The organism is Rhodococcus sp. 05-2255-3B1 (assembly GCF_002258545.1).
Taxonomy (GTDB): domain Bacteria; phylum Actinomycetota; class Actinomycetes; order Mycobacteriales; family Mycobacteriaceae; genus Rhodococcoides.
Map to the genome: position 1 here is coordinate 1 of NZ_NOZC01000022.1, position 57,671 is coordinate 57,671.

A 57,671-nucleotide genomic window follows, 5' to 3' on the forward strand; every position below is an offset into this window, starting at 1 on the left:
GGCTGGGGCTGGGCGCTGCGCGCCCGCCGCTGCAGGCGAAACGGCAAGCCGTTCCGAAGAACTCGCGGACTCGGTCGAAGCGCTGCGCGCCTTCGCGGTTGCATCTGTTATTCGATCGCGCTCAATTTGCAATTTGCAATCGAGAATTTTTCGAGGGCGGTCGAACCGAAACCGGCTCGCCGATGCATGGTGTATTCAGCGAAACCGGTTTCGGATCAATCGCATTCAAGTCATTCGTTACGGGATCGCTCGGATTCTGCATCGAGCGCAGCGGGCCGAATCTGCTCCCACAGCGCCGGGTTGATTCCCGCGTTGTATGCGCGTTCGAGCAGCTGCCCCAAGGAATGATCGGGGGCGAGCCCACGGGCAACGTTCATTGCCTCCCGCGCCGGCACCGCCTCCCGTCCGATCCAGTAACTCAGCGAAGCGAGGACGAAGGCGGGGCCTGCCTCGCTGGCGGGCAACACCGCGCCAACCTGCCGCCACAGTTCGCCGAGGACTGCGGCGTTGGCTTCGGTGAAGTGAACGAACAGCACATCGCGCACGCGCACGTCAGAGGCGGCGGCTGCGAGCATCGCAGCGTGGTAATCCGATATCTCGATTCCGCGGTTGCCTGAATCGAGATACCCGGCGAGTACCTCGCGGTGGATGGTCTCTGCGGCCGAGATCGGCCCTACTGCCGGGAACGCCCCGCGTGCAGCCCGCATCATGTCCACCACACTCGCGGCGCGTTCGGCACCGAACTGTTCGGCAACGAAGCCCGCGCGGATTTGGGCGCGAGAGGCCAGACGTACCTGCCCCTCGAGCAACGCTCCGACCACGTAGGGGTGAGCCGTCAGGTCGACCGCCTCGCCGACCTCGTGCGGTCCCGCCAGTACCCCGTTCATCAAGTAGCGGCGCGCACGTCCCTCGTGGAACTGGAACACAGCAACGTCATCGCCCGAGAACTCGTGGAGAACGGCCATCGATGCCGCATCGGCGTGTGTGTCACTGCCGAACACGACCACCACGCGCGGTCCGGATAGATCACGCACGGGGTGACCGCTGGGCACCAGCAACGGGGCACCACCGATCGGCGCTTCCTCCCCCAGCGGGCAGGCCATGACGGCCCCGCCTGTCGAGTTTGGGGTGAACACCACCATTTCGTTCTCGGGAACGTAGCGGACCAGCATCACGGCCACGGCAACAGCATCAGCGGGTGAGGAGATACGAAAAACAGAGGACATCGGACAAACCCCTTTCAGGGCACAGGGGCAGATGGTCAGTCCGCCCGATCAACAGAACACCCACAATCTAGCCGAGACCACCGACAAGAACGGCTCACGCGCAACACATTTGGTCCCCGGCGCACTCGGTGCCGGGGACCGCACCGAGTGCGCCGGGGCTCGGTGGGGAAAGACAACAGGCCCGCCCATGTGTTTCGCTGGGCGAGCCTGTTGTCGAACGTCTAGGGAGAAGCGAAAGGATCAGAGCGACAAAGGCTCTCGCTCTAACTCCTCGGGAGCGGAGTCGGCTTCCGAGGCCCATCTAGGGCTCACGTCCATACCCGACCACACTTTCGGATCGGTGTCGAGCCGATCAGGAGACGTTCGGATCAGCACACACGCCAGCAGCCGACATTGCAAGACGCGCCACACCGTCGATGATCAACGTATGGCATCCGTTCGACGCTGCGGAGGTGACCGGCCCTGGTACCGCGTACACCGCCCGCCCGAGCCTGTGCACTTCCCTGGCCACAGACAGTGCACGTCCGCGTGACCCGGCCTCGGGCACCACTACCGCATCGGAGAGAGCCGCCAGCAGCGCGCCACTCCCGTTGAATCGTTCTCGTCGAGGCTCTGCACCGAACGAGTACTCGCTCACCACCACACCCTGTTCCGCGACGCGCTCGAGCAACCGAGCGTGACCGGACGGATACGCCCGATCCAAGCCGCACGGCATTACCGCTACCGGTCCTGCACCGACCCCCAACGCTGCCCGCAACACCGCTCCCTCGATCCCGAACCCGCTGCCCGACAGGACCGCCACCCCACGCATCGCCAGATCCCCGGCAAATTCCGACGCGACATGCTCGCCGTAAGCGGTCGCAGCCCGGGTGCCGGTGAGCGCCACCGCCGACACATCAGCACCGGGCAGCGCGCCCTGTCCACGAACCCACAGAGCGACCGGAGTCGATCCCTCCAGCCATCCGGCCATCCGCAGCCGCTGCGGCCACTCAGCGTCCGCAGGAGTGACCAATCGTGCTCCCAGCGTTGCCGCCGTCTCGAGGTCTGCCTCGGCACCTGAGTAGTCCCACGAGCGAGCCGTCGCACGCAACAAGTCCTCCGACACCTCCCGATGCCGCACAGCCTCGGCTGCAGCCTCCACGCCCGATAAGGACACCGCCAGATGCACCAACGAGCCCTGCCCCCGCGCCACGTGAGCGAGATACGCCCACGCAACACGCTCACGCCACACCATCTCGCTACCCGACACCGCGTTCTCGCTCGACACACCGCTCACGACGAAACCCTCCCAGGGCTAACACAAGGGCAGATGGTCAGTCCGCCCGATCAACAGAACAACTCGAACCTACCCCGACACACCGACAAAAACAGCACCTGACAAGCGAAAATGTCCCCGGCGCACCCGGTGCCGGGGACAGCGGGTGCGCCGGGCGGTAAGTTCACGAAGCGGCCAAAAGAGCAGACCGAAGTGTCCTGTTCGAGTGATACAAATACCGGAGCAGATCTCACGGGCCGCCGACGAAAAACGCACCAACCGCGACGTTCGAGAGGGAAGCTGCACACATGACCGAGCCCGAGCCATGGCGTCGAAGCAAGACGCCGGCCCCGCTCCCCTCGAATTCCGCCGACGCCCGAGCGATCAGCGAACTGACGGACCCGGAACTGGCTGCGATCATTCGTGACAACCTCCTGCCGCGCTCGAACACCGCCGGCGATACAGCCAATTGGCGTGCATTCTGGAACACCCTCACTTTCGATCCGCAGCTCAACGATCGCGCAAACGCGATCATCGATGTCTACGTCGAGCAAGCAGCAGCAGCGCTCGATACCGGCGAACTCGACGACGCCCAATACAAACGTGCCGGCAAGTTCCACGACCTGTGTATCCACGCCCTCGACAGGCTCGACAAGGTGGTCGACGACCCCCTGGCCTGGGCTGGTGCGCGAGCTGCCGGATTCAATCCACGCTCTCGTGAGGTCATCAACACCCTCGTGCAGGCCATCGCCGATCACCGAGACGACGGCGACGACGCCAAGCTCTGGGCGATTCTCGCCGAAGTTCGTTTGGATCCAGGCCATCGACGCCGGTAAGCGCTCCGCTCAACATGGCCGCCCGCGGAGCCTCTGACCGATGAGCTTCTGGGATTCACTTGCGGCCGGCCTCTCGGAGGAGCCGCCGCGACGGGTGATCGTGTCGACCAGAACGCTCAGGTCGGCGATCGAGGACACCTTGATCTATGGGTTCTCGCGAGCCGCCCTCGAAGTGGTCCTACCCGACGAACTCGACCTGACGTGGGCAGGTACAGGTACCCCGGTTGAGGCCGACACCAAGCGGTCGCTGATCGATGGTTACCTCGTAGGATTCGAGATCCCCCAGCTCGTCGCACTGGCGCGTCGCGTGCTTGCAGAATGCGACGTCGCGGACCACGGGCTCGCGGTGCTGATCGCAGAGTACGAAAAGGGCTCCAGCGGTGTCGATTCTCCCGCAAAGAACCTCATTTTCGCGGCCAATGGTCCCAAACCGGAGATGGTGCTCCGCGACGCGGTCAGCAACGACATCCTGATCACCAAGAATGCTGAGTTCTGCCTGGTCTACGACAGACCGATAACCGAGGCCGGCCTGTCCTTTCAGGAGCTGATTCAGTGGTGGCGTGAGCACCAAGCAATGGCAGACACGGACGATCGCGATGTCGGGCGGTCACTGTACAAACGGCTGCGAGAGAGCCTCGGTAAGAACGAACCCGAGCGGATGGTCTTGGACGTCTACTCACGTCGATACGGAGAGCACGGCTTCGGTATTCCCGCTCTGATCCCGCAGGTCTACCTCCACTACGACCCGTACACCAAGTATCAACGCAAGGGCAGCAGTCCCCTCGAACGCCAACGCATGGACTTCTTGCTGCTCTTCAGTGCAAGAAAACGCGTCGTCATCGAGGTCGACGGTCGTCAGCACTACGCCAACGAAGACGGCCGCGCCAGCACGCAGCTGTACGCCGAGATGGTCACCGAAGACCGACGTCTCCGGCTAGCGGGATACGAGGTCTATCGGTTCGGGGGCAAAGAGTTCGAGAGCCCCGACGCGCCGTCGATGCTCGCAGCATTCTTCGACGAACTGAGCTCGCGAATGAAGTAGACCGACGGGGAACTCATGCCGGGGCGAGGTATCGATCCTCCTCAGAGCCGATCTGGAGTTCGTCCTCGGCGGCTGCGATGACTGCGTCGACGACCTCAATGGGTAGCCCGGTCTTGGTGGCCACTGCAGCGTGCTCGTGGCCTTCGCTGGCCAGTTTCAGGACGTGGACACACAGAACGGCTGTTTCGGCCTCTGTGGAGCTGTTCGGGGCCGAGTGACGCTGGTCGGTGCTGTCGTCTACAGCTGATGCTTCGAGTCGGACCAGCTGGATCATCAGGTGCGTGGTGACCAGCAGCACCAGCGGCGGCGCAGCAGCGGCCAGCGCGGCCACGGTGAAGGTCGAGCTGTAGTCCACCATCGAGACGTGCACGATGTTGCCGGCCGTCGATGCGATCGACCCGAGAATCAGCAAGGCCCACGCGAACCAGCGGTGTGAGGCGTCGACGACGAGCATGAGTGTTGCGAGGATTACCATTCCGTCGAGCACCAGTGGCAGAACCCATCCCAGTGTTGCCGGGTATCCGCTGGCAGTAGCGAGCTGCCACAACGATATTCCGCTCTTTGTGAAGGCGCTGATACCGATCACCGCATTGCCGATCACCGCGCAACGTTTGATGGTTGTCAGATTCCTCATCAATGTCCTTCGCTGGTGGTGATCGAAAAGTGGCCGGCCGCTGCCGTCGGGCGTGCTAGATCGGCGTGCTTGAGGGTGGGTGTGTTCGACAGTCGGTAAATCGACCACAGGGCGGTGAATGCGATACACCCGCCGATCACTATCTGAGCCGCGGTGTAGTCACCATTGTTCGCAATGACGAATGCATTCCAAGCTGTATGGGCCAGAACGAGTCCCGTGAGACTGCGGAGTCGATAGTAGACGTAGACGGCCACAGCGCCCCATACGAACGCCGACAACGCTTGCCCTGTTCCCTGGTACAGATGGATGGAGGCTCGAAACAGAGCTGAGCTCGCGATGACGATGCCGAGCATCCACGGCTGGACGCGCCAGACCAGTCCGACGACCCCGAAGAGCAACAAGACCGGAAGCGCACTGAAGAACGGTTCCTCGGCCAAGCCGGCGACGAGAAGGTGCGCACTGTTCCACCATTGTGCCGGGTTGCCGTAGTCACTGGTGCGCGAAAGGTTTTCGGCATCCTCGGGGGACAGCAACGAGGCCATGCACAGGCCGATGGGGAACAATCCTGCACTCATCAGCGTCCGCGCTCGCCACGTCCCAGGGAAGCTGTTCGGTTCGGTCTCGTTCGGTTCGATGAACCGGCGCACCGCCGCGACGAGAGCGAGACCGGCAACTGCGGCGAAGAAGAGAATTAGGAAGCCAATTTGAGCGCCGGGCATCGTCGGCGGGGTCGACTCGGTGACTACCTCGGATCCGGTACCGAGATGCCTCTGAACCGAGACTAATGCCTCGAAAGGCCAACACACGACTAGGTAGGCGGCAGCAAGCCCGAGCGGAACAGCAGCGATATACAGGCTTGAGTTCCAGTTGTTGTTGCGATTCATCGCGATTCACTCTTTCTTTGACATTCTCTCGTCGCGGCGACACAGGACAGTCATGGGTGCGGATACGAGTACTGAGCGTGGGTACGGCGGTCGAGGCTGATCAGTTGTCGAGTAGGCCCGCACCGCGGGCAATAGCGGGTAGGTCGATCGGTGGTGCCCATGCGGCCCACACGCGGGTTCGGCCGAGCTCGACGACACGGTCGTCCGGATAGAGCCGCCATGGGCCGACGCGGTCGAGCAGTTCACCGACGAGGGCGTCGGCGTGGAAACGGGTGGGAACGGTGACGAAGTCATCGAGCGGGCCCCGCTTATGTAGTGCCGCGACGGGGCGTGGTGCGCCTCTGGCGATCGCTACCTGCCGCAGGTCCGGAGAGCCGTGGGGACGGAGGATCGCCACGACATGGGGGTCCAGCCATCGTCGCTCTCGCCATTCCTTGCGGACACCGCGGCCACGGGGAAGATCGAGCCCGGTCAAGACAGTTCGTGCATTGTCGAGGGTCTGCTGTTCGACACGTCGGATTTCAGGAAGGGGAAATTGAAGTTGCTGCAACCGGCGGACGGGAATGGCCGCTCGAGCGCGAGGTGAGCCCTGCAGCCAACGCTGAACGGTACGGCGAGTCACCCCGAATGCCGCTGCGACATAGTCGATATCGACACCACCGTTGACCAAGGGGCCGTAGCACGCGGTGAATGCGACCTCGAGCTGTCGTTTGGTCCACCGCGGCCGCTTCGGGTTCATGTCGCTCTAATGGAGTGGTCCGAGAAAGACGCCGTATCCCATTTTGGCCTGCACAGCCATGCTGACGAGGATCAGACCCGCCAACGCAGAAACGACGCGGGTCTTCCACTGCTGAGACTTGGTCTCGAACATGTCTTTCTGATCCCTCCTGCAGAGCGCTGCCGTGCGCGATTCCACCGATACCGTAGCGGTTGCACCGGACACTCCGAACACCTGAACTCGCAGACTCTTATGGTCAGACCGGGTCGATGGAGATGTTGTCGATGCTCTCGAAGGTCCATCCGTCGACGTACCGATCGCTGGCGTAGCCGCTGAGCCACTTCGAGAGCGCTTTGTCGCCGCCGCGTTCGTACGCCGACCACATCGACTCGACATCGGATGGCGACATACCACTCTGATCCGGGGGGATCTGGATGGAACGATTGCGAATGTAGAACCCTCCCCCACCGGCGACGCCTTGTCGGCCCTTGATCTGTACGCGCGCACCGTATTTGGCGATCGACTTGCCCTGTTTGCTCTCTCGGACAGCTTTGATGGCGGCGCGCCGGCCCTGTTGCGTCGTCGCTGCCTGCCGCGACTTGGTGGTGAGCTTGCTCAGAGTCTCGGCCTTCGGCTTCGAGATTCGCTGGCGTCCCTCGGCGGCAACCCAGCGTTCCACCGTACGACGTGAGACTCCGAGATCGCGCGCAGCTGCGGCAGTGTTCACCCCGCCCCGAGTGCCCGGGCCGTACGCGGCGAGGAGCATCCCACGCATGTCAGGGGTGGTGCCGGCCTTGCCGGAGACATCGGCACCACGCCTGCCCGTCAAGCCCTGGAACAGTGAGCTGCGTCGGCGTTCGTCTGCTTCCAGGTTCTCTTTGAAGCCAGCATGCTTGCGCCCGGCCATTGGCTATTCCCCCTTGCCTGTCGTGGCATCCCAGTTCATCGTCAGCGCTTCCTTGCCCTTGTAGCGGCCACCGACGAGGAACTCGAGATGATCGCCGAGTCGAGCGGAGCCCTCCCACTTGTATTGGCCGAACCCTCGACCGAGCTGCTTGTCCTCCCCAGGCCAGGACGCGATCGGATCCGGATCGTTGCTGGTGTAGAGAACCGTGTCGTTCGTGATGGCCACCGGCCACCGGTCGGAGACGGTGCCGATCTTGACGATGCGACGAGTGATGTTCGCCCGCGCTTTGGCGATGATGTGATGGCGTCGCTCAGGCGAGAAACCTGCTCGTCCGGTCATATGAACCGAGGACCCCATCTGGCCGATCGTGCGCGTGTAGACGCCCTTGAGCAGATCTCTGGCCAACTGAGCGTCGACGTCGTCGACGTCCAAAGCTGTTCGTGCGTCCCGGATTCGCTCGTACCACGGATCGAGTACTCGGCCATGTTCGTTCCACACGTAGGCCTCGACAGGTTCGAGCTCGTAGCCGAGTTCTCCGGCGACCTGCAGACTCGGTGTGGTCACCCACAGCAGGCCCGGCCGGCCGCCGAGAGGCATCAATGGATGTGGGATGCGCCAGTCCCCTGCCTCGGGAACCTCTACCCGCCAATAGCCCGGCAGCTTCTTGTCGAACGCTCGCCCGTCTGGATGATGAGTGGCCGATCCGATCGGCATCTCCAAACCGGCGATTCCCGCAGCATGCGAGCCTCCTCGGTCGTACGCGTGGACGTAGATCATCGATGTCTCGTCGCTGGTCGGTTTGCGGGACCATGCGTAATCGTCCTCGAGGGAGCTGATGGTGGCCGGGCCGACGGGAGTCTGTGCCCCGAACATCCGCTCGCGGTCCTTGAATCGAGTCGAGATCATCAGGTCGAAACCTGTGGACTGCGGGGTGATCACCCACGGCATCTTCAACGCGCTGGCGAACAGCGACAATCGACGCGCGAGTTTGCTCGGGGACGGTCGGTCTCCGAGAATAGGGATATCGCGTGGATCGGCGTTCATGCCGGCAGCCAGGACGACCCACACACCGCGGTGCTCGCCCTGGGTGCGCCACACACGGGTCCACGCACCGAGCCGGTCACCGGGCTTGCCCAGGGTCCAACCGTCGGCGATTGCATCTGTGACGAACGCTGTGCCGGCAGTGGCCTCGCCGACGTCTTTGCGTCGCTGCGACGGATCGTCGCTCAGCGTGCTCAGATCCACCCCGAACTTCTCGGTCATCGCCGCGGTCACCCAGATCTGTCCCGGTTCGCTCTGCCACGACGAAGTCTGAGTGCCCAGACGCAGCTCCTGCACCAGCGCGGCGACATGACCGACGTGAGAGATGTTCTGTGGCAAATTGATTCGACTTCCGTCGGGCATCCAAATGCCATCGACGTCCAGGACGGCGGCAGGGGCAGCGAACGGGTTGGCCGCGGTCTTCGCGGGAGCTGAACGCCGAGGCTGCGTGGTCTCGAGCGGCGCACTGGGTTGCGCAACCGTAGGAGCACTCGACTCGGCGGCCTCGGAAGCAGCTCGACGAGCAGGTTCGTTCGACGGCCGCGGGCCAGTGGAGGCGGGTGCAGGCGGCTTCGCTGCGGCTGCGGTATCGGCAACCAGTGCAGCGCGGGAGGCAGCTGTGCTTCCGAACCAGCACTGCGCGTGCAGAACGTGGCCATCGAAGCGAAGGCCCGAGCCCACTCCGCACTTCACGCACGGGACGCTCGGCGAAATATGTTCTGCCACAGCGATATGGCCCTCGGCATCGGGGTAGCTTCCCACTGGAATGTCCTCCTGTTCGGAGTTGTCAGACGTAGCTTCCGCGTCGTTGGCACGAGAGCTGCCCGTCGTCGATGAGGTGTCGCTGTTCGATACCGAGAACAACGTCGCGAGGTCGGCCACTGCGGAGGTCGAACCCGGAACGTCGCTCGGTGTCGTACCGTCCGGTGCATCGTCGGGTCCGCCATCAGCGTCGAAGATGCCGATCTGACCGTCGTCGGGGCCGTCGCCGAGGATCGCCCACAGACGGAGAGCGGTCATCCGCTGCCGCCGTTCCTCACAATGGATGGTGCGTTGGACGGTGTAACGGGGTGTCTTGCCTGCGCGTTCCTCGGCGATCAGAACTCCCTCGTCGTAGAGGGCCCGCAGCGCCGTGCCTCGATCGATCTGTGGAGCATCGGACATCGTCGATGCCGCGGCTTTCAGAACCTGTTCGAGGGCAGTCGATTCGATCAACAGCTGCGCTTCACCGTCGCGTGGTCCGGGGTCGGTGAGCACGTACCCCAACCGGATCCCGCGTGCGTCTTCGCGGTACTTCTTGACGTCCTGATAGTCCGAGACCAACGTCCGTCGCCACCCCAACCGGCCGGCGAGCGGGCGGTCGGGTGCTTCACCGGTACGAACGTCGTCGACGTAGGCCAACCCGGTACGCAGTGCGTGCGCAAGGAGCTCGCGCACCCGCGCCCCGGTACGTGAAGGCAGATCGGGATCGGCCGCAGCGACGACCGCGTCGTGCAATCCGCCGTCGACGACGTCGAGAACTTGCTCGACCTCATCGGCATCGAGCGCGCCGACATCGAGCAGAAAAGCGGTGAACGCCTGCCACCCTGCCCACACTGCACCGACCGCTTCGGCCTGGCGCACGGTCTCACCCTGCTCACGTAAGCCCTCGGCGTAGTGCGCGCCCTCGTTGAAGACCTTTTCCCGCAGTTCCTCGAGGCGGGGGCACAACCACTGCAGGAACGAGGCCATCAGCAGGGCGCGTCCATGTCGAGACTGCTCACTGTCGAGTCGAATCAGCTCGTCGAGTTCGATCTCGTCGGACTGCAACGGCACCACCAACATGCGCTGAGCGCCGGACCCTGGTCGAGGCATGACCTCGGAGGTCACCATCGCGGACGATCGGGGGGCGGTGCCGTCGAGGATGCTCAACCCGTCGCGACTGGAACGGCTCCGTTGTTCGCCGTTGTGGACCATGCGCGCGAACTCTTCGAGCGCTTTCTGTGCAGCCCCCCAGTCTCGTGTGGGAGCGACATCATCGGCCCAGTACAGCGCATCTTTCGACGAATTCAGTTTGATGCGAAGCGCATTGAGAGTGTCACCGTTACCTGACATCGACGATGCCGGCCGCCGACGATCCCACAGCTCACCGAAGTGATGCATCGCGATCGACGCGATCGAGGTCTTGTACGAACCGGGCGAACCAATGAGCGAAAGAACCCAGGGGTTGGGTCCCAAGGCCGCGCGAAAGACGTGCCCGAGCAACGGAGCAGCGATTCGCACCGGCAGACGCGTCAGCATCGATCCCGAATCGACCATGAAGGCATCACGCAATCGAGGTGCATCGGCGATCGGGCACGGCAGGTCGTAACGCGAGAGCGGTCCACTGAGCAGAACCGGCGCAACACGGGCACCGGCAGCACTGATAGCGCCACCCGCGTGCACGTAGAACCACTCGTCGTTTCGGTCCTTACGCCAACCGGTGGAACGGAATCGAACCGTCCGGGCAATCGTCACTCCACCCGCCACTTTCAGGGCGTCGCGAAGTTTGGCGATTCCAGAGGGTTTGGAGTCGTACGTCGGCGGCCCGGGAAGAGAATCCGCCCAGGTGCAGTCCCGATAGTCCTGTGCGTCCACCCGCATACGCATGAACTCGCCCGTATCGGGATGGGTGTACCCGATGACGACAGCGGAAAGCTGTTCGGGCGACGGCGGATTGGCTTCCCGCTGCCCGACGATATCTTCGCGTCCGAGCAGGGTCGGTGCGTCGACGTCGAGGCCGTCGTCCTGCGATTCGAGGTATTCCATCTCCACGATCCGAGCATCGATGCTGAGCACCATTTTGGCGGTCTGCTCGCCATCTCGGTTGGTGACGATTTCGACGAGGCTTCCCTCTACGACCCGATACGTCGGTGCAGATATCTGAGCGCCGCGGGTGGCCGCCCCGACCAGGTGCAGTCGGGGTCCGTCAGGGAGCGGATGTGTCGATTCACCGGCGTCGATGTGGCTGGATCCGGTCGCCGGCGGCACCGCGTCGTGCTCGTCCTCGTCGTGCAGCAGCGGTGGAATCGGAGTGCGCGAAATATCGTGTGCGGCACGGGCAGCCGTGCGGGCAGTACGCCACACAGCGGTAGCGGCATCGACCGCTTCTTGCGACCACTTCGTGCCCTCAGCGGCAGCGAAACTACGCACCGCATCGACGGCTTCGCTCAACGGCTCGAACAGGCGCTCCGCCTCGACGGCCCAGCGCCCAGCGAGGCGGATCTCGTCTGCGCACTCATCCTGGTGACCTGATACTCGCCCGCGCTCGGCACGCGCAGCCGCTTCCTGAGCCGCCTTTTCGACCTCGGCGGCCTTGCCGCGCAGCTTGGCCAGCGCAGCATGTGCCGCAACCTCACCGACATGGACGGGAATCAACCCGTTCCACATATCGTCCGGATCCCACAGCTGGGCCTCGACGTGATCTGTGAAGTCTGATTTGTCATCTGTTGTGCCGGGTAGCAGCAGTTGTACCTCGGCATCAACTGCGCCGAGCAGCGACGCCAGTTCGATGCCGCGCTCGTATCCTGCGGCGTCACGATCGAGCACAACGCGCACTGCGGCACCGGCGAACACCTCGGCGAGCTGTGGCGGAAAGTTCAGGCCACCCTGGGCATTCGTGGTCGCGCACAGACCGAGACGCATCGCGGTCTCGACATCCTTTTCGCCCTCGAGCAGCCACACCGGCTGGCCGGCCGACAGCGCCGCTTGCAGCTGCGGCATCGCGAACAGGACCGGAGTGAACACCGCAGGCTTACGTTTGACGTACGTGCGATTCGGACCGACGAACAACTGCCGGAATCGTTTGTGTTTGACGCCGCACGAGGTGCACTCCTCGCGGATGACCTCCTGCACCAATACGCTGTCGGCATCGGTGTAGGGATAGCGCGCAACTTCCGACCAAGAGTGCTCGACCTCGGGCTCCGGCATCGGACCGGCAATCCGAGCAGGCAGACGCCCCAGACGCCCACGTCGTTTGCCCGCTGCCCGTTGCTGCGGGGATCTACCGACACGCGGTGCGCTCGGATCCCGACTCGGCAAGGGTTCGTCGAACAGATCGGACACACCGATATCGAGACGCTCGGCGATTTCTGCGGCCGTCGCTGAGCAGCCATGGCACCGCAGCAGCACCATTCCAGAACCGTGGTGGCCCGGAGTCCAGGTGACAGACAGCGAAGCGTGACGGTCGTCGTGAACGGGGCATCTCGCCTGAAACTGGGTACTCGATGTGGCTTTGAAGCCGCCGAGCTGCTCGAGGCGTGGACGGATGTTGTCCATCGACCACATGTGGCCGCGGTTGGGAGTCGGTGACGTCACGACTCACCGCCGACACGTAGATGTACGACGCGCGCTGGGTTCGGAGCGCAAATCACGGCGAGGCAGGGGTACTGAGCTATGATGTCAATACACCTCCTGTCGTGTTCGTGGTTGTTCCCGGTGGGTGGTTGGAGCGGAGCGATTCGCTCACTTGTGAATCCGGAAGACCCCCCTTCTCGCCGCCAAGCACGAGGGGGGTTTTTCACTGTCTAGGGGTAGGTCATCACGCGCCCAGCTTGTACTGTGCGGGATCGATTCGATCTTGGATGTAATGCGGCATGGGTAGATCATGGTGCAGCGCCATGACATAGACGTAGTAGTCGCTGAGGTCGAGGCCAAGGGCGTCGGCCTCGTTTTTGTAATGCGCATACTGCGTGTCGGGCGTGCGCACCATTGCGGGTATGCGAGGGCCCTTCGACTCTCTCCCAGGTTTGCTTCCAGCCATGCGATCACATTAAACGGATTCGGTAACAGAAACAGGGAGGCCGCGACATCCGGTGTGTCGCCTGCCTGTCGTGCCACGTTCACATGTTCCTCCGCACCTCGTCCGTACCCGCCCTCGCACCACACATGACAGGTAGATCCGTCTCGATCTACCTCTGTGACAGAAGTGGCGAAATCTCTCGACATTGTCTCTGCGGCACCGGACACGACGAACACCCCAGCTCGTCGAACCGACCCGCTGCGCAAGCCCCTTCATCGATATACGCGTGACCTTGGCTCTTTTATGTGGGGAGCATGGGGAGCATGGAGATAAGGGCAGCTCAAAGGCAAAAAAACGCTCCCCACCGGAGTGGGGAGCATGGTGGGGAGCACGGTGGGGAGCCAGGAGCAAGACGCTCTGGCCCGGCGGATCAAGAGATCAGATAGTCCTCAACGACCGCAGCAATCAGCGCGCTTCGTGAGGGGATGAGCGGACTTGCTTCTACCTGCTCGTCTATCCATCGGGTCTGGGCTACCCACAGATGTGGACGCACCTCCACTCCCCCGCTCGCGACCTTCGGGCGGGCCAGACGCGGCATGCCACCGCGTGGCGATTCGACGGCGCGAGGGGCGAAGAGGCGAACCAAGGTTTCCGGGGTGTGCGCGGCGAAGGCATCCTCGACGATCTCGCCGTAGGACTTCTTCTCCCGCTGAGATCGCGTCTTCCAGGCCTCTTTGACCGTCGCGGGAACGTAGACCGCGATCGGGCGCACATCTTCATCACCGACAATCGCAGCCAACGGCTCCGCTGTAGCGGTGTCGGCCCCGGTTTCGGGTGTGGTGGCTACGTCCTCGGTTGCGGCAGTGCTGCCCCCGGAGGGCGAGGCAGATGTAGCAACCTCGGTCGGAGGCTCTGGTGCAGGTGCTACAGGAGCATCCGGTGCAGATGTCACGTCCGGAGCCTGTACGTGCGGCTCGTCGACGGCTCTTTCGGCAGCCACGTCGGTCGAGCGTGGTTCCACTGCGGCAGGCCTGGCGAGGGAACCCGTTCCATTGCGAGGGAAAATGTTGGCGAGGCCAGATCCACGGGGAGCGGGCTTGTCGAATTGGTCCGCCAGGCTGGGTCGCTTCTTGCGATCAGTGGTGCTCATGCGGGTGCTACCTCTTCTGCGTGATCGGCTTCGGCAGCAAGCTCGGCCAAGCGTTGCAAGACCTCAGCTGCTAGGGCCTCGTAGTCATCCGCCAACCCGGTTGCATCCCGAGAGAGCAGAAGGCTGGGTGGTTTCACCTTGTCCCTCAGCGCTTTCAACCGAGCCTTCTTTGCGCTAGCAGTAGCGCCTTCGAGTTCGTGAGCTAGGAGCCCATGCCGCCGCGCGTCGGCAGCGGCGCTCTCCATGTAGCGGATTGTCGTGCCGAAGATGGGGGCAATGGTGTCAGGAATGGCTTGCGTAATACTTTCCCTCACCTGGTCCTGGAGCCGTTGTGACCTACTGCCGACCGCAAACAGAAGCATGCCAGCCAATCTCAGTTGCGGATTGTGCTCCCGGGCACGCGCGAAGCGCTCGGCGACGCGGTCGAGGCCGTCGAGGCTGCCATCGTCGGCGCGAGTAGGGATGAGAACGGACGACGTGCAGTACAGCACCGCATCACCGATGATCACGTCGCCTGGCGGGGTATCGAAGAGAACAATGTCGTAGTCGGGAACGATCGGGGCAAGGACTTTGTGGAGGATCTGCCCCAGCGATTCGCCCCCGCGGCTGAGCCTGGAGAGCATCATGCCAGCAACGTCGACGAGCGCAGGACCAGCGGGAATGACGTCTAGACCGGGTCGGACGTCTTTGATGATCGGGGGTTGTCCGCCTGACATCAACGACATCAGAAGTTCTTCACCGGACTGCTTTTCGTAACCGAAATCGCGGGCCAGGTTGCCCTGAGGGTCGAACTCCCCGACGAGAACACGGTAGCCGGCAGCGGCGAACAGGCCTGCGAGGTTGGCAACAACCGTCGTCTTGCCCACTCCCCCTTTACCTTGGGTGACTGCGAGGGAATTTGATATTGCCATCGATAGAACCTTCCTTCCAGAGTCCTGGATCCGCGTGCATCTATTCGAGCGCTGCCGTGGAGAAGCGTGACCGGGAGGCGTTCACGGTGCCGAATCGGTACGTGCGAGCGGCTCGACTTGTCCCGCACGCTCTTGTGCGGGCGGATGCGCAGGTTGTCGTGCGTGGTTGTGTGCGCGAGAGTACGCCCAGTCACGCACGTCAGTCAACACGGTCTAAGTCGCGTAACACCATGCGTATCAATGCTCGCACTCTTACGCGGCAAAACACGCGCAATAAAACATGTAGTGCTGCGCCCTAGTAACAGCGTACCAATACGCACGTTAAGTCGCATATCAACACCCTTGTTAACACGTGAAGAAACACGGGCATTGATGTGCTGACCAAAACGGTAATTAACCCGCGTGTTGACGTGCGGAGTTATACCCGGTATTGCATGCGTAGTATTACGCGTATTAACCAACGGTGTAACAAGCGTATTTGTACGCCCTCAAACACGCGGTTTAGTACGCGATGAAACCAACGCTTTACTGTGCGAGGAGTACTACGAAGTGCTACGCCCATTGTGTTGGGATGATTGCCCGGTAGACGGTAACGGAGGTAGGGGAGCAGAGCACTGGGATGATGAACGGGATCGAGAGTGGGTAGTTATGTCGGATCAACAAAGCGTCGATATGTGCGAATCAGCGTGCGATTCGAGCTGCGATCATGGCCGCGACTCCCAATCCGCAGGCTCTGCTGGCTTCGCGAAGGCTCAAGCGAAGTGTTGAGGGGAGAGGTATCGGTAGGGGAGTGCGAGGATTGCTACGTAGTTCGACGCGAGCCTGGCACGAATTTCACATAAGACGCCAGGTCAACGGGGGACTGTTCGCGTTCCAATCAGCGTAGATCCGAATAGCTCTGACGCAGTCGGCGGCGGGGATCGCCAGGCTCTCCGCGGGTCGTTCGCTGTTCGGCTATCCGTTGTTCCAGACCGATCTTCGACGCCATTTGGGTGGCCCACAGCAGGGTGGCGTCAGGGACTGATTCTGAGAGTTCAACGGTGAGATCTACAAGGGTGTCTTCGAGCAGTGTCTCGGCGGCTCGGTAGAGGCTCCACAGGTGGCTCAATTCCCAACTAAGAATGAGGGGATTTCCGAACATCATGCGCTCACAGGAACGTTGAATGCGCCGGACTTGAGGGTTGCTCAGAGCTGTCGGATCGTGCGGGTCGGCCCAGGTCGCAAGGTAGCTGCTCTGCTCGCATGTCCACGGCAACAGCAGGAGCGCATCAGTCGCGAAAGTCCAGCTCTGCGTGTCGAGAACGTGTTGTGACTGTTTGAGGGCGCGGCCCAGGGCTCGCTGGCAGGTCGTGGTGTAGTCGGCGAGCGCTAGCCGACATCGCTCCAGTTGTGCCAGGTCGTGCACTGTGTGGAACTGGTCCTGTCCACGAGTGAATTCGGTGGCAACGAGCGCGGCCTCGGTGTCCCACCAGCGAAACTGGGACTGACGATGGAACTCGCGGTGCCATCGTAGGTCGTCGAGCGTTCGGGCTGCGACGCCGCTGCCTGGCGCGGTGGCGGTGTCGGAGAAGCTCATCGTTCAATGGTTGCAGGTAAATGGTGGTGTGTCACCACCCCTCTGGCATCAGTTCTATGACTGTGCCCACGGCCGAAGAGGTAGATGTGGTGGTTTTCCTGGTGAGCTCTGCATGGCGATCGGTTCAAGATCGTCGGTGAACGACGCTGCGTTGAAGAAACATTGGCGGCAGATTGTGGACACACATGAAAGCCATCAAATCAAATAGCACTGAGTCACGAGAACCACATCAGTCCGACATGAGTGTCAAACGATAACAAAATCGTGTTGTGATCACGTGGCAGTGATCATAATCCAACTTGTCTTGGAGTCAAGAGGCAGCGCCGAGTGCAGTTCGGTTGAGAGTCAGTCAACGGCCCGTAGAAGTTGCAGAGGACATTGCTTGCGGCACGGACCGTCAGGGGTCGGTGCCGCGCCGCGTTTGCTTCGGAACTGAACGAGTGCGCGATCGACTACCTTGTTACTGAAATGTTATGTACCGCGTGTTGATCACCACTGTTGTTGAGGTGGAGATAGCCTTTGTCCTGGTGGGGAGGGGATGGGGTCCTCTTGCGGGACGAACACGGGGTTCGTTTTGCAGGGTTCGGTTCGGATCGACGCTGTTCGCGGTGTCCGGGAGACCCGGTATATCTCGTACGTCGCACTCAAGCCTGCGACTCAGGTACACGGGGACATCGGAAGGATCGTGAGTGAGGACCGACAGCGCTGAGAGTGCGAACGTGCCGACATCTCCGCCTGCGCGACAGTCGCTCGGGGCAGCCTTCATGCCACCGCCGCCGGCCGGATCGATAAGTGCTATGTCAGCGGAGGTGGTGCAGTTGAGTTCAAACGAGGAGGAGACATCCTCTGGTGCAGCTGAATTGGGGCACGACGACACGATTGTGCCGTCGACGGTTCATCTTGCTGTCGGGGTTGCACACGGTCTGGCGAAGGAGAGCAAACGGACAGGGAGAACCCACGGCGAGGTGGTCATCACTGCTATCGAGGATGTCCACAGCGATCTCGAAAGCCTTCTGTTTCCGGGAGGCAAGGTCGGCGGAGGTCTGTTCCGCGCCAGGGGAGTAGGTGGGAAGCCGTCTGAGGGTAAGGCGGAGAAGAAGGGAGTCACGGTCGGGTTGTACGCCGATGACTGGGTGATCATCGATCAACTGAAAGACCAGTTCAAGGCCCGTTCCCGCAGCCACCTCATCGGAACTGCCCTCAAAGCACATCTCGGCCTCGACGCCACGACACAAACGGAAAGTGACTGAGCTATGCCCATGTTCGGCAATCTCAAAGAAAAGACATCGACCGCCACAGTGGGGGAGCCGCGCAGCGCAAGAGAGGCATCTCCTAAGCCGGGCCATGACTTCACCGAAGTCGTATCCACCACCAAAGTGCGCCGTCGACGGTCGTACTGGATCGCGGGAGTCGCCTTGATGACCGTCGCAATCGTAGGAGCGGTCTTTTTGGTGAACGCCATGCGCGCCACCACGACAATTCTGGTGCTCGCCCGCGACGTGCCACAGGGGGAGACGATCACCACCGACGACCTCAAAACCGCAGAGGTCAACAGCGATGCGACCATCGCGACCGTTCCTGCCACAGACAAAGCATCGGTCGTGGGCCAGAGCGCAGCAGTTCCGCTCCTGAGCGGATCGGCACTGAACCCATCGTCGTTCACCAACGCCGTAATCCCCAGCGGGGACAACACTTTGGTCGGCATCACCGTCGCAATCGGCAAACTTCCCGCAGAGCCACTGCTCGCAGGCGACAACGTCCGGATCGTCGACACTCCCCGAGATCAAGACGATTCCCCGGTGCAGGGTCCGGTCACCGCGAACGCACAGGTCGTTGCCGTGAAGGACATCCCCGAGACCGGACAGACGACAGTGGACGTTCTGGTCAAGAAAGACGAGGCCAGCTGGATCGCCGCCCGAGCCGCCACCAACCGCGTCGCCATCGTCCTCGACTCCCGGGAGCGCTGAGCCATGCTCGTCACCCTGACCTCGATCTCCGGCTCGCCAGGCGTCTCGACGACCGGCCTGGGCATCGCTCTCACCGCAGACTCCCGCAAGCTGCTGTACATCGAGGCCGATCCGATCGGATCGTCCCCGACGCTGGCCGGGTACTTTCACGCGCGCCGCCGGCACGACCGATCGATCATCCAACTGGTCGAGCCGAACAGGCACGGCCGAATAGGCCCAGCCTTCCAGCACCAAATAGTTAGAATCGGGCCGTTCGATCCAGAGGAGCCGACCAAGGCGCAAGGATGGTTCGTCCCCGGCCTGGTCAATGCAGCTCAAACGGAATCGATGAAGTCGACGTGGGGCCCGTTGGGGGCACATCTGGCGTTGTTGTCGAAACAGGGCGGCGGTGACCTGCTCGTCGACGCCGGTCGCCTCAATCTACGGTCCGGACATCAAGACCTGATCCGTCACAGTGACGTTATCGCCATAATGCTCAGACCGACCAGGACCGCAGTGGCAGCGGTTCGTGCTGGCTTGGGCCCACTACAGCAGCATCTGGAGAATACGAAGTCGCCGGCCAGCATCGGCCTCATTGTCAGGGGTACCGAGCCCTACAGCGCAGCCGAGACCGCCGCGGCGACCGGCCTCGACGTCATCGCAGTCCTTCCCGAATCACCGGTACACGCGCAAGTTTTTTCCGAAGGTGCCTCGCTCAGTAATTGGCGGCGACGTCGATCAAGCTATCTACGCGCAATCGACGGAACCTGGCAAAAGATCGAGCGCTTCCACGAAACGCACCAGCCCGTATGGATCGCCAACTCGCCATACAGCTCACAGCCCGCGTAACGAGCCGACAAGGCCAAAGGGAGAACACCCGCATGACCAACAACGCCCCCGACTTCGACTACGACGAGCGACCAGCCCTACCCGACCTACCGATGTTTGCCGCCGATCCGATCATCCTCGACGATGGCGACAACGAGATAACTCGTTACAGGAGCGGGCAATACGGCTCCTCATCTGCAGGTCTGCTCGCCGCAGCCGGCAAGGACGGTCGCCACTCCCACCCGGAACCCGAGCGACTCGAGACGGTCCCGTTCACATCGCCATCACCATTTCCAGCTGAGCGGTCGGACGTCGCGAGGACCAACCACCAATTGGTCAAGCAACTGACCAAAGAAGCATCCGAAATCCTCTCTCTCCGTAAGACCCAACGAGCAGATCAGGCCCTCAACCCTGAGCTGGGCGTCACTGCCATGACCCCGGACGAGGAGCGTGAGTCGGGCAGGCAGATCGTCATAGATCTCGTCAGCAAAGAAGTGCAGTCCGCGATCGACACCGGTCACGAACAGCTGAGCGTCCAAGAGGAACAGACGCTGGTCAAAGCGGTCTTCGACACGCTGTTCGGACTCGGCCCACTTCAGCCGCTCGTCGACGACCCGAACGTCGAGAACATCCTCATCAACGGCGACAGCGTCATTGTGATGTACCCCGACGGGAGTCTGCAGGCACGACCGCCGATCGCGGACAGCGACGAAGAGCTCTACGACTGGCTCACCAACCTCGCGCAGCGCGCACCCGGTGGTGGACGACCGTTCTCGCAGGTCAACCCCAACCTCCGCCTCAATCTGCCCGGCGACATCCGCTTGTCCGCGATGGGCTACTCGGTCCGCCATCCCAGTATCGCCATCCGCATGCACCGCCACAAGGATGTGACCATCGACAAGATGGTCGAAATGGGTGTTATGCCCCAACTGTTGTCCGAGATCCTCAGCGCCGCAGTCATCGGTGGTGCCTCCATCGTGATCTCCGGGCCCATGGGATCAGGTAAAACAACCAACCTTCGTGCGCTCGCCAACTGCCTTCCCCTGCAAACACGGATCGGCACAGCAGAGACAGAGTACGAACTGTTCCTCGACAAACTCGACGGTCGCAGACCGTATGTTGTTGCAGCCGAGGCAATCACCGGCGGCGGCGAACGAAACGAGCTGACCGGAGCGCTACGCGGCGCGACGACGCTGTCCGACATCCTTTACCAGTTCGTGCGAATGCAGCTCGACCGTGTCATCGTCGGAGAGGTAGCCGGCGGCGAGATCATCGACATGTTCAAAGCAATGCAGATGGCCAAAGGCTCCCTGAGTACCACGCACGCCGAGCATGCCGCCGGCGCGATCGACCGCCTCGTCACCTGCGCCCTCGAAGCAGGAGTGCCGGTCGAGTACGCCTACCGCCAAGTGGCACACCACATCAATCTGATCATTCAGCTGCAGACGGACTACGAATTTACCGACACCGGCGAGAGGCGTCAGGTCCGATTCGTCAGCGAGGTCATCCATATCGAGGCCGGCGAAAACGCCATGCCCGCAGTAACCAAAATTTACGAAGGAAAGCCGGGCGGGACCGGCGAATACGGAACTTTGCCCCCAGCTTTGCTCCGCAAGCTCTACGCAGGCGGTTTCAGTCCGAACCAAATCCCCATCAACACGATCACAGGTGGTGGGCTCTGATGTACACGTTCACGGCCGTCGGTATCGTCCTTGTCTTTGCCGCCGGGATGTGGTTTTTTGCCAACGGAATTCGCGATCGCCGCGACCCGACTGCGCCGACACGCCACCGCACCTCACGTGCGCGGATTGCCCGGCGGACAAAATTACTCCTCGCCATCGGAACTGCCGTCGGCCTTGCTGCATGGCTCCTCAGTGGATGGTTCGTACTCTTCCCCATCATTCCGATCGCAGCAGTAGGCGTCCCCTACCTACTCGGATCGTCAGCCGCCGCCGACGACATCGAACGCCTCAATGCCCTCGAAGAATGGGTGCGCAACCTGACTGGAGTGCTCGCAGCAGGATCCGGCCTCGAACAGGCCATCATCGCAACGCACAGGGGAATGCCTCAAGCATTGCGTCCGGAAATTACGAGCCTCATCACGCGCCTGCGTGGCAATGTGTCGATCGACGAAGCGTTGCTTCGGTTCGCAGACGATCTCGACGATTCCACCGGCGACTACGTGGTCGGTGCACTGCGGCAGGCAGCTCGCCTGCGCGGCTCCGGACTCACCGCAGCCTTGAAGCGACTTTCAGAATCGGTGGCAGAGAACGTGCGCAACCGCAGAACGGCCGAAGCGGAACGGCAAGGGCCCCGCACGACCGCTCGCGGGGTCACCGTCATCACCGTCGTTGTCATCGTTGGGTTGTTCCTGTTCACCAACTACATGGACCCGTACAAACAGCCCCTCCTCCAGCCCGTTCTGTTCCTCGAATTCATCGGTTTCGGCCTGGTGCTCGGGTGGATGAAGCGATACACCTTGCCAGTGAAATACCCCAGGTTCATCGGCACCAAGGACCGCGACGCAGCAAACACCGCACGTGAGAGGAGCGCAGTATGAACAACTTCGAGCTCTGGGCGATCGCCCTTGCCGCTCTCGCCGCTCTCGGCTTGATCCTCCTCGTTCTCCGCATACTGCCGGCCGACCCAGCACTCGGCGATGCCATGGAACGACTGTCCGGTGCAGCCCCGGACCCGTACACCGTCGACACCCGCGGCGGTGACGACCTCACCGGTTCGGATGCCCTGTCCTACAAGGTCGGTGCCCGCTTCTACCCGCGGCTGCGATCGCAGGCGTGGTTCAGGATCCCGACCGCGGACCTGGCGATCCTCCGAGAAACTCCACAAAAGTTCATCGGAGACAAAATCCTTTCCGCTGCAATAGGTCTGATCATCGCGCCGATTTCGATCGCACTCCTGGCGCTGTTCGGCATGGCAGTGCCCCTGACTTTTCCCGTAGCCGGTTCCCTCGTCCTGGCGCTGGTGGGATTCTTCGCGCCCGACGCCGACGTCAAGACTCGCGCCGCTAGTGCCCGACTCGAATTCACCCGAGCATTGGCGGCGTTCATCGACTTCGTTTCGTTGAACCGAAGTGGCGGCGTCGCTGCATTCCAAAGTCTCGAACGCGCTGCCGCAGTGGGCGATAGCTGGGTGTTTCTACGTCTGGATGCCGAGCTTCAGAAAGCGTCCCTCGCCGGACAGGCACCATGGGCTGCTCTGTCCAATCTTGCAGCCGAACTGGCGCTGCCGGAGTTGGGAGATCTCGCGGACATCATGACCTATACCGGCGACCAGGGAGCGAGCGTGGCCGACACTCTTGCCGCGCGGGCCGGAGCGCTCCGCAGTGCCCTGCTCTCGAAAGAACAAGGCGAAGCAGGAGCCAAAACGAAGAAGATGGACGCACCTCTCGGCACCTTGGCCGTGCTGTTCATGATCATGCTGATCGTGCCGGCCGGAGTGAACATCATGGGCGGCGTCTAGACCGAACAACCCGAATGCGTTGTCATTCAACGATCAACTACCAAGTTTGAGCTGTGCAAACACCGATCCGTGCACTTCACCTGCTCGAAGTGTCCGGTCTTGGCGATAGTCTGACCGGCATCCAGAACCGTCATAACCAGGGCTTTTACATATCGAAGGGAAACGTCACATGGCAGCATCGCGCACAATCGCAAACCGGATCGCAGCAACCACCGCAACACTGTTCGCATTGGCACTGTTCTCCTATACCCGGATGACCGAGCGCGCCGGCGGACGCAAAAGCGACAAGGGCTACAGCATGGAGACCGTCGTCATCACCGCCGGCCTCGTCATCCTCGCCATCGCTATCGTCGCCGGAATCACCGTGGTTGCACAGCGCTACCTCAACCGAATCCAGTAACCCCACCACTCGCCCAACGAGACAGGGGAGGACCAGCGTTGCTCACCGACACACATGTACCACTACGCGAATGGCTCACCCGCATACGTCGAGACGACCGCGGCGCAGCCCTCGAAACAGTCGTGGTATTCGGCGTCGTCCTACTGCTCTTCCTCATCGCAATCCAGGCAGCTCTCTACGCTCACGCACGGACCGTAGCGATTTCGACCGGTGAAGAAGCTCTACGACAAGCGCGATCGCAATTCGGCAGCGCTGCGGCCGGAACAGCGGCGGGCTACGCCTTCGCATCCACCGCCGGCCCGACGACCCTTCGAGCACCCGTCATTGTCGTCAACCGAGGCTTGCGAGAAGCAACTGTCCAGATCACCGGACAACCCATCCGCCTCATCCCCTTCTTCTCCCTCGACATCAATGTCAGCGAGACGCTTCCCGTTGAACGAGTCACTGCCCCAGGAACCAGATGAACACCGCGAACAAACTGCGCCAGCTGGCAGCCGCAGCCAGAGCCGACGACCGAGGATCGGCCCTGCAGACTGTCATCGTCGCCCCCGCCACACTGTTCCTGATCGCACTGATCGTCACCTTCGGCGTTCTCGCGCAAGCGCACCAGAAAGTAGTCCACGCCGCGAACGAGGCCGCGCGTACCGCCTCCATCGCGCGAACGGCGTTCTCCGCAGCCCCCGATGCGCAAGCAGCCGCGCGAAACGACCTGGCAGCACGAGGGCTCACCTGTTCCGCTCTCAACGTCAACACCGACCTCGGCGGATTCAGAACTCGCCCCGGCGTCACGGCTTCCGTCTCGGCCACCGTCACGTGCGTCATCTCCCTCGACGCACTCGGATTCCCGCAAGTCATGGGCTCACGGACCATCACAGCAACCGCGACTTCACCCGTCGACACCTACCGGGAGCGCGCCTGATGACCGAAGCACTACGCCGGGCGGTGGCCGCCTGCACACGGCGAGACGCGCACAACGACGCCGGAACCATCGCCATGTGGAGCGTCATCACAGCCATGGCGTTGCTGATCATGATGGGTCTCGTCGTCGACGGCGGCGGCAAAGTTTACGCCAAGCAGCGCGCCGAGCAAGTCGCTGAAGAAGCAGCCCGCGGGGCAGGACAAGCCATCATCGAACCACTCGCAGTCCGCGGTACCAACGTCGTCGTCAACCCGCTGACAGCCCAAGCCAAAGCCACCAAATACCTTGCCGCAGCAGGAATCCCCGGCGTCGTCGTGCAGACCGGACCGACAACACTGCTGATCACCACCACAACGACCTACCAACCCCGTGTCCTCGGTTTGATCGGCGTCGGGCCACAGCAGATCATCGGAACAGCCACCGTCAACCTGAACCGCACCAACCTCGGAATCCCCGGCACACCATGACCAATCGACCGCAGAGCAGACGAGTCGCAGAACTCCACGAGAAGACGGAGGACGTGATTCGACAGCTCGCGGCGCAACGCTGCACGACCCCGGCCACCCTGCAGCCATCGGAAAGGACACCCGCATGACCACCATCCGACGGCGCTTGACTGGTTTGCTCTACCTGATCGTCCTACTCGTCCTCGTCGTCGGAATTCCGCTCGCACTGTGGACATTCCGCGGCAACCCAATACCGACGACGCTGCCCGATCTCGACCAGATCAAAACAGCTCTGACCACCCAAGACGACGGATCACTCTTCCTCGGATTCGTGACCTGGATCGGCTGGCTCGCCTGGGCCACCTTCACCTTCAGCACCGTCATCGAACTCGTCGCAGCACTACGCGGCATCAAAGCACCTCAACTCCGAGGCCTCGGCTTCCAGCAGCGAAGCGCCTCCGTTCTCATAGGCGGAGCGCTCATGCTGGTAACAGCGGGCACCGCCACAGCCCAACCCCTCACCGCCACAGCACTACCGCTCTTCGACGCCCCTGCCCACTCGGCACCGATCCAAGTAACGCAACAAAGCCAACCGCATCCAGCAGAAGCCCCCGCCCGCCCCATCAACGGGGAAACCATCACGGTGCAGCAGGGCGACAGCCTATGGAAACTCGCAGAACGCCACCTTGGCGATGGCTTTCGATACACCGAGATCAAGCAACTCAACGCCGACGTCCTGACCGTCGACGGATGGCTGCAACCAGGATGGAAACTTCAGCTCCCCGCCGCCGCACCCACAACCGTCGACGGGGCCTACACAGTTCGAGAAGGCGACAGTCTCTGGAGCATCGCCGAGCAACATCTGGGTGACGGACACCGCTACAAAGAAATCATCAACGCCGACGGAACTGCACCGTCGACAATCATCCACGTCGGCCAGCAGCTCACCGTCAACGATCAAACCGCCGAGACCGTCACGCCCGAACCGGGTCCGGTTGCTTCCCCCGACCCGGCCCCGGTTGCTGCCGCTCCTGTACCTGCTGCTGTGCCCGAACCGACCGTCGCTCCTGAACCGGCCCCGGTCGCTGCCGCTCCCGAACCGGCTCCGGCTGCCGCTCCTGAACCGGCCCCCGCAGCAGCGCCTGAACTGTCCTCCGCTGCACCTCTCCTGGGTGGCACCGACGTTCCGGAACAAGCGGAGATGGTTCCGGGCGGTGACGAACAGGCTCAGGCAGAAGCGCAGGCCGCTGCCGCCGCCGCTGCGAAGATTTTCGGCATCGAACTCAACAGCGCTTCGTCACAGCTACCTGCTCCGACAGCGGCGGCTCCTGAGCCAGCGCCTGCTCCAGCAGCCCCTGAGCAGGCAGAGGCCCCCGCCCCGTCGGCGGTTCCTGAGCCAGCGCCTGCTCCGGTGGCCGCCCCTGAGCCAGCAGAGGCTCCCGCCCCGGTGGCAGCTTCCGAACCTGCTGCTGAGTCCGCGGGCGCAGATGTTGTGGCACCCGGGCCGGCACCCGCTCAAATGCCTGCTCCAGCGCAGACGTCGTCACCCAGTCCTGCTGCAGCTCCCGCCCCGACTCAGCCAGCCACCCAGATCCCACTGAATACATCGACGACAGACCCGGTATATATCGCCGCCACTGCGCAGCCAAGCGATGTCTCCGAGGATCAGAACAGCACATTGTGGCTCGGTATCTCAGCCCTAGCGGCCATCGGACTGGCTGGGGCCTTCGGGCTGCGCCGGCACCGTCAACAGCACGATCGCCGCAGAGGCGAGACCCTCCCTCAAACCTGGGGCGCTGCAGCAGTTGTGGAAGAACAGATTCATTCTGCAGCGGACAACAACGTCCTCACGCGGCTCGACGAAGCACTGAGGACTATCGCCGAACACGCTCGGACACAGGGCAACGCACTGCCGGCATTACTCGGCGCATTCATCGGTCCCGATGCGGTGGAGCTAGTAATCCTTGATGACTCCGTACTGCCGGACCAGTGGCTCAGATCAGAGACCGGCACCTGGACCCTCCCCGCCGACGTCCGGATCGCCCCAGCACCCACCACAATCAGCCCGTACCCCACGCTCGTGACACTCGGTTCCACAGACGACCGAACCCAAGTTCTTCTCAACCTGGAAGAACTCGGCTACCTCGGCGTCTCAGCTTCACCAGAGCACGCCCGCGGCACTCTCCAGGCCCTGGCCCTCGAACTCGTCGAATCCCCGCTCGCCGACAATCTGCACCTGACGCTGATCGGTTTCGGACAGGAGCTCCCCGAACTGTTCGGCAACGGTCGAATCGAGCACACCGACCAACCAGGCGAAGTGCTGGCCAGACTCGCCCGACAAGCCGAACGTGACCAAGACACCCTCGTCGAACAACACATCGACAGCATTGCAGCGGCCCGTTCGATCTACGACACAAGCGAAATGACCGCCCCCGAAGTAGTTCTCATCGCGAGTCAGTTGACGGCCGACCAACAGCAATCACTCGATCAGATCCTGGCCGCCACACCGCGCGTGGCGTTCGCTGCCGCCAGCACCGCCAGCACCGCCAGCGAGAACACCCAGGCCGCGTGGACACTCGACATCGTCGACCGCAACACCGCAAGCCTTGTCAAACGAGACACCGACGGCGGCTTCGCATTCCAGCCAGCATTTCTCGAGCCGGACCAATATGAAGGCATTACCGCCTACCTCGCGACCGCCACACAGCCAGCTATCCCCACAGAGTCGTCCATGCACGACCCCTGGGCTGCAGCCGAAATCGACGCACACCTCACCGACGCCGAAAGCGCTGAGACCTTCCTCGACTCCGTCACCACGATCGACCCCACCGACCAGCTGCTGCTGAACGGAACTACCGCATCGGAGACCGCCCCCGACGTCACAAACGTTCCGACCTACAGCCCGGACGCCGCGCAGTGGACATCCCCAGAAGCGATCAGGTACGACGACCAGGCCCCACCCATCGCTCCTGTCGCTGGTGACGTACCGGCCCCGGGACATCTCTGGCTCCATCTTCTCGGGAAACCAGCAGTCACCACCCCGACCGGGGAGCCACCCAAGGACGGCCGTGAAGTACTCCTAACCGAGATCGCCGCTCTTCTCTCCATCCACCCGGGAATCAAACACGACTCCATCGACAAAAAGATCTGGCCTGCAGACAATTTCGACAAACTCCCTCTGGAGGATCAGCCGAAAAAGAAGGCGACACGACGCCAGAACTACCTCTCGAGACTGCGAAATTGGTTGGGAGAGACAGAGAACGGTGAGCAGGCATTTCCGAAGCACGGCGACCGCACCGGCCGCACCGGCTACCGACTGCACCCCGATGTCCGATCGGACTGGGACTACTGGCAACAACTGATCGACACCACTCCGGCCGCCGCCACCGATGCGGAATTGCGGACGGCTGCAGAACTGGTAAACGATCAACCATTCGCCGGGACACGGTCAGACCGTTACGGGTGGGCACGAAACCTACAGCAGCACATGATCTCGACCCTCGCGGATGCCCTCGAAGAGCTCGCCACCAGACAAATAAAGACCGGAGATCTTTCCGCCGCGCTCACCACCGCAAACCGCGGCGTCACCGTCGAACCGTTCCGAGAAGGTCTCTGGAGACTGGCGATCATCGCTACCCACGGGAGCGACGAGATCAGCAAGACCCAGGAGCTGATCGACCAACTGCTCGCGAACCTCGCCGACATCGATGTCGACCCAGAACCCGAAACCGACGAACTCTTGCGCGCCCTCGCGCAATTCCACAATGGCGGCAACGCCCTCTACCGGATCGGAGCAATAGCCAGTTGATAGCAGTCGCGTCAATCGAGGTGTCTGAAGTGTCCGGTAAGCACGTTACGGTCCAAACAGCCGCACCATTATCGTTATCGCAGTACAACGCACAGAACAACGTAGGGGGTCCACGATGATCAGCACACGACGTCGCACAGGCGCGGCAATCCTCGCAGTAGCAGCCGCTGCAAGCATCAGCGTCGCATGCGGGAGCGGTGACATTGAGGCGACCCCCGTAACGACCACCACGCAGCCGGTCCTCACGGGACCAGAGGGCGTCGAAAAGTCCCCGGAACAACAGGCGACCGAGCAGGCAACAGCAAAGGTGAATGAGTTCTTCGCCGTTCTCGCGAAGGTCGAGAGCGATCCTGCTGTAGACATCAACATGCTGGACTCTGTTGCGAGTGGAAAGATCCTCGATCAGTTGAAGGCAAACGTGAACCTGCGCCGATCTCAAGGAATTGTCTCCACGGGTGCTGCGACTGTCGCAGATGCATTCGTGACGGAACTGCAGGCACCAAAGGATGCTGACGGGAACCCAATTAAGGAAGAAGCGTCGGCAACATTGCGAGTCTGCATCGACAGCTCGAACTATGACCAGATCCGTCCGGACGGCACGAGTGTGCTCCCTCCTGACCGAGTCCGGCGGGAGCTGGGCAAGCCGACTCTGGAGAACGTGGCGTGGCCAGATTCATCAGGCTGGCGCATTGTTTCCGATGCAGTGACTTCTTCGGGTACCCCATGCGACGCACCATGATCGACGGTTTGGCAAGTAGGCAACTGGAATCCATAAGGGCGGTGGGTCATGCGTAAGCCGCTTGGGGTTATCGCATCAGTGCTTCTAGTTGGAGTGTTCAACGCGAACCCAGTATTTGCGCAGCCGGGGATCGGCACCGGAACTGGCGGTGCCTTCGGCGGAGGCTTGGGTGGTTCGACAGTTGTGGTCGAAGGTACGTACACGAGTGTGCCGTCAGGGGGTGGAACGACTGGATCCGCGCCAGCTGCTGTGGGCGGGGGAGGTGGTGGGAGCGCCGCGCCGTCCGGACCGCCGCTCGAGTTCGTTCCGTCGACTGACGCCGCCAATATGACGCTTGTTCGAAATGCTGATAGTGGTGCCCCGATGGCAGTGAACGTCGTTAATGATGACGGCACAACATGGTCCTGCGAAGCGGCCGGTCCGTGTGTTCAAATTCCGGACGTTGGGGTGCCGGCTACGCCTCCGGTGGTCGACGTTATGACCGTTGTCGGCCAAGCGGTTACGGCAATGCAGTTGGATCCGCCCGGAATAGGCATCACCCCGAACCCCGCAAACACAGGTGCTGTCGGCCTGGTTGGTCTACCCGGCTGGTTCTGGGTCGCTGACCCACGGGAATCGACAGTCGGCCCCGTGACCAGAACTGCAGCAGGACCGGGTGTCATAGTTTCTGCTACAGGGGTCAATACGTCCGTGGTCGTCAATTGGGGGGACGGATCCGTGCCGTCGGTGTGCCCAGGTGCGTTACTGCCCTTCACGCCGTATACCGATGTTGCACAAGGGCTTCCAAGTCCGACGTGCGGCAATATCGTTTATCACAAGACGTCCACTACCGAGCCCGGTGGGACATTCAAGGTCTCCGCGACATCGAATTGGCTCGTCACGTGGACAGCGACGACACCCAACGGGACGGTCGGTGGAGTCATACCCACGCCGCTGACTTCGCGTACTGAAGTTCGGATTGGTGAACTGCAGGTCCTGGTCACAAATTAGAGCCGTGCGCCCCCGCTCCTCGGGTGCGAAATTGAGTCACTCCAGGCTTACCGGTTTGTAGGCTGGTGGAATGCCTGAACGGTTGACTGTCAACGTCACGATGCCACCGGAATTGGCTGGGGGGCAAGTGCAGGCCTACCTGGAAGAGTTGGGGTTCGAGGTCGCCCACACGTCCGCGCCCGATGTGTGGGCGTTAACCGAGCCGGCTGCCAGCATGGACTGTGTCGATTTTATGACCGTTCGCACCCTGTCGGGTTCGGAAGCGGACGTCGATGACGAGCTCGTCGACCTCCCGCAAGACCCTTACGTCTCCAGGCTGGACCATGGGCGAGTCGTTGAGGAGCGCCTTCGCGCGATCAGACAGATGAGCGCGGGTGCGGTGGGATCGTTCCTGTACGGACTCCAGCTACCTGTCATCACCGCCAGCGATCGAGCCTTGTCCGCGGCAGTACAGGACGCGAGTAGGGAGTTGGCCGGAACTTCGGACGACGATGACGAGCATCCGTTCGACCGGCATGCTGTCCACGTTGTTCGCTATGGCAACGCCACGCACCGTCGGATCAGGTTTCCTGGTTTCGTGTTACGTCTGAATCAGGACCCCGAACTTCTCGACGACATACGACGCGGGCCGATCGACGTCGATGAGACCATTTTCGCGTCGGGATCGTCGATCCTGAGCAGTGTCTTGATTCCCGCGAGCCATCTCGGTCCGTTGTTGGCCGCACGGTCTCCATGGGTATGGGCGTTTCAAGCGAACAGGGTGTCGGGTGCGGTGATTTTCACTCTCGGCACAGATATTGTCGGGAGGTCTCCTGTTCCGTACGAAGCGCATCAGGTACTTCCCCGATCACCAGTGGGTCGCCTTCCCCAGCGGCAGGAGCCGCCGGCACCGGAGGCGTGGGGTGCGGCCGTCGCTTGGTGGGTTGCTCAGATGAACTCTGTTCTCGGGCATCTCCTGAACCCATGCCTGTTCGCAGATGCTGACGGTGACTACCTCCCCTATGCGCAGCAGAACCGGTTGATGGAATTTGCGGATCTTCTGCAACGAGTTACCTCGACGCTGCTATCGCTGCACGACGACTACGCAGCCGGAGTTCTGATGTGGTCAGCAATGGACCTGATCGAGGCGACCTGGCTTTCATGGGATCTCACGGCACTGTGCAAGCCCTCGGTTGCGGCGAAAGCGCTGCAGCAAGTTCGAGAACGTATGCCTGCTGATGTTCAGTCCGTCCTGCTTCCGTACGCGGCTTTTGGTGTGGAAGCGTTGACCGAAGTGGGGGACGGGTTCTTCATCAAGAATTACCGTAGGTCGGAGAAGGTAATTCTGAAGCTGCCCGGTGGAGCGGACAAATCCCTGTCACTCGATGACGCAGTGAGTCAGTTCATGCGTTTGCGCAGGAACACTACACACGGGTTCGACAAACCTGATCCCGTCCGTGACCGACTTTTCGCGCAACACAACGGCCGGCTGCCGGCGACACTGATGTACCTGCCGCTGCTGTACTTGATGTACATCATGTCCGATCCTGATGACCTGAGACGTCGTCTGCTCCGTCGATCCGCTCGAAGACGCAGGACGCAGTGAGAGGTGTTCACACACGTTGCCGGTGGTGTGCTGAGACAATATTGCGGTGAGTGTCATGGTGCGCCGGCTGATGGGTGCGGTGTGGCCGACGAGGTTCGGCGCAGCCGAAATTGATGTCGAAAAGGGGGCGCTAGCAGTGGAATCGAACGACCGGGGTGGGCGCGAAAATGCTTCACCGGACTCCGCTGCTGGCGAAGAGATGGCGTCCGAGCTCAACCCGGTGAGTGTCGAGCTGAATCCGGCGGCAATCGAGATGGTGCACGCGAGCATCGAACGGACGCTGGATTCTCAGGAACGCCGAGTGACGAGCATCGATCAGCGCGGGGGTGTGCTGCTGGGATTCGCGGGCATTCTGGTGGGGATCGTGTTGCGCAATCCCGCGGGGATCGGTGTGTGGGAGGTTGCGGGTGCTGCCCTGGCCGGTGCGGCGGCAATCATGGCGGCATTCGTGATTGCACCCAATACCGCGTCGGGGCTCAATCCGGAAGTGGTGTTGGAGGAGTATTCGACAGTCGATGAGACGACGGGCCGGTTCGAGATCGCGTCGACACTGGTGTCGATTTATCAGGTGACAGAGATGCGGCTTCGGAGCAAGCTGATGCGGTTGCGGATCACGACGGGTCTGTTGGCTGGATCTGTGCTGGTGTTGCTCGTGACGGCTATCATTCGGATGTAGGAGGACATCATGGCTACGGTGAACGAGCAGCAGAAACCTGATCGACCGGTGGGCTCGGCGAGCCCGGCGACGGCGTCGCGGCGTCGCAAGGTGGCCTTGCGTCCCAATCCTCGGCTGGTGGGCAACTACGAGGGCAGTTCCCGCACGATCGACGAAGTGCGACGCCAGATAGAGAAGCAGCAGGGGGCGTCGGCGTGACGGCCTCGAAAGATCAGAATCCGCCGGCGGGGTCGTCGGCTCCACGTGCCAGCGCGCGCCCTGTGGTGGTGGTCCCGACATCGGCTGCGGGTGATCGCACCATTGTTCGGGCAGCACCCAACGAGAGAGCTATCCGCAGCATCACTGCGGGGGCTGCACCTCAAAATGTGCGGTCCGCTGTCCGCCGCGAGCACTAATTTCGCGCGCACGCCTTTGCGCTGTGTCGTAGATGATCCAAAATTGGGCTAGCAGACGGTGCCAAACGTGTTCGTCCAGGTCGCCGATCTGCAGCGTCGACTGTGTCTGCTCCCGATCACGCTTGGCCGTTACCTGGGCAGCTGTGGTGATCGATGCAGCAGCGGGGGAGGGCTTACGATGCGGCCACCGACCCGCGTCGAGTGCTCGATGTAGTAGTCGAGCATCGGGTGAAACTCGGCAGGGTAATCCCTTAGCCAAAAGCTTGCACGGTGTTCGACGAATTTCGACGCAAACCCCGCGACACTCAGACAGCGGTGGTGTGGGCAACCGGACCGCATGTATGGATCTCATAGCGATACTCCATTGCCGCGTGTCCGAACGGCGAGGACCAAACGTGGCACAACCAGCCATTGCTTACGACTTTGCGACGGACTCCTGTCACGGGCGGCGAAGTAGCCCTGCAGGTGTGGAAGCGTACGCGGGGTCGTTGAACACGGCGCTGTCTTCGCCGACATGCTCCGCAACGCCAGCGGGGGGTGGCCCGAGGATTTCAGTTTTGATGCAGCCTTTGGTCGAGTCGAGCCAGGTACGGGAATCGGCCCCAAGTCGAAATGGATGGGCCATGTCGTTGGAAATGATGTTGCGCATGATGTTGTACACCGCCGAATTGGGTTGCCGGGCCAGGAGCTGATTCATCAGCGATTGCCGGGTGGGCACCAGGTATTGCGGTTTCTTTCCTGTTGGGGACATGCACTCGAGCATCACGTTGGTCGATGCAATCAACTTCACGAGCTGGATAGCCGTTGCTCGCTTTTCCTGGGCGATGGCCACATTGACGGAAAGTGCGTCGGTATAAAGCGGTATCCCCACTTTTTCGATAGGTTCGGAGCTCAGCGGCATGACTGAATAGGTCGAGGCGTCGACGTTGTCGATGAAGTGGAAGATTTCGGTCAAGCCTACGAAGGCTCGACCGATCCGCTGGTTCCATTTCGTGATTCGGTCGTAGCCCGAGTCGGGATATGTCGCCTGGGCGTACCCGGCGATGTTTCGCAGCACCTGCATGTCGGCGAGGCCTTGCTGATCGAGTCCTGGACAGGGGGGAAGGGCGGGAGTGAGCGGAAACTGGCCCGACTCCTCCATGACGGCCTGCTCGTACATGCACGCGACGGTCGTTCCCCCAGTAAAATCCAACAGCATGCCTTGACCCTGCGCGGGCCAGACTGCTTTCGGATCCCCGTCGCCGAGGATTTTGTGTAATTCTTCGACAGTCATCCCCGGCGCACCCAGTGCTGCGTCAGTGAGACGGCGAATCAAAATTTGCATGCACCCTAAATACGGTATTCCTTGATACTCCGAGGATTCCGTTTTCAGCGATGCGAGAGACCACGGGTAAAAGTCTGCGGTGCCGTCGATATCGAACTCGACACAGAACTGACGCATGTGATCAGCGAAGATGCAGTCGTAGGCAAAAACGTCCACAGTGGACGGCGGATCGCCTTTGTAACAGTCGTAGGTGTAGACGAAATTGAGAGCGACATCCGGTTGGACGCTGTGCCACGCGGCTCTGATGGTGGACTCGAACCATTTCGGTTCGGGCGTGTACGGGTACAAGGCGACGTTCAACGTGGATGCGTCGCTGGCTGGAGGTGGCTGGTTGGTGGGGCCGGAATCCTTGTTCAAACTGCGTCCGAACTCGGTACTGGTCACTGCACACTTCCCGTCATCACACTGTCTGCAGGGGAACGGCGATTGCCTCATACAGTCGCATGATTTTCCGAAAGTGGCAAGGATCACATTTACTTACCCTCGATCCACGGACTGAGGTGACCCACTGTGGTCGATGACCGAATTGTGGGGTCGGGACTGGTTGGGCGTGTTTCGTCCGCTGGTCTACCCAGCATTTCCACGATTGTCGTTGCTCGGGCCGAGTCGGCGGGTCGGGTGAGGATCAGGCGGGTGTGGGTGGGCTGATGCCAATGATGTTGCGCCATAATTGAAGCCACGCATCGAGCCACGGCCAGTGTCGCGGCAGGTGCAGTGTGGGTGTGCGTTGTGGCCGCACGAAACGCGCGGCAATGTTGACGATTTGCGCCGTAGCGTTATTCCGCGAGCTTTCGCGTGACGCCCGCCGGAGACGGTTCCGGCGGCGCGCAGCAGGTTGTGGGCGATCGCTGCGCACTGCACCCAGGCAGAGCTCGCGCCAAACGATCCTGACGGCATGTGCGCGAGCGGTCCGTCGATCAGATCCGAGAACACAGTCTCGATGACCGCGTGTGCACGGTGGACGACATCTGCGGTCGTCGTCGGCAGGGTGCTGTTGGTAAAAAACGGGTGATACCGCCACACCGGAAACAATGCATCGCGGTAGCGGGCGTCTTTGACCCGCCGCACGATCAACCGTGCAGAAACAGGATACGCGGTGGAAGAGAAAGCGGTGAACGATGTTTCGGCGACCTCGGCGTCGGAGATCCAGCCGTCGGTGTCGGGGTCGCGGACCGCTCCCGGGTAGCGCACGGGCGTCCACGCGGTGTCAGGGATGGAGGCGATCGCTCGTTGGACGATTCGGTTCTTGATCAGTACGAACGAGAACTTGATGCAGGCGCGTACGACGCGGCTGTTGCCGTAGGCGGAGTCGCCGCGGACCATGATTTTCCCGCTGGCGAGACTGGATGTCGCAGCTCAGCCCTAGTCATCCGGGCGAGCACGGGTGGCCCATTCTAAGTCGACTCTCAGCCCGGTCGCCTGCCCTCCGTACGATCAAGGGGGTGCTGACCGATCCACTGCCGAATTCCGGCTCACTTGAGCGCTATGAGGCTTTGCCCACGATTCTCCAGCTGAGGAGCTACCTCTCGGAGATCCAGGCGGAGCCGACCGAGTGGATCTCGGTTCTACGGAATCGAGGGAGCGGAATCAAGTACAGCTCGCTTCAACCTCTTCTGGTGGCGACATCGGACCAGCGCAAATTCCTCGCCACTACCGATTGGTCCATCAACGACCTCGGCGAGCCCAGTTACAGCTCTGATCGCCTCCCGGCCTTCCGCGACGGCTTGACCTCCAACCCTGATGGCTACGACCTTCATCTGTTCGTCAACGTGTCCTGGGTGCCATCGGCAACCACAGAACCCGTTATCGAATTCACGCCGTCGTTCGTATGGTGGTTGGGCCTGATCACGCGATCGAACGAGACAATGTATCGAACTAATCACGCGGGCCGCGATGAGGAGGTCGTCGAGATCGTCAGACCGAATCCTGGTGAATACGAGGTTCGAGTCAATGCACGGCACCTCCGAAAGTATCTCGCGGCCCGGAGCATGAGCCTGGTGATCCAGCACGCCCATTCTCGGGCTGACGACAGCGTGCATGAAGCTCGGATCGACCTTGAGATTCGCACCAAAGACGCAGCGTTCGCCTACACGGCGTGGGACGCGTATCGGGGGCCTGGTTTCGTAGCGCAGTTGGTTGGGAAACAGGCAGTTTTGCCGTTCGCGTCCGCTGGCGAGCACCCCGACGATCTGCAAAGGCCTGAGCGGTTTCAATCGTTCATCGTTGACATCGACCCCTCGACCGGCGACGAGGTTCGTTTGAGTTGCGAGCGCGATGAAGCGAACTACCTCACCCCAGTCTTCTTCGACACGGATGTTCTGACCCGATACCGCGACAACCCAGACCGCTACACGGTGCTGCGGACCGATGTCTCGTGCCACGGTCGGTGGGCCATCGATGTCGACATCAACGGTGCCAACCTCGTCCAGGTGTGGCTGGGACACCTCATCCGGCTACCCGAGACCGAGCGAGAGCACTGGCTCACACACAACGTCCCGCCGAACGGTGGAATAACCATCACACGTAGCGTGCGGGACCTAGCGGGCCAGTGGGTAGAGGACGAACGCCCTGACCCTGCTCGGCTGAGACGAGCTAAGGCAGAACTCATCGAGGCGTTCACTGGCTACTTCGGTGAGTCGTTGTACAAGCAACTCGGCCCGGCTGACCTCCGTGCGTTCGATGCCTTGGCATTGTGTACCAATCCAACCGAAGGCCAAAGCGACAACGGTGTCATGGTTCTGTCGAAAGGGATCGTGGATGCACTCGATGTCAAGACTCTTCGAGAGTCCTCGGGCGCGGACACGAATAGTCCTTCGCTTGCCTGCCTACAGCTACTCGTCGAGAACTTGGGTGCCGACCCGAATGGTCTCGTCGGACCCCTACGCCAGCTTCAGGGAATCCGATCGGCAGGCTCGGCCCACATGAAGGGCACGAAATTTACGACTGCGCTGTCGGCCGCAGGACTGAATTCTCTTCAGCCGGACAAACAATTCGAGACAATCGTAGATCGGGTTACGATGGCTCTGCAGGGCTTGTCCGAGCTGTTCCGAAGGACGCCCCCGCAAGTGTGATGGTGCCGGTCATTTTGTTCCAGTCTCGCTCTGATCATGGGTTCGCATTGATCTCACCCCACGCGTCTAACGCGTGTTGGTAGGTCGCCACAGCACCCGATTCAGTCGGAGCATCGCAGAGCGCGATCGCAGCCCTGGCAAGCGACGCGAGCGCAAGATCTCCCAGATCCAAGATCGCGTCGTCGCCATGACTGAGCAGAGTAAGCATCGTGGTAGCCATCATCTTCGGATGTTCCAGGACTTCAGCGGGCTGAGGCTGGCCCAACTCGATCAAGGCCAGCGCTTCGAGAAACATCGGTACAGCGAACGCCACCCTCGGATTGATTGCGCTCATAGCGTGAAGGTTAGCAATCGGCCGAATACCGGATGTTCTGGAGAATCTCTGAGACGGTGGAGGTATGACATCGAAACGTACCTCCGCCGGCGACAAACGCGCCCGCAAGGTCCAGCAACGTCGAAAGCGACTTGCACAGCAAGGGGTCTCACGTGAGCAGCACGCTGCGCTGGTGCTGCTCACGTGAGCAGCACGCTGCGCTGGTGCTCGAGCGCAGCGGTGATCCCTCGTTCGTGCAACGGCGCACCAACGCCGACGGTGGGCGCACTCTGTCGTGGAGCAAGGACATGGTGGGTGGTGCGGAGCTCAACGACTCTCTCGAAGAGCAGCGACAGGCGTTTCGGGACAAGTTCGGCCGAGATCTCGGGCCGAACGATCCATTGTTCTTCGACCCAGCTGCTGACACGCCGCAGGAGATCAGTGAGGAGAACTTGTTGGCGGACGTGGACTCCCTGATCGACAAGGCCCGCGAAGCAGGGGAGAACCCCGCCTACTTCCAAGCATGGCGCGACACCGGGTTCTTGCTCACCGAACACAACATGCATCTGTTCTCCGCGTCGGATATCGACGAATGGAACGCGGCGCTCGAACGGCATTGGGACGAAGCGGCATTCGGGCCGTTCGACGATGCATCTTAGGACCTACGGCATGTTCGGGCGGCTGCAGCGAGTCCGAGAGCGGTGGTGAAATTCCCACGCCGCTGACCGCGCGCACTGAAGTCGGATGGGCGAACTTCGGGTTTTGGTCACCAGTTAGTGCTGTGTCGCGTCGAACGGCAATTGCACCCTCGCACTATTTGCGCTCTAATTATGTACATGACTACTTTGCCGGTCGCGGATGCGCGTGCGCGTCTGTCCAAGATTGTGGACGATGCAGAACAAACCCACGCCCGGTATGAGATCACCCGTAATGGGCACCGGGCTGCTGTGTTGCTCGCTGCCGACGATTTCGATGCGCTGCAGGAGACCATTGCAGTGCTATCGGATCAGGAACTGCTGACATCTCATCTTCGGGGCGTGGCGGAGCTGCCTGAGGGTGACAGTCTCGATGCGAAGGAGTTGGCCGAGGTCATGCGGGTCGCTGGCCGGTCTACCCGCGCGTGAGTGAGCCTGAAGCGCCGTATCGGCTTGTGATTGCTCGATCAGCGTCTCGCGCTATCAGTCACACTCTTCCCGAGAAGGTCGCCGCTGCGGTGTACGAGTTCATCACCGGAGCATTGCTGGAGAATCCGCAGCGGGTCGGGAAGCCCCTGGCCCCGCCGCTTTCGCCCGCCTACAGCGCCCGCAGAGGCACCTACCGGGTTCTCTATCTGATCGACGCCGGGCAGCGCATCGTGCAGGTCACCGCGATCTCACACCGGTCAGATGCCTACCGCTGAGAAGATTGCGTAGCTACCGGATTATGTTGCGGAGATCAAGCCTCGTAGGCGTAAGGCTTCCACCAATGGTGGGTGGGTCGCGGTCTCCATCCAACCAGATTTTCGGTCCGCCTTGCTGCCGAGTGAGTCGGATACTGCGCTTCGCAGAATTCGGAGGGCATCTTCGATCGCCTCGCGATCGGCGTGATCGCGATCGAACCAACTCATGTCCGCGCCGATGACTCGTTCGTACTGCACCAGGGCACCATCCTTGTTCACTCCCGCTGTCTCCATCAGATCTAGTGAACCGATCGAGAAGACCAGAGCCCGAGTGATCGTTGTCGGCATTCCGCGCCGGTTTGCTTGGTAGACGGTCGGATCGACAATCCGGCCCATTGCCGGAATCCACAACACTAGGTGTCCTGTCCACCATGTGTCCGACTCCCATTTCGGTGTGCGGCTTCCCAGCTCCACCCACTGCTCGTCCGACCACGCCACCTGCCCGTACACGACCAACGGCTCAGCCTCGATCCCGTAGTCACGCAATGCCGGAATCAGGCAACGCACCGCAGCAATGCAGGTGCCGGAAAAACCGCCCTCGGTGTAGGCCTGCCAAATCTGGCAATGCCGGTCGATGATCTGCACTTCTGCCGGTGCAGTCACGCCAGGATTCGCAGGGGGACGGATCCCCGCTACCGGTGGTGTGACGTACCCGGCCCGCTGCGCCCATTCTGGCAATGCAGCGGCTCCCGGACCGCTACGCGATCGCCCTGACCCCTTGCCTGCACCCTTGCGTTTCTTGCTCACCGGTGACATTTAGACGCTCCCAACCCACCTCGACTCTCTGCCCCGTCGCAGGAGTTTCGCGTCCCGACCGTACCGGCCAGGTACGACACTTCCCGCACGCTAACGATCACATCCCTGTATTCAGGTTGACATGGTTGACATGACGCGAACAGCCGGGGATGATCAGGGTATGTCCACTGTCGAGAAGGATTTCGAGGTCATGGCGCACCGGCTGGTCGAGGCCAGTGGCGCGCCGGACGAGCGTGATCTGGCGTATGCAATAGCGGGCCTCGGCGGCATCGTCAACGGCCTCAAGGCGCGTCGCGCGTGGAGTGAGCACGTAGGGGAAATCTTGACCCCCAGTCAGGCCCTCGACGTTGCGGGTTGGACGCGTGCTGCCTTGAGCAAGGCTGTGAAAGAGAACCGCGTTCTTCGGTTGACCGGCAGCAACGGCAAATACGGCTACGCCGCCGCAGGCTTCACCGATGCCCAACCGGCGAAGCCGATTCTCGGCATCCAAGAGGTGCTGCGTGTGTGGGCGGGGCAGGACCCGCGTGGATGGTTGGCGGTCGCGTGGCTGACTACCGAACAGCCAGAGCTCGACGGCCGTACACCTCGGCAAGCACTTCTCGACGGGGACGTTCCTACGGCTGCTCGCGCTGCCCGGGCTGCGGTCAGTCGGCTTGCGGCGTGAGCGCTGAACGCGCCGTCGTTCATCTGTTCGAGCCCAAGCCCGTCGGTGAATTGGCGGAGCGATTTCCGTCGTGCGTCTACCCGGCTGGGGCCGAGCTGTTTCGATCGCATCAGGCCAGTCTGGGACCGTGGTGGTACTCATCGAATGGCGGCGGCAGGTTCGACCTCGAAGCCCCTGATGGGACTTGCTACCTGGCCGAAGACGAAGTGGTCACTCTCCTGGAGATTTTCGGTGGCCAACAGGTCGTGCCGAGATACGAGGTCGATGCGCGTGCAGCGTCGACGATCACGTTGGATGCTGATATCAGGCTCGCTGATCTGACTGCGAACACCGGTGTCGCGCTCGGAGTCACGGCAGAAATCTTTACTACCGCCGACTATCCGCTGACGCAGCGGTGGGCGGCCGCGTTACGGGAGGCCGGGTTCGAGGGTCTGCGGTACTGGGCCCGCCACGACCTCGAACATGCCCGGCGGTGCATTGCACTGTTCGGGCAAGCGGGGGTGGCAGGCGAGGAGCATCGTCATACCGTCCAGGCCACGGTCACCCTGTCTGAGCGAGCGGACCTGCTGGAGCGGTGGCGTGAAGAAACTGGTGTCGCGATCTTGGACGTACCAGATCTGTTGTAGCGATCGTGGTCAACCGCCCGCAAGGTATTGCTAACGAAACTTACAGTAAGTACTGTAAGTCTCATGAAGATCAGCGCACGTCCTCTGCTCGACAATTCCGTCGACGCCGAACTGTTCGTCGGCCGGCGAGACGAACTCGCCGCGATATGGGACGGATTGAACGCTGAGCTCAACGTTCTGGTGACGGGGGACCGCGGCACAGGCCGAACGTCGCTGCTTAGACAGCTGCAGCTCGACAGCCGAGAGCCGTTCACCGGTGCCCGCCGCGAAGGCGACTTCCCGATGAGCTTCGTTCGGGTCGAGGGGATCTCGGACGGCCGTGACGTGCTCGCCCGCGTCGTAGAACAGGTCACCGGCGAACCGGCAGTCGACAGTGACGGGCCCGACGTCTTGCTGCGGCGATTGAGTGACTTTCGCCTGCAGTTCATCGACGCCACGCTTCGGAGGTGGGCAGCAGAAAGCGACGACGGCACTGCTCCGCTTGGGACGCGGCTGTATCCGGTGATCATCGTCGACGACGTCACCGCATCGGCCGGGCACGCACTGTTCGGGCGGTACCGCGATGAGGTGTGGGCGACGGGATACCTGTGGGCGGTGTCGGTGCGTGAAAGTGACCGTCAAGGTCTCCTGACTCCGCCTGCAGATGCATTCTTCGAGAAGATCGTCGACGTACCCCCGCTCTCGAGAACGGAAAGCATCAAGTTGATCACTCGCCGCGCGGGAATCGACATGGAACCGCAAGCCAGCACCCTCGCTGATGCGGTAGGGCGAAACCCCCGAGATCTGGTAAGTGCTCTGCGGGGATTCCTGCAGGACCCCGGGTCGTACGAGGACAACTACCTGGCCCTCGCCGATAGAGACAATGCGCTCTGGGCTTTGGGTCGCCCAGCGTCGATGCTGGCGGCCGAAATGAAGGTGCGGGGCCCGGTCAGCGCATCGGATGAAGACTTGCTGGCCGCGTTGGGGTGGACGCGTCCTCGTGCTGTACAAGTCTTCAAGCAACTTTACGAGAAGGGGCTGGTCCGGAGCAGCGAAGTCTCGTCAGGTCCCGGGCGGCCGCGGCGGGTGTACGAGTTGACTCCGCCGGCGGAATGGCTGCGGACCGAACACGCTGATCCGGAGGACCAGAAATGAGTGACGCCCTACTGCGTCAATTGCGGGACTCGAAGGCCTTCGACCCGTCGCCGGATCCGGATCGTATGTGGCAGGTCCATGTGCCGTTCGACGTCCTCACTGGCCCCGTGAGTGGTGACTACGAGCAGCGCTTCATGGACGCTGTTCGGCGGCGTGAGCGTGTGGCTCTGATCGGTGCCAGTGGCTCGGGTAAGTCCTCGATCACCGAGTACGTGATGGACGCTCTTCACTCCGAAAACGTTGCAGCACTGAGGATCAGGATGGGATTTCAGACCGACTCCCTCGTCTCCGATCCGGCTGAATTCCCGCGTCTGTTGGTCAACACCATCGCCAAACAGCTCGACGAGAACCGGGCAGTCCAGAAGATTGCTCGGGAAATGCGTGGAGGTTCCCCACATCGACCGGTCAAATTCTCGGTTGGTCTCCCATGGTTGGCCGGCAATCTCGCGATCGAGCTCGGCAGCGTGGTGAACGAACCATCGCAAGGTGAGGATGTCGTGGATCAGGCCATCAGGGTCCTGGAACTGATTTCGCGCAGTGGCTTGATTCCGACGCTCGTGCTCGATGACACGGACCAGTGGATACGTCGTCCAGGTATCGGCGTCGATCCGGAGCCGCGGATCGCAATGTTCTTCGGCTTGACTCTGAGGATGATCGCCGAGCGACTTCCGGCAGCATGTGTCGTCGCCGTCCATAACGACTACATCGACAGCCCCCACTACAAACAGGCTCGCGAATACCTGAACACGCGAATCACCCTGCCCGCCTTAGCTAATTCAGCCGCGCTGGGGTCGATCATCGGTAGGCGGGCCCGCCAGGCCGCGGGAAATCCGAATCTCGGCGCGGTCGACGTCATCGACGCTGACGCCCTCCAGCATCTCTTCGACCACTACGGGGCCGGTCGCAGTGTCCGCCGGGAGCTGGTCGTATTGCAGGATGCGTTGGTACGAGCGTGTTCTGCAGTAAGTGAGACCATCGCCGCAGCTCACGTCGTCGCTGCGATCGCTGCAGGCTAGGACACGACTACCGGCGTAGGTAGTTCGCAAAATGCATCGCCTGAACTGCAATTCGGGTTTACCAACCCCTTTGCAGCTTCAGTAGTAGGTGTGAAACTGCTTGGCCCTGTCCACCGCATCGAGGACCTCAGCGTCGAGGCCTTGAGCTTCTCGTTCGATCGCGTTTACCCGTCGCTTCATGCCTGCTCTGGCGAGCCACGGCGACCACATCAGTCGACTGAGCTGCGCTGCTGACAAGCGCACACATCGCCCCAGCGCAGTGTTGATTCCCCCGGCTTCTTCCTGACCGTCTTTCTGCTTTACGTCGTCGTCGCTCGTCAGGCGCGCCACAGTGGCCAGTTGGATGTACAAACGCAGTGGCCGTCGCGGAACCCGTGCAATGATCGCGGCCGTCTCAAGCTCGCGGACACTGTCCTTGAAGTGCTGAAACGACGGATCAGTGGACGACGACCCTGCCCATCGGGTGCGTTCGGTGCTCGCCAAGTGCCGGAGAACCTCGCTACGCAGTTGACGGCGTTGCTGACTGCCGATCAGGTACTGGCCCGCAAAGGATCCGATACCGAGAGCTCCGATAATCGAGGCCACACCACTGATATCCATTTCGTAACAGTATTCGGATCCAGAACTTGGGGTCGGTTGACGCAACGTGAGTGGTGAAAAAGGAGAGATTTTTCCGTACCTATTGCGCCTCACGCGGCAGCAGATGTTCCGACTCCCGAATATTTGCCGGTGCTCGAAGTGTCCACCTCCGCAGGCATAATCGTGGACTGTTGGAGCCGATCGACTTTGGAATGGCGAAATTCCTCGCCTAGGGACGGTAGTGCTTCGGTCGCCGACAGATGGTCGGATCCGCGCGTGCGAATCGGAGTAGAAGGCAGTCCTATGTGGCGATGGACCGGAGAGAGTGTGACATGACGGTTGCCGATCAGAAGGTTTCGGAGCGGGAGAATGCCGAGCATCGCGCGCGTCCTCCGCAGAAACGTGCGCAACGGACCCGTGACGCGTTGATTACCGGTGCGGCTCGAACCATCGCATGTGGGGGAAGCGGCGTCACGGTCAACGACCTGATACAGGCTGCAGGGGTGACCAAAGGGGGCATGTACTTCCACTTCCCATCGAAGGACGCTGTTGTTCATGCAGTGGTCGACCAGGCTGCTCGACAATGCGAGTTCCTCCGGGCGCATCGCCCGTCTACAGGAGACACTGTGGCCGATGTTCAGGACTTGCTCGGCGGCTACTTCACTCATGCGAAACGGTATTGGTCTCTGAGGGCAGCAGCGGTGTTGTGGACCGACCTCCACTACGAGGACGTCGCACGGGCCGCGACCTACCACCCTCTCAGGGCCGCGGTCCTGGCCCTTCTGACCAGCAACGGCAGGCTGCCGACGATATCGGTGGACACTGCCGATGCTGTCATGGCCATCGTGTGCGGCGTGACGACCACCGCCGGGCCGGGGGGCTTCGGTGACGGCGGCGATCTCGACACCGTCCTGCGGTTGACGGGGCCCGTGATCGCGGCTGCCGGTGCAGTGGCGGTATGAACAGCGGTGGCGGGGACTCCGGGAAGCCTTGATCTCCGCCGGTTACCCGCGGCCGGTAGTGGGCGACGAGCCGGGCCAGCTCACGTTGTCGTGGGGCACCGGTGTCGGCGTACGAGAGATGTGTGTGAGCCCTTCAGGGGTGGTCGCCCGGACACCGGACGCGGTCTTTGCCTTGGGCCTGTTACGTCAGTCGGCAGCAGACTGGGTATCGCCGCTGCACCCGCTGATCGCAGAGCCGATCGTGCGCACATCCGAATCGCCCTTTCGGGTAGTCGAGCCGGTGACCAACATCGTTCGGAGCGCGTCGGTGATCCGGCGTTCGATGACGTGCCAGGTGAGTTTCCTGGGCTGTCAGTGTGCGGCGTTGTACGCCTCTTCGATGTCGGTGGGGATGCGGCCTCGATCGCCGATCTCGTGACCGTTGTCCGCCGCCCACTGCCGAATTGCGCGAGTCTGCGCCGGGTCACGCTTGGCCGGTGTCCCGGCTGTCGAAGGCGTCGACGCGGTTGCGGGGAAGGGTTTACGTTTGCGTCCGCCAACCCGCGCGGCGTGCTTGATGTAGTAGTCGAGCTTTCTGTGAAACTCGCTGGCGTTCTTTGCTTTCAAGTCGATCACGTACTCGACGCCCTGGACCGCGAACTCGATCGTTTCACCGGAGTCGTCGATGACCGATCCGTCGATGTCGTCGACCAATTGAATCGTTTCTAGCTTGGCCACAGTGAAGAAACCCTCTCGCAAAAATGTATGGAAGACAGCTAAGTGAGCGTATAACGGGTCTGCGTGGTCGTGACAACTGTGGGTGCGGCGCGCGTGGTTCGGATGCAGGATCGAGAGAGTGCGATTATGGGCAGCGCTCCATTCGTGGTCGGCGATGAAGCCCAAGTTACTAGTCGGGCGATGACGTCGACGCCGTCGAATGTCTGGTTGTGCTGTTCTGACGACCGTTCGATCAGGGAAATGAGGCGGACCAGCCCTTCCGCGTATCGGGCCAGGGTCCGCGGCGAGAGGTCGTAAAATCGGTACACCCATATCGTCCCGGAAGTGGCCTCGTTGAGAACGCGCGCGGCCGTGCGCGGATCGATGACAACGCTGCCGCCTACATCAGAGGGGTCGTATTCGCCCGTGTCGGCGGGTCCTTCGACATTCTGCGCGTAGTAGCCCACAACGTTGGTCGCGTCTGTGTAGCGGTACCTCTTCGCTTTCAGTGCGCGGAGCAGGAAGCCCTCGTAGATGTAGTTGTCACCACGCTTGGTGGGGTAGACCGTGCCGTCGTTGTATCCCTGATACGCACTACGCTGATCATCAGCGACATCGACGCCGCCGAACCCCCTGATCAGGATTAACGGTCGGCATTTTATTTCGCCCATCTGAACCTCCACGAGTGTTCGTCGCAGCAGGCACATGCCCCCGCTGTAACTCGTCGTCCTTGACTCAAATCGACGGGTGGAGATACCTGAGGTGCAACCGCGAACCCGCTGAGCTGGTCGTTGCGGCCAGGCCGCTTCTGATGGTCCTCGTGTTGGGGGGCGATGTCACTGGTAGTTAGGGCTGACAACCGTTTGAACGGCAGACCCGTTGGCCTGCGGATGAGAATTCGAGCTGTTCGTGGTGTCCGGTCCTGACGCTAGTGTGCATCGACAGAGACAGCCAACAGGGGCCTTGGCCTATCGGTGGGGGTGAATGATCATGCGAGACAAGAGCGGTGGAGATGTGAACGTCGACGGAAGCGGGGACGCCGTAGGACACGTCGTGGACAGGTTCGCCGCGGTGATGACCGAATTCGACGTCGATACTGCCGGCGTGGGTGTGCCGTGTATCGATTCGGTGTGGCAGGGGGAGTTGCGGGGATGAGGGGCCGGCAGCTCGTCGTTGTTGACGTCCACACCACGGGGCCGTCGTTCGAGGCTCACGAGGCCTTCGAGCTCGCCGCGATCGACGGTGCATCCGGGAGGGTGTGGGATCTCGCGCTGCCTTTGACATCGGCACAGCTCGAACGGGCGGATTCAACATTCCTGCAGCTCAGCGGATACCACCGTCGACGGCTGGTGGAAAAGGCGCAGCATGACGCGTTGACCATTGGAACGGAGCTCGCGGCGCTCAGTGATGTGTTGGCTGGAAACACGCTCGGCGGCGCAGATCCGGAGATCCATGCGGCATTTTTGAGCAAGGTCTTTCACCGGCATGGTGTCCGGTCGCGTTGGCACCACCTGCCCGCAGATATCGCGGCGTTGACCGCCGGTGCCCATGGGATCCCCGCAACCAACATTCCGCGGCTGGAGGTGTGCTGCGAATTGTGGAATGTGCAGCTCGCGGAATTTCCTTCGGCGCTGGATCGGGCGCACGCTGTCGCCGATTGCTTCGCGGCGTTCGACCGCAGAAGCGGACGGGAATCGGTGTCGGCAACGCTCAGAGGCGAGTAGGTGTTGAAGCAGCCGCTTATTGCGCTGGGCCACACCTGAGCCCCGCAGTTCTGTCTCGGTAGTCACGCTATCGCAGGCGGCGAATCCAGACGAATGGTATTCTACGAGTTAATACTCGTATTTGATGGCAGCGGCCGTCACCGTTGGACGTGGGGATCTGATGGATCTGTTCATCGATGTCATAGCCTCAATCGCTTCCTGGTGTGCTCCGATGGTTCTGCTCGTGGCTGCCGCAATCCTCTTGGTGGAATCCGGCTTGCTCGTCGGGTTTCTCCTCCCGGGTACTGGCACGGTTCTGGCGGTCGGTGCTCTCGTGGGGCTGGGCGAACTTGATCCCGTCGTGACGGCGATCGTCCTGATCGCTTCGTCGACAGCAGGGGCTCAGCTGGCCTTTCGGTCCATCAGGCGTGGATCGTGTCGCGCTGATATCGCCGGCGCAGGCCGCTTTGCGCGCCTGATCAACAGGGTGCTTGCTCGGGCACGTCAGTTGTTTTCGGGGGATGCGCGCGTCGGGACAGTGACCACGCATTTCGTCGGAGGCGCGAGGACCTTGGGGCCACGTCTCGCTGCGGGTTCCTCGTTGTCGTTCTCGAGGTTCGCGGTGTTGAATATCGTCGCCGCAACCGTGTGGGTCACTCTTCTGTTGACCACGGGAAGCGTGTTGGGAGCCAACCCCGCGTGGATCCCCTGGGCCACTGGCGCTTTCGTCGTGGCCGTAGTTGGAGTCATCGCAATTCGGGCATTTCGGCGCAGTGACGCTCCGGTTCCCGGCGGCACAATTCCCGCCCGTCGATCTGATCGACGGGGCGGGAATGCGGCTGTGCCGTGCAGTTGTGCCCGTGTCATTCGCGGCCGGCTGATACCCAACTCATGTCGGGTGCTCGGGTTCCGGTGACGGCGTCGGCGAGGGTGTCGAGGACGGCGAGCTGGTCCGCGGTGAGTTCGATGTGCACCGAGCCCGCGTTTTCGGTGACCCGATCCGCATTCCGAGTGCCGGGTATCGGAACGACGGGCAGCGCGAACTGTGTACCTTTCACCCGTAGCCACGCCAATGCGATCTGGGCGGGCGTGGATCCGTGCTGTGACGCGATGTCTGTCAATGGGGCGAGGGCGTCGGTGTTCGTTTCGAATGCGTCGAGTTGAAAGCGGGGTAGATACCGCCGAAAGTCGTTGTCGCCGAGCTGTTCCTGTTTCACTTTTCCGGTGAGCATTCCGCGTCCCAGTGGGGAGTAGGGAACGAATCCGATGCCGAGTCGAGCTGCGGTCGGGACGATGGCGTTCTCGACGTCGCGGCTGAACAAGCTCCATTCGGACTGGACCGCGGCGAGCGGATGGGTCCGGTGCGCTCGTTCTAGTTCGGGGGCGGTTACTTCCGATACTCCGATGTGCCGGACTTTTCCGTCGGCGATGAGCTCGGCCATCGCTCCGATGGTGTCGTCGATCGGGATGTGTGGGTCGACCCGGTGAAGGTAGTAGAGGTCGACGACGTCCACGTCGAGGCGACGCAGGCTGTTGTCGATGCACTGGCGGACGTAAGCCCTGTCTCCGCGGCTTCTGCGGCCGGGTTCGGTTACGGAGGTATCGATACCGAATTTGGTGGCGACGGTGACCTCGTCGCGACGGTCGGCGAGGAGTCTGCCGATCAGTTCCTCGTTGGTCCCGAGGCCGTACACATCTGCGGTGTCGATGAAGTCGATGCCGAGGTTGACGGCGTGATGCAGGGTCTTCAGTGCTTGGTCGGGGTCGGATTCGCCGTACATCGAGGTCAATGCCATGCCGCCGAATCCGAGTGCGGATACTTCGAGGCCTGTTCCGAGGTTCACGTGTGGGAAGTCGGTCATGATGCTGTCTCCTTGGAGGCGCTCGTTTCGGGTCGACCGCGTTCGACTGCCTGTGTGTCCGCGGGTCCGGCCACTGCGGTGAGGTAGGTCCGTATGGCTGCAGGGTTCTGCAGCGAGCCGGTCATGCCCACTATGCGGTCGGGACGCACGACAGCGACACCGCCCTGTCCGAGCTCGCTCGAAACGATCTCGTGGGTGTCGATCACGGTGGGAGTTGCGCTCAGAAGTGTGGTGGGGGAGTGGACCACGACCACGACGTGCAGCCGCGACCCCCACGAGTCGAGGATGGCATGTAAGGCCCGGAGTTCGTCGATACTGGTGATGGTGGCCAGCGCCAGGACTCGTCGGTCATCGAGGAGGTCGGGCAGCAACTTGTCGACCTCTCCGTCGAACTGGACGGGATGCGGGGGCAGGAACTTGCCCGGCGAGATGGTTCGACCGCGCCCGCCCCCGCGGGCCACTGACGGGCCGTAGGCCGTATCGATCTGCGCCAGTTGAGGAACGACACGCCGGGTGAGGAGCCCTGTCGCCGAGAGGATTCCGAGGATTCGGTCGCGGATCCACCGCGAAACGGCAGCACGAGTTGTCCACAGTTTCGTCTGAAGATCGGTCATCGCGGCGACCGATTCTGCGACGGGTCGTCGTTCGAGTTCATATGTTTCGAGTAGTGCTGCATCGGCTCCGTCGACCGCTACTGCTGCAAGTTTCCACGCGAGATTCGCCGCGTCCTGTATTCCGGTGTTCATACCTTGACCTCCCGCAGGACTGTGAATATGTGCAGCGTCGCCGGCAAGGATGAATCGGCCCGACACGTAGCGCGAGGACAGTCTCCGGTGTACTCGAAAGTCGCTCTGCCAAAGCACATTACTGACCCGGAAGCGGCCGAGGCCGCGTTGGCCGAGCATGATGTTGGCGCGATCGGTGATCTGAGTCGGCGGTATGAGCGCAGGGGAAGCGGACTGACGGTGTCCGAGAAATACCCGGTGTCCACCACCTGGGAGCGGGACGACGACCGTCACCCCGTCCGGGTGGAGATGGTACTGAGCCTCCCCGACCGACCCATCGGTTTCTAGGGTGCCGTCCACCAGCAGAAAAGCGTCGTCGTAGCTGTCGCCGTCGAAGTCGATGGCCGCTGTTTTCCGCACGGTGCTGTGTGCACCGTCGGTGCCCACGATCCACTCTGCTGTTGTGGTGAAGCGGATTCCGCTCGGACCGACCAATGACGCCCTCGCCCCGTCGCTGGGCCCGGCAGGGTCCGGATCGAGGGCACCGAGGAACTTGTGCCGCCAGCGGACCGTACCTCCCAGCGCCTGGTAGAGCTCGAGGAGAGCTGCCTCGACGAGGGGCTGCGGAAGGGACAGGGGTTTGTGCAGGCCGGGCTGGTCGAGGCCGGTGAAGTCGACGTGGCCGATCTGTGACCCTTTCGACCAGTACGACGCTCGGTCGAGAGTGACGCCGGCATCGAATACCGCGGGATCGACACCGAGGATGCGCAGGCTCTCCTGGGCGGCACTCCAGAGTACGAGGGCTTTCGGTTCGGTCGAGGGCCCCGACTTGCCGTCGATAATCATGTGGTCGACGTTCCTGCGGGCGAGCTCGCAAGCAAGCGTCAGACCTGTGGGGCCCGCGCCGACGATGAGGACGGTGTGCTCGGTCATGTCCGGACTCCTGACGGGCGAGGCGGGGCGAGGCTGGATTGTTCGGCCGAGATCACGTCCTCGTATCCGGTGGACGGCGCGTCGCGGGGTAGGGGAGAGGCCGCTGCGTGCGGGTCTGCTGCCGCGGGGTCGACGAGGAAGTCCTTGCGTCTGATGAGGGTGAATGCCGCGATCGCACCGATGAGGGTGACGATTCCCGCGATCGTCGTGACCTGATGCAGCGCCGAGATGAACGCGATTTCTGCTGCCACCCCAACGTCCTGCCCGGTCTCTTGCAGCGCCGCGACGGCCCCGGAGGCCACGGCGTCGACGGTGGCGTCGAGCTGGGCCGGAGTCAGGGCGGATCCGTACGCGGTGTCGAGTTCGGATTCGATGGTGCGATGAGCCAAAGCTCCGAGTACCGCCACGCCCAATGCCGCACCGACCTGCTGGAATGTCTCGTTGATCCCAGCTCCCATCCCTGAGTCTTCGGCCCGAACGAGAGCCACTGCCGCGCTCGCACGGGGTGGATTGTGTAGTCCCATACCGAGTCCCGCGATCACAAACCCCGGTAACAACGCCGTCCAGCTGTCACCGACGTCCGCGAATCGAAACAACAGAAACCCGATTCCTGTGCACAACAGCGAGATTCCGATCAGAATCGATGTCGAGATCCGGGCGCTCAGTATTCCGCCCACGGCACCGGATATCAGCAGGACGCCGGTAAGCGGCAGGAACCTCAATCCGGTCTCGATAGCCGAGTAGCCCAGCACGCCTTGCATCCACAGCACCGAGAACAAGATGGTGGCCGTGACGGCGAAGTTGATCGCAAACGTTGCCGCGGACAGGCCGTTGAAGGAACGGTTTCCGAACAGGACCATGTCGAGCATGGGATTGCGGACGCGGCGCTCGACCACAGCGAAGCCGAGGAGGGCGAGCACACCGACCGCCAACGCTACCGCGGTACGTGGGTCGGTCCATCCCACGACGGGTGCCCGGATGATTGCAAAGATCAACGCGAACAGACCTGCGGAGAACAGTGCCAGACCGAGGGGGTCGAGACCGCGGCGCGCGGTCGATGTCTGGTGGTCCCGGACTTTCAGAGCGACGACGGCCAGAATGATCAGTCCCACAGGGATATTGAGGTAGAACACCCATCGCCAGTCCACTTCGGTGAGGATGCCTCCGATCAACGGTCCCGCAGCGATGGCGATGCCCGAGGTGGCCCCGAAGATGCCGAAGGCGGTTCCTCGTTGGCGGCCGTGGAACGTCGCTGCGATCATCGCTGGGCCGACGGCGTACATGATGGCCGCGCCGAGGCCTTGAACTCCACGTGCTGCGTTGAGCAGAGTTGCTGACCCAGCGAGACCGCAAGCCACGGACGCGAGGGTGAAGGCCAGCGCGCCGACGGCGAAGATCCGGGTGCGGCCCAGTCTGTCCGCGATCGAGCCGGCGGTGAGCAGAAACGCGGCCAGTGCCAGGGCGTAGGCGTCGATCACCCATTGCAACTGCTCGAAGCTGGCCGAGAGGTCTCGTTGTATCGCGGGCAGTGCGACGTTGACGACGGTGAGGTCCAAGAACAGCATGAATGTTCCGAGGCAGACCGCTGTCAGCGTCCACCAGCGTTCGGGGGCCGACTGCAGCGGTTCGGGGGTGCTCATGCGGACTCCTCGAGGAGCGCGTCCGCGGTGGGTTGCGCGGCCGGCTGCTGGCGTCCGAACCAGGCGTCGATTGCCTCGATGGCTCCCGCGGTGTCGGTGAAGTGATGTATCTGCATTCCGTGCGCTCGGGCGGCTTGGCAATTGCGTAGGTCGTCGTCGACGAACAGGCATCGAGCGGCAGGGACGCCGAGTCGTTCGGTCGTCCGGCGGTAGATTTCGGGTTCGGGTTTGCGGACACCTTCGTTCGCGGAGACGACCTCGACGCTGAACAGGCCTGTGGGGACGATTCCTCGCCACTCGGGTTCCCATTCTCGGACGTTGTTGGTCAACAGTCCCAGAGTTCGTCCTTCGGATTTCAGCGTGTGCAAGTAGTCGAGAAGTTCCGAGTTGGGGACCCGGCCGGAGAACCATGCCGGCCGGAACTGTGACAGGTCGATAGCGCGTCCGGTCATGGTTTCCAGTGCCGATCCGACTCGGTCGAGGAAGGCCGCTTCGGTGATTTCGCCGCGTTCGAGCGGGGCCATGATCGTTTCGTCCGGGTCATCGTGCGCGGTGAACAGGGCACCCATCAGGTCCTCCGGTTGCACGGACATGTACTCGGTGAACGCCGCGATGGTGTCGGCGATGGGGTTGGTCAGGACGCCGCCGTAGTCGACGACGAGAACGAGGGGACCGGTGTCGATACTGTTGTCGGACATCGTCATCCCACCTCGACCTGCGAGCGGACGATGACGACGTCACCCTGGACGAGTTCGAAAGATGCGACGATCCCAGTCCCGGACTCGGTGGGTGCGGTGTCGATCAAGCGGCAGTAGACAGGAAGCTCGTGTTCGGCGAAGTCGAGGAACTGGATGTCGTAGCGCACCGGGGAACCGACCGACGATTCCGGCAGTGAGTGGGTGTCGAGGACGGCGCACACCGATGCCTGCCTGCACGCTTCGGTCAAGAGCATCCCCGAGACGTGGTCGACCTTGTGATCGGAGAGCGACGGGTGGTTGTTGTCGACGACGACCTCGTACGTCGTGTCGGGGTGTTCGGTGCCGGTGGAGGCGATGACGACGTTCTTCGAGTCCCGCCGGGCAACGCGTGCAGGCGGAAGCGGAACGGCGGCAGAGGTATACGGCTGATCGGGGGTGTTCTTCGCTGCCCGCCCGGCCGCGCGCATCTCGGCGAACATCTGCTTGGGCATGAAGCTCAGGGATCCGACGAATTCGCCGACAGGCACGCCGTCGAGAACGGTCTGGTACCTACCGACTGCCCCGGTCAGGTACCCCTCGACGTGGAACCGCTTCTCGAATTCGACTCGGATGACCAACCGGCCCGGTGTTTCCCCGACCTGGAGGGCAGCGAGGTCGGTCACCGACACCGAGGCCTTGCGGAAGACGAACGCCCAGTCCTTGGGTACTCCGTAGAACTGGTGACTGATCAGGATCGAGGCCTGCCTGCATGCCTCCACGAGGATCATGGGGTCGTACCGGTCGTCGAGTCGGTCGCTGTAGAGGGCATGCCCTCGCGGTAGCTGCGCGGCGACGACGAATCGGTTCTCGCCCGTCGCAGCAGCGTCGGTGAGGAAGACCTCGCTGACAGCTGCGCGGTGGACGAGGCTTCGCGGCACAGTGCGATCGAATGTCAGTTCACTGGCGATATCGAACGGTGGTGTGGTGACAGTCATTTCTTCCCCCAGGAAGGTGGTCGCAGATTTTCTGCTTTGTGCGAAACGCACCGATCGGTACGTGGTTTCAAGTACAGCGCCACGTTTTCGATAAGTCAATTCTTTTCACGTTAATTCCAAATGTTCGGAAAGTGATTCCCGTAACAATATAATTTCAGTTCGAGCGCAGATATACCGCCAGTAATTCGAGCACTATTGTGAGCCTGTGCACACGGTTAAGTGCACAGGCTCGCAATAGTGCGTTCAGCTATTTGATGCCGATCTGATGCGGTCAGTGGGGTTGTCGGGCGTCGAGCCACTGGTCGAGCGAGTCGAAGACGATGGCGGCGTTCCGTGCGTGGCCCATGTAATGGCCTGCGTGAGGAATCGTGATCGCCTTTCTGTCCGATGTTCCGGTGAACGATGCAATATGTTCGTCACCGAATTGCACGCGTGCGTCGTCCTGTCCGTAGAGGCCGAGAACTGGAATGTCTATGCTCGACATTTTGGCCAGGTCGAGAAGAATTCCGGGGCCTTGTGAAAGCATGTCGCCGCACGGGTGTTGGTTCTGATAGGGCGCTGCTGTATCGATTACTTGTTGTTCGGTATCGGCATAGTTTCCTGTCACGAATTCAGTGGTTCCTTGGTCGTAAAAGGTGTAGCCCTTGGCGGCGGGATTGTTTTCCGATGCCGAGCCTCCGGTGAGGCAGCGTGGTGTGGCGGCGAAGAATCTGACGTAGGCCTCGGGTGTCAGTCCGCGATCGGCCCAGTCCATGACGACGAGAGCGTCGACGTCGTCGAAGGTGTAGGCCTCGATCTGGACGATCTGCCCGCCGTTCGACTGGCCGGCGAGGGTGATGTGCCCGAAGGTGGGGGCCGTTCCGGATGCATCCCATTGATAGGTGCCGGTACGCAGCGCTTGGACGATCTGATGGGCCATCGTTGCTTGGGACCCCACGCACATGGCCCCGCCTGCCGGAGCGTCGCTCGTGTCGTATCCGAGTCTGTCGATCGTCAGTGAGGTCTGTCCGCGAGCGGCCATTTCGTAGGTGTGGTGGTATCCCTCGACTGGAAGACGCCAGTACCATTCGCCGGCTGCGATGCCGTGTTCGTAGAGGGTGATGGCGTTGCCGAAACCCTCTGCGGGAGCGGTGAGATGGCCACGGATGGTGTAGGTTCCGCCGTCGGCGGTGCACGGGACGGCTGTGTCGTTGGTGTTGCGGACTGTGAAGGACACCGGTACGTCGATCACGTCCGATCGGGTCGGCTGCGCGGAGGCGATGGCCGTTCCACCGAGAAAGATGGCGGTCGACGCGACGGTTATCGCAATCGCGGCGAGGAGCCGTGAGAGGGGGTGATGGCGGCTGTCGAGCATGGGGTACTCCGATCGGGGCGGGGATGTGGTGGCTGGGAGCGTGCGAGTGCAGTGCTCATACAGGGGTTTTGGGTCTTCCAGGGTCGACTTCGGTACCAGGTGTATCGACGCGTGGAGCATCGGTGATGCCGATGAGCTGGTGCAGGCGTGCCAGTGGGCGCGGTGCCCACCAGTTCCAGCGGCCGGTCAGGGCCATGATGGAGGGGACGAGGATCGCTCGGATGACGGTGGCGTCGATCAGGACCGCCAGTGCCATGCCGATTCCGAGTTGCTGAAGGAAGGTCACCCCGGAAGTGGCGTAGGTGGCGAAGGATGCGGCCAGGATGAGAGCTGCTGCGGTGACGACGGGTGCGGAGCGTGAGATGCCATCGATGATGGATTGGCGATTGTCTCCGGTACGGTCGAATTCTTCTTTGATGCGCGAGAGCAGGAAGACTTCGTAGTCCATCGACAGGCCGTAGGCGATGCAGAACATCAGGATGGGGATGCTCGGCTCGATGGCACCGGTAGGGGTGAAACCCAGCAGCCCAGCAAGATTGCCGTTCTGAAAACCCCACACCAGGACACCGAACATGACCGTCAGTGACAGCAGATTCAGAATGGTGGCTTTGATGGGGGCGATGATCGATCCGGTCATCACGAACAGAATGGCGAAGGTGATCAGTGCAATGAGCACGGCCACGAGCGGGAGCCGGGCGGTGACGCCGTCGGTGTAGTCGTCGAGCATCGCGGGTGAGCCGCCGACGAGTACCTGGCCGGGAGGCTCCACCGACCGTACCGCGGAGACGAATCCGGCTCTGTCGTCCAGTGATTCGCGAGTCGGTACCACCGAGAGGTAGCTGCCTGCGGTGTCGGGAGTGAAACGGACGGCGCCGTTCGGTGGAGCAGTGAGCGCCCTGTCGGGTTCGACGGTGCCCAGTGCGCTGTCCACTCGTAGCACCTGGGGCAGTGCTGCGAGATCGGAGGCGTACCGAGCGAGGCCGTCCGGTGCGATGGTCGGTGCGACGAGCAGAATTGCGTCTGCATCCTCGCTGGCGTAGTCGTCGCGGATGGTGTCGTACAGGGCGCGGACCGGAACCGACTGCGGCAGGATGCGATCGTCCGGTGCGCCGAACCGAACGCCTAGTACCGGCGCTCCGAGCAGTATCAAGATCACCACACCGGCGATCGCGAACACTGCAGGTCGGCCGGTCGTGGCCACGGTGATCCGCCGCCACACGGTACTTCCGTCGGTGTCCGGTTCCTTGCGCCGTAAGGCGCGGTGCCCGAGCAGCACCAATGCGGCCGGGAGTACGACCGTAGCGGCGAGCACGGCGGTGGCGACGACGGCTATCCCGGCGTAGGCGAACGAGGCCAGGAACGGGAACGGGAAGACCAGCAGAACGGCCAGTGACGCGGCGACGGTGGCGCCGGAGAACATGATGGTGCGTCCGGCTGCCTGCGCTGCTCGCTGCACGGCCAACGTCAGGTCAGCGGTGCGGCGGGCTTCCTCTCGGAAGCGGTAGATCAGGAACAGTCCGTAATCGACGCCGAGTGCAATGCCCATCACCAGCGCGATGTTCGCCGCGAAGGTCGATACTTCGGTGAAGGCTGCCACCACGCGCATGATGGCCAGGGTGCCGACGACGGAGAACAGTCCGGTTGCGAAGACCACTGCGGCGAGACGGAGCCGCCGTAGGACGGCCCACAACAGTGCGATCACCAGCGGGGCGATGATCAGCTCTGCTCGGAGAAAGTCGGTCCTGGATTGTTCTGCGACGGAGCGGAACACCTCGTCGCTGCCGCCGAGAGCGATGTCGATGTTCGAGGTAGCCGACCGGCTGAGTGCCTCGTCGAGAGCGGGAAGGACCTGTTGCCGGATTTCGGTGGCGTCGCCCGGTGCCCACGCCTGGATCAGCGCCGAGCTGCCGTCCCCGGCGGCGAGGGTCGGAACCTCTTCGGTCCAGTAGGACCATGTGTCGTCGATGCCGGGGAAGGTGTCGACGAACTCGGTCAGACGTAACCCGTCCGCGGCGACGGCCGAGCTGTCGACGTCGCCGGTCTTCGCGGTGA

53 protein-coding genes and 2 pseudogenes (1 of these 55 running past the window's edge) are annotated in these 57,671 nt (G+C 62.1%); 29 read left to right on the forward strand and 26 right to left on the reverse strand.

Annotation, left to right across the window (positions count from 1 at the left end; all coding sequences use genetic code 11):
• Nucleotides 1–230 precede the first annotated feature (230 nt).
• Together CH249_RS13485 and CH249_RS13490 are read right to left on the reverse strand one after the other, a co-directional pair.
• The gene (locus CH249_RS13485) at nucleotides 231–1,226 is read right to left on the reverse strand and encodes a DUF4192 family protein (RefSeq protein ID WP_015586055.1); all 996 of its coding nucleotides are present in this window, start codon (nucleotides 1,224–1,226) and stop codon (nucleotides 231–233) included.
• Between the two features lie 352 nt (nucleotides 1,227–1,578).
• A complete protein-coding gene (locus tag CH249_RS13490; protein ID WP_052047799.1) occupies nucleotides 1,579–2,502 on the reverse strand; it encodes a DNA processing protein DprA in 924 nt (307 codons plus the stop codon).
• A 287-nt stretch (nucleotides 2,503–2,789) separates the two neighbouring features.
• On the opposite strand from CH249_RS13490, the gene CH249_RS13495 reads away from it, so the two are divergent.
• Together CH249_RS13495 and CH249_RS13500 are read left to right on the forward strand one after the other, a co-directional pair.
• Nucleotides 2,790–3,317, forward strand: coding sequence for a hypothetical protein (locus CH249_RS13495; RefSeq protein WP_015586057.1), 528 nt, complete (start codon nucleotides 2,790–2,792; stop codon nucleotides 3,315–3,317).
• Nucleotides 3,318–3,357: 40 nt separating this feature from the next.
• Nucleotides 3,358–4,359, forward strand: coding sequence for a hypothetical protein (locus CH249_RS13500; protein WP_072692241.1), 1,002 nt, complete (start codon nucleotides 3,358–3,360; stop codon nucleotides 4,357–4,359).
• A 13-nt stretch (nucleotides 4,360–4,372) separates the two neighbouring features.
• Here the strand turns inward: CH249_RS13500 and CH249_RS13505 are convergent, their stop codons facing one another.
• The 10 genes from CH249_RS13505 to CH249_RS13545 all read right to left on the reverse strand — a co-directional run bounded on the left by CH249_RS13505 (nucleotide 4,373) and on the right by CH249_RS13545 (nucleotide 16,939).
• Entirely contained in the window at nucleotides 4,373–4,993 is a 621-nt protein-coding gene (locus tag CH249_RS13505; RefSeq protein ID WP_015586059.1) for a DUF2637 domain-containing protein, read from the reverse strand.
• Nucleotides 4,993–5,877, reverse strand: a complete 885-nt coding sequence (locus tag CH249_RS13510; protein ID WP_015586060.1) for a CPBP family intramembrane glutamic endopeptidase — start codon at nucleotides 5,875–5,877, stop codon at nucleotides 4,993–4,995. Before CH249_RS13510 ends, CH249_RS13505 begins: the two co-directional genes overlap by 1 nt.
• Nucleotides 5,878–5,977: 100 nt before the next feature.
• Nucleotides 5,978–6,616 (reverse strand): hypothetical protein, encoded by a 639-nt coding sequence (locus tag CH249_RS13515; RefSeq protein ID WP_015586061.1) that lies wholly within the window; start codon nucleotides 6,614–6,616, stop codon nucleotides 5,978–5,980.
• A 6-nt stretch (nucleotides 6,617–6,622) separates the two neighbouring features.
• Nucleotides 6,623–6,748 carry a hypothetical protein gene (locus CH249_RS28400; protein WP_254924250.1) on the reverse strand — a complete coding sequence of 42 codons (126 nt, stop codon included), beginning with the start codon at nucleotides 6,746–6,748 and terminating at the stop codon, nucleotides 6,623–6,625.
• A gap of 103 nt (nucleotides 6,749–6,851) precedes the next feature.
• Complete coding sequence (locus CH249_RS13525) at nucleotides 6,852–7,502, reverse strand: helix-turn-helix domain-containing protein (RefSeq protein WP_015586063.1); 651 nt, start codon at nucleotides 7,500–7,502, stop codon at nucleotides 6,852–6,854.
• 3 nt (nucleotides 7,503–7,505) lie between these two features.
• Nucleotides 7,506–12,878 (reverse strand): telomere-binding protein, encoded by a 5,373-nt coding sequence (locus tag CH249_RS13530; protein WP_032364989.1) that lies wholly within the window; start codon nucleotides 12,876–12,878, stop codon nucleotides 7,506–7,508.
• 223 nt (nucleotides 12,879–13,101) lie between these two features.
• Complete coding sequence (locus CH249_RS27885; protein ID WP_015586065.1) at nucleotides 13,102–13,272, reverse strand: hypothetical protein; 171 nt, start codon at nucleotides 13,270–13,272, stop codon at nucleotides 13,102–13,104.
• A gap of 460 nt (nucleotides 13,273–13,732) precedes the next feature.
• Entirely contained in the window at nucleotides 13,733–14,452 is a 720-nt protein-coding gene (locus CH249_RS13535) for a hypothetical protein (RefSeq protein WP_032364990.1), read from the reverse strand.
• Nucleotides 14,449–15,363, reverse strand: a complete 915-nt coding sequence (locus tag CH249_RS13540) for a ParA family protein (RefSeq protein ID WP_015586067.1) — start codon at nucleotides 15,361–15,363, stop codon at nucleotides 14,449–14,451. Before CH249_RS13540 ends, CH249_RS13535 begins: the two co-directional genes overlap by 4 nt.
• Before the next feature lie 877 nt (nucleotides 15,364–16,240).
• Nucleotides 16,241–16,939, reverse strand: a complete 699-nt coding sequence (locus CH249_RS13545) for a hypothetical protein (protein ID WP_015586069.1) — start codon at nucleotides 16,937–16,939, stop codon at nucleotides 16,241–16,243.
• A gap of 689 nt (nucleotides 16,940–17,628) precedes the next feature.
• On the opposite strand from CH249_RS13545, the gene CH249_RS13550 reads away from it, so the two are divergent.
• The 15 genes from CH249_RS13550 to CH249_RS13615 all read left to right on the forward strand — a co-directional run bounded on the left by CH249_RS13550 (nucleotide 17,629) and on the right by CH249_RS13615 (nucleotide 32,954).
• A complete protein-coding gene (locus tag CH249_RS13550) occupies nucleotides 17,629–18,189 on the forward strand; it encodes a hypothetical protein (protein ID WP_139278540.1) in 561 nt (186 codons plus the stop codon).
• A 168-nt stretch (nucleotides 18,190–18,357) separates the two neighbouring features.
• Nucleotides 18,358–18,906, forward strand: coding sequence for an SAF domain-containing protein (locus CH249_RS13555; RefSeq protein WP_230591630.1), 549 nt, complete (start codon nucleotides 18,358–18,360; stop codon nucleotides 18,904–18,906).
• A 3-nt stretch (nucleotides 18,907–18,909) separates the two neighbouring features.
• Nucleotides 18,910–19,734 (forward strand): hypothetical protein, encoded by an 825-nt coding sequence (locus CH249_RS13560; RefSeq protein WP_015586073.1) that lies wholly within the window; start codon nucleotides 18,910–18,912, stop codon nucleotides 19,732–19,734.
• A complete protein-coding gene (locus CH249_RS13565; protein WP_080730058.1) occupies nucleotides 19,695–21,395 on the forward strand; it encodes a CpaF family protein in 1,701 nt (566 codons plus the stop codon). The genes CH249_RS13560 and CH249_RS13565 overlap by 40 nt, the downstream gene beginning before the upstream one ends.
• On the forward strand, nucleotides 21,395–22,273 hold the full coding sequence (locus CH249_RS13570) for a type II secretion system F family protein (RefSeq protein ID WP_052047795.1): 879 nt from the start codon (nucleotides 21,395–21,397) through the stop codon (nucleotides 22,271–22,273). The genes CH249_RS13565 and CH249_RS13570 overlap by 1 nt, the downstream gene beginning before the upstream one ends.
• On the forward strand, nucleotides 22,270–23,193 hold the full coding sequence (locus CH249_RS13575; protein WP_032364991.1) for a type II secretion system F family protein: 924 nt from the start codon (nucleotides 22,270–22,272) through the stop codon (nucleotides 23,191–23,193). The genes CH249_RS13570 and CH249_RS13575 overlap by 4 nt, the downstream gene beginning before the upstream one ends.
• Before the next feature lie 169 nt (nucleotides 23,194–23,362).
• A complete protein-coding gene (locus CH249_RS13580) occupies nucleotides 23,363–23,593 on the forward strand; it encodes a hypothetical protein (protein ID WP_015586077.1) in 231 nt (76 codons plus the stop codon).
• 38 nt (nucleotides 23,594–23,631) lie between these two features.
• Entirely contained in the window at nucleotides 23,632–24,057 is a 426-nt protein-coding gene (locus CH249_RS13585) for a type II secretion system protein (protein WP_015586078.1), read from the forward strand.
• Complete coding sequence (locus CH249_RS13590; protein ID WP_015586079.1) at nucleotides 24,054–24,512, forward strand: TadE family protein; 459 nt, start codon at nucleotides 24,054–24,056, stop codon at nucleotides 24,510–24,512. The genes CH249_RS13585 and CH249_RS13590 overlap by 4 nt, the downstream gene beginning before the upstream one ends.
• The gene (locus CH249_RS13595) at nucleotides 24,512–24,979 is read left to right on the forward strand and encodes a pilus assembly protein TadG-related protein (protein WP_015586080.1); all 468 of its coding nucleotides are present in this window, start codon (nucleotides 24,512–24,514) and stop codon (nucleotides 24,977–24,979) included. The genes CH249_RS13590 and CH249_RS13595 overlap by 1 nt, the downstream gene beginning before the upstream one ends.
• A gap of 124 nt (nucleotides 24,980–25,103) precedes the next feature.
• Complete coding sequence (locus CH249_RS28625) at nucleotides 25,104–28,766, forward strand: LysM peptidoglycan-binding domain-containing protein (protein ID WP_015586082.1); 3,663 nt, start codon at nucleotides 25,104–25,106, stop codon at nucleotides 28,764–28,766.
• A gap of 115 nt (nucleotides 28,767–28,881) precedes the next feature.
• Complete coding sequence (locus CH249_RS27580; protein ID WP_015586083.1) at nucleotides 28,882–29,505, forward strand: hypothetical protein; 624 nt, start codon at nucleotides 28,882–28,884, stop codon at nucleotides 29,503–29,505.
• 1,060 nt (nucleotides 29,506–30,565) lie between these two features.
• Nucleotides 30,566–32,080 (forward strand): hypothetical protein, encoded by a 1,515-nt coding sequence (locus CH249_RS28205; RefSeq protein WP_015586085.1) that lies wholly within the window; start codon nucleotides 30,566–30,568, stop codon nucleotides 32,078–32,080.
• 46 nt (nucleotides 32,081–32,126) lie between these two features.
• Nucleotides 32,127–32,756, forward strand: coding sequence for a hypothetical protein (locus tag CH249_RS13610; protein WP_139278539.1), 630 nt, complete (start codon nucleotides 32,127–32,129; stop codon nucleotides 32,754–32,756).
• A gap of 9 nt (nucleotides 32,757–32,765) precedes the next feature.
• Entirely contained in the window at nucleotides 32,766–32,954 is a 189-nt protein-coding gene (locus CH249_RS13615) for a hypothetical protein (protein ID WP_015586087.1), read from the forward strand.
• A gap of 636 nt (nucleotides 32,955–33,590) precedes the next feature.
• On the opposite strand, the gene bcmE is transcribed toward CH249_RS13615, so the two are convergent.
• Nucleotides 33,591–34,859, reverse strand: coding sequence for a thiamine pyridinylase (gene bcmE, locus CH249_RS13620; protein ID WP_032364993.1), 1,269 nt, complete (start codon nucleotides 34,857–34,859; stop codon nucleotides 33,591–33,593).
• 241 nt (nucleotides 34,860–35,100) lie between these two features.
• Nucleotides 35,101–35,807: pseudogene (locus tag CH249_RS13625) on the reverse strand (transposase); the annotation flags it as partial.
• Between the two features lie 110 nt (nucleotides 35,808–35,917).
• On the opposite strand from CH249_RS13625, the gene CH249_RS13630 reads away from it, so the two are divergent.
• Entirely contained in the window at nucleotides 35,918–37,546 is a 1,629-nt protein-coding gene (locus CH249_RS13630; protein WP_052049375.1) for a hypothetical protein, read from the forward strand.
• 34 nt (nucleotides 37,547–37,580) lie between these two features.
• Here CH249_RS13630 and CH249_RS13635 read toward each other — a convergent pair whose 3' ends face one another.
• The gene (locus CH249_RS13635) at nucleotides 37,581–37,880 is read right to left on the reverse strand and encodes a hypothetical protein (protein WP_015586093.1); all 300 of its coding nucleotides are present in this window, start codon (nucleotides 37,878–37,880) and stop codon (nucleotides 37,581–37,583) included.
• Nucleotides 37,881–38,032: 152 nt separating this feature from the next.
• On the opposite strand from CH249_RS13635, the gene CH249_RS13640 reads away from it, so the two are divergent.
• The 3 genes from CH249_RS13640 to CH249_RS13650 all read left to right on the forward strand — a co-directional run bounded on the left by CH249_RS13640 (nucleotide 38,033) and on the right by CH249_RS13650 (nucleotide 39,258).
• Nucleotides 38,033–38,518 (forward strand): hypothetical protein, encoded by a 486-nt coding sequence (locus CH249_RS13640; protein WP_094683354.1) that lies wholly within the window; start codon nucleotides 38,033–38,035, stop codon nucleotides 38,516–38,518.
• 177 nt (nucleotides 38,519–38,695) lie between these two features.
• Nucleotides 38,696–38,983, forward strand: coding sequence for a type II toxin-antitoxin system Phd/YefM family antitoxin (locus CH249_RS13645; protein ID WP_230591632.1), 288 nt, complete (start codon nucleotides 38,696–38,698; stop codon nucleotides 38,981–38,983).
• Between the two features lie 26 nt (nucleotides 38,984–39,009).
• Complete coding sequence (locus tag CH249_RS13650; RefSeq protein WP_371828030.1) at nucleotides 39,010–39,258, forward strand: type II toxin-antitoxin system RelE/ParE family toxin; 249 nt, start codon at nucleotides 39,010–39,012, stop codon at nucleotides 39,256–39,258.
• Between the two features lie 21 nt (nucleotides 39,259–39,279).
• Here the strand turns inward: CH249_RS13650 and CH249_RS13655 are convergent, their stop codons facing one another.
• Complete coding sequence (locus tag CH249_RS13655; protein WP_032364994.1) at nucleotides 39,280–39,900, reverse strand: hypothetical protein; 621 nt, start codon at nucleotides 39,898–39,900, stop codon at nucleotides 39,280–39,282.
• Between the two features lie 313 nt (nucleotides 39,901–40,213).
• Between CH249_RS13655 and CH249_RS13660 the strand changes: the two genes are divergently transcribed.
• The 4 genes from CH249_RS13660 (at nucleotide 40,214) to CH249_RS13675 (ending at nucleotide 43,493) form a co-directional block, all read left to right on the forward strand.
• Complete coding sequence (locus CH249_RS13660; RefSeq protein WP_015586098.1) at nucleotides 40,214–40,717, forward strand: hypothetical protein; 504 nt, start codon at nucleotides 40,214–40,216, stop codon at nucleotides 40,715–40,717.
• Nucleotides 40,714–41,343 (forward strand): RES family NAD+ phosphorylase, encoded by a 630-nt coding sequence (locus CH249_RS13665; protein ID WP_015586099.1) that lies wholly within the window; start codon nucleotides 40,714–40,716, stop codon nucleotides 41,341–41,343. Before CH249_RS13660 ends, CH249_RS13665 begins: the two co-directional genes overlap by 4 nt.
• Before the next feature lie 63 nt (nucleotides 41,344–41,406).
• Entirely contained in the window at nucleotides 41,407–42,477 is a 1,071-nt protein-coding gene (locus CH249_RS13670) for an ATPase AAA (RefSeq protein WP_015586100.1), read from the forward strand.
• Nucleotides 42,474–43,493 carry an ATP-binding protein gene (locus tag CH249_RS13675; protein ID WP_032364995.1) on the forward strand — a complete coding sequence of 340 codons (1,020 nt, stop codon included), beginning with the start codon at nucleotides 42,474–42,476 and terminating at the stop codon, nucleotides 43,491–43,493. The genes CH249_RS13670 and CH249_RS13675 overlap by 4 nt, the downstream gene beginning before the upstream one ends.
• Before the next feature lie 78 nt (nucleotides 43,494–43,571).
• On the opposite strand, the gene CH249_RS13680 is transcribed toward CH249_RS13675, so the two are convergent.
• Nucleotides 43,572–44,093, reverse strand: coding sequence for a hypothetical protein (locus CH249_RS13680; protein ID WP_015586102.1), 522 nt, complete (start codon nucleotides 44,091–44,093; stop codon nucleotides 43,572–43,574).
• Nucleotides 44,094–44,404: 311 nt separating this feature from the next.
• On the opposite strand from CH249_RS13680, the pseudogene CH249_RS28745 reads away from it, so the two are divergent.
• Nucleotides 44,405–44,623 (forward strand): annotated as a pseudogene (locus CH249_RS28745) (TetR family transcriptional regulator); the annotation flags it as partial.
• 75 nt (nucleotides 44,624–44,698) lie between these two features.
• A complete protein-coding gene (locus CH249_RS28420; RefSeq protein ID WP_230596322.1) occupies nucleotides 44,699–45,034 on the forward strand; it encodes a hypothetical protein in 336 nt (111 codons plus the stop codon).
• 351 nt (nucleotides 45,035–45,385) lie between these two features.
• On the opposite strand, the gene CH249_RS28425 is transcribed toward CH249_RS28420, so the two are convergent.
• Together CH249_RS28425 and CH249_RS28430 are read right to left on the reverse strand one after the other, a co-directional pair.
• On the reverse strand, nucleotides 45,386–45,751 hold the full coding sequence (locus tag CH249_RS28425) for an Lsr2 family protein (protein WP_015586104.1): 366 nt from the start codon (nucleotides 45,749–45,751) through the stop codon (nucleotides 45,386–45,388).
• Between the two features lie 38 nt (nucleotides 45,752–45,789).
• A complete protein-coding gene (locus CH249_RS28430; RefSeq protein WP_230591901.1) occupies nucleotides 45,790–46,413 on the reverse strand; it encodes a hypothetical protein in 624 nt (207 codons plus the stop codon).
• 307 nt (nucleotides 46,414–46,720) lie between these two features.
• Between CH249_RS28430 and CH249_RS27890 the strand changes: the two genes are divergently transcribed.
• The gene (locus tag CH249_RS27890; RefSeq protein WP_155289035.1) at nucleotides 46,721–46,885 is read left to right on the forward strand and encodes a hypothetical protein; all 165 of its coding nucleotides are present in this window, start codon (nucleotides 46,721–46,723) and stop codon (nucleotides 46,883–46,885) included.
• 101 nt (nucleotides 46,886–46,986) lie between these two features.
• On the forward strand, nucleotides 46,987–47,454 hold the full coding sequence (locus tag CH249_RS13695; RefSeq protein WP_139278538.1) for a hypothetical protein: 468 nt from the start codon (nucleotides 46,987–46,989) through the stop codon (nucleotides 47,452–47,454).
• Nucleotides 47,455–48,296: 842 nt separating this feature from the next.
• Here the strand turns inward: CH249_RS13695 and CH249_RS13705 are convergent.
• The 7 genes from CH249_RS13705 to CH249_RS13735 form a co-directional block, all read right to left on the reverse strand.
• Nucleotides 48,297–49,295 (reverse strand): aldo/keto reductase, encoded by a 999-nt coding sequence (locus CH249_RS13705; protein WP_015586110.1) that lies wholly within the window; start codon nucleotides 49,293–49,295, stop codon nucleotides 48,297–48,299.
• Nucleotides 49,292–50,953, reverse strand: coding sequence for an FAD-dependent monooxygenase (locus CH249_RS13710; RefSeq protein ID WP_015586111.1), 1,662 nt, complete (start codon nucleotides 50,951–50,953; stop codon nucleotides 49,292–49,294). The genes CH249_RS13705 and CH249_RS13710 overlap by 4 nt, the downstream gene beginning before the upstream one ends.
• Nucleotides 50,950–52,593 carry an MFS transporter gene (locus tag CH249_RS13715; protein WP_015586112.1) on the reverse strand — a complete coding sequence of 548 codons (1,644 nt, stop codon included), beginning with the start codon at nucleotides 52,591–52,593 and terminating at the stop codon, nucleotides 50,950–50,952. The genes CH249_RS13710 and CH249_RS13715 overlap by 4 nt, the downstream gene beginning before the upstream one ends.
• Complete coding sequence (locus tag CH249_RS13720; RefSeq protein WP_052047793.1) at nucleotides 52,590–53,291, reverse strand: HAD family phosphatase; 702 nt, start codon at nucleotides 53,289–53,291, stop codon at nucleotides 52,590–52,592. Before CH249_RS13720 ends, CH249_RS13715 begins: the two co-directional genes overlap by 4 nt.
• Nucleotides 53,292–53,293: 2 nt before the next feature.
• A complete protein-coding gene (locus tag CH249_RS13725; protein ID WP_015586114.1) occupies nucleotides 53,294–54,265 on the reverse strand; it encodes a ScbA/BarX family gamma-butyrolactone biosynthesis protein in 972 nt (323 codons plus the stop codon).
• A 271-nt stretch (nucleotides 54,266–54,536) separates the two neighbouring features.
• Complete coding sequence (locus CH249_RS13730) at nucleotides 54,537–55,619, reverse strand: alpha/beta hydrolase (RefSeq protein WP_015586115.1); 1,083 nt, start codon at nucleotides 55,617–55,619, stop codon at nucleotides 54,537–54,539.
• A 55-nt stretch (nucleotides 55,620–55,674) separates the two neighbouring features.
• A protein-coding gene (locus CH249_RS13735; protein WP_052069823.1) for an MMPL family transporter crosses the window boundary here: on the reverse strand, nucleotides 55,675–57,671 show its 3' portion. 205 nt of this gene lie beyond the right edge of the window; only the last 1,997 of its 2,202 coding nucleotides appear in the window; its start codon lies beyond the right edge, outside the window; it ends in the stop codon at nucleotides 55,675–55,677.

Coding starts and splice junctions, on each gene's coding strand:
- CH249_RS13485 (WP_015586055.1), bottom strand. CDS start 1,226: ATGTCCTCTGTTTTTCGTATCTCCTCACCCGCTGATGCTGTTGCCGTG.
- CH249_RS13495 (WP_015586057.1), top strand. CDS start 2,790: ATGACCGAGCCCGAGCCATGGCGTCGAAGCAAGACGCCGGCCCCGCTC.
- CH249_RS13500 (WP_072692241.1), top strand. CDS start 3,358: ATGAGCTTCTGGGATTCACTTGCGGCCGGCCTCTCGGAGGAGCCGCCG.
- CH249_RS13505 (WP_015586059.1), bottom strand. CDS start 4,993: ATGAGGAATCTGACAACCATCAAACGTTGCGCGGTGATCGGCAATGCG.
- CH249_RS13510 (WP_015586060.1), bottom strand. CDS start 5,877: ATGAATCGCAACAACAACTGGAACTCAAGCCTGTATATCGCTGCTGTT.
- CH249_RS13515 (WP_015586061.1), bottom strand. CDS start 6,616: ATGAACCCGAAGCGGCCGCGGTGGACCAAACGACAGCTCGAGGTCGCA.
- CH249_RS28400 (WP_254924250.1), bottom strand. CDS start 6,748: ATGTTCGAGACCAAGTCTCAGCAGTGGAAGACCCGCGTCGTTTCTGCG.
- CH249_RS13525 (WP_015586063.1), bottom strand. CDS start 7,502: ATGGCCGGGCGCAAGCATGCTGGCTTCAAAGAGAACCTGGAAGCAGAC.
- CH249_RS27885 (WP_015586065.1), bottom strand. CDS start 13,272: ATGGTGCGCACGCCCGACACGCAGTATGCGCATTACAAAAACGAGGCC.
- CH249_RS13535 (WP_032364990.1), bottom strand. CDS start 14,452: ATGAGCACCACTGATCGCAAGAAGCGACCCAGCCTGGCGGACCAATTC.
- CH249_RS13540 (WP_015586067.1), bottom strand. CDS start 15,363: ATGGCAATATCAAATTCCCTCGCAGTCACCCAAGGTAAAGGGGGAGTG.
- CH249_RS13545 (WP_015586069.1), bottom strand. CDS start 16,939: ATGAGCTTCTCCGACACCGCCACCGCGCCAGGCAGCGGCGTCGCAGCC.
- CH249_RS13555 (WP_230591630.1), top strand. CDS start 18,358: ATGACCGTCGCAATCGTAGGAGCGGTCTTTTTGGTGAACGCCATGCGC.
- CH249_RS13560 (WP_015586073.1), top strand. CDS start 18,910: ATGCTCGTCACCCTGACCTCGATCTCCGGCTCGCCAGGCGTCTCGACG.
- CH249_RS13565 (WP_080730058.1), top strand. CDS start 19,695: ATGGATCGCCAACTCGCCATACAGCTCACAGCCCGCGTAACGAGCCGA.
- CH249_RS13570 (WP_052047795.1), top strand. CDS start 21,395: ATGTACACGTTCACGGCCGTCGGTATCGTCCTTGTCTTTGCCGCCGGG.
- CH249_RS13575 (WP_032364991.1), top strand. CDS start 22,270: ATGAACAACTTCGAGCTCTGGGCGATCGCCCTTGCCGCTCTCGCCGCT.
- CH249_RS13580 (WP_015586077.1), top strand. CDS start 23,363: ATGGCAGCATCGCGCACAATCGCAAACCGGATCGCAGCAACCACCGCA.
- CH249_RS13590 (WP_015586079.1), top strand. CDS start 24,054: ATGAACACCGCGAACAAACTGCGCCAGCTGGCAGCCGCAGCCAGAGCC.
- CH249_RS13595 (WP_015586080.1), top strand. CDS start 24,512: ATGACCGAAGCACTACGCCGGGCGGTGGCCGCCTGCACACGGCGAGAC.
- CH249_RS28625 (WP_015586082.1), top strand. CDS start 25,104: ATGACCACCATCCGACGGCGCTTGACTGGTTTGCTCTACCTGATCGTC.
- CH249_RS27580 (WP_015586083.1), top strand. CDS start 28,882: ATGATCAGCACACGACGTCGCACAGGCGCGGCAATCCTCGCAGTAGCA.
- CH249_RS28205 (WP_015586085.1), top strand. CDS start 30,566: ATGCCTGAACGGTTGACTGTCAACGTCACGATGCCACCGGAATTGGCT.
- CH249_RS13615 (WP_015586087.1), top strand. CDS start 32,766: ATGGCTACGGTGAACGAGCAGCAGAAACCTGATCGACCGGTGGGCTCG.
- CH249_RS13635 (WP_015586093.1), bottom strand. CDS start 37,880: ATGAGCGCAATCAATCCGAGGGTGGCGTTCGCTGTACCGATGTTTCTC.
- CH249_RS13645 (WP_230591632.1), top strand. CDS start 38,696: ATGACTACTTTGCCGGTCGCGGATGCGCGTGCGCGTCTGTCCAAGATT.
- CH249_RS13660 (WP_015586098.1), top strand. CDS start 40,214: ATGTCCACTGTCGAGAAGGATTTCGAGGTCATGGCGCACCGGCTGGTC.
- CH249_RS13670 (WP_015586100.1), top strand. CDS start 41,407: ATGAAGATCAGCGCACGTCCTCTGCTCGACAATTCCGTCGACGCCGAA.
- CH249_RS13675 (WP_032364995.1), top strand. CDS start 42,474: ATGAGTGACGCCCTACTGCGTCAATTGCGGGACTCGAAGGCCTTCGAC.
- CH249_RS13680 (WP_015586102.1), bottom strand. CDS start 44,093: ATGGATATCAGTGGTGTGGCCTCGATTATCGGAGCTCTCGGTATCGGA.
- CH249_RS27890 (WP_155289035.1), top strand. CDS start 46,721: ATGCGAGACAAGAGCGGTGGAGATGTGAACGTCGACGGAAGCGGGGAC.
- CH249_RS13705 (WP_015586110.1), bottom strand. CDS start 49,295: ATGACCGACTTCCCACACGTGAACCTCGGAACAGGCCTCGAAGTATCC.
- CH249_RS13710 (WP_015586111.1), bottom strand. CDS start 50,953: ATGACCGAGCACACCGTCCTCATCGTCGGCGCGGGCCCCACAGGTCTG.
- CH249_RS13715 (WP_015586112.1), bottom strand. CDS start 52,593: ATGAGCACCCCCGAACCGCTGCAGTCGGCCCCCGAACGCTGGTGGACG.
- CH249_RS13720 (WP_052047793.1), bottom strand. CDS start 53,291: ATGTCCGACAACAGTATCGACACCGGTCCCCTCGTTCTCGTCGTCGAC.
- CH249_RS13725 (WP_015586114.1), bottom strand. CDS start 54,265: ATGACTGTCACCACACCACCGTTCGATATCGCCAGTGAACTGACATTC.
- CH249_RS13730 (WP_015586115.1), bottom strand. CDS start 55,619: ATGCTCGACAGCCGCCATCACCCCCTCTCACGGCTCCTCGCCGCGATT.